The sequence below is a fragment of the Geminocystis sp. CENA526 genome, from assembly GCF_050753365.1.
Lineage (GTDB): Bacteria > Cyanobacteriota > Cyanobacteriia > Cyanobacteriales > Cyanobacteriaceae > Geminocystis.
Genome location: NZ_JBLZFY010000003.1, coordinates 1 through 57172, shown reverse-complemented (window position 1 = coordinate 57172; position 57172 = coordinate 1). Strand labels below are relative to the sequence as shown.

The 57172-nt window shown below is 32.9% G+C and carries 64 protein-coding genes; 37 read left to right on the top strand and 27 right to left on the bottom strand.

The features are described 5' to 3' along the window. Positions 1 to 567: 567 nt before the first annotated feature. The 3 genes from ACN4EE_RS01835 to ACN4EE_RS01825 all read right to left on the bottom strand — a co-directional run bounded on the left by ACN4EE_RS01835 (position 568) and on the right by ACN4EE_RS01825 (position 3294). Positions 568 to 1407, bottom strand: coding sequence for an MOSC domain-containing protein (locus tag ACN4EE_RS01835; protein ID WP_431704692.1), 840 nt, complete (start codon positions 1405 to 1407; stop codon positions 568 to 570). Between the two features lie 3 nt (positions 1408 to 1410). Beyond that, positions 1411 to 2748 carry a MurT ligase domain-containing protein gene (locus tag ACN4EE_RS01830; RefSeq protein WP_431704691.1) on the bottom strand — a complete coding sequence of 446 codons (1338 nt, stop codon included), beginning with the start codon at positions 2746 to 2748 and terminating at the stop codon, positions 1411 to 1413. A 96-nt stretch (positions 2749 to 2844) separates the two neighbouring features. Further along, positions 2845 to 3294 (bottom strand): hypothetical protein, encoded by a 450-nt coding sequence (locus tag ACN4EE_RS01825; RefSeq protein ID WP_431704690.1) that lies wholly within the window; start codon positions 3292 to 3294, stop codon positions 2845 to 2847. A gap of 174 nt (positions 3295 to 3468) precedes the next feature. Between ACN4EE_RS01825 and ACN4EE_RS01820 the strand changes: the two genes are divergently transcribed. The 3 genes from ACN4EE_RS01820 to ACN4EE_RS01810 all read left to right on the top strand — a co-directional run bounded on the left by ACN4EE_RS01820 (position 3469) and on the right by ACN4EE_RS01810 (position 5624). Next, positions 3469 to 3600 (top strand): hypothetical protein, encoded by a 132-nt coding sequence (locus tag ACN4EE_RS01820; protein WP_431704689.1) that lies wholly within the window; start codon positions 3469 to 3471, stop codon positions 3598 to 3600. Positions 3601 to 3760: 160 nt separating this feature from the next. Continuing rightward, positions 3761 to 4759 (top strand): sensor domain-containing diguanylate cyclase, encoded by a 999-nt coding sequence (locus tag ACN4EE_RS01815; RefSeq protein ID WP_431704688.1) that lies wholly within the window; start codon positions 3761 to 3763, stop codon positions 4757 to 4759. Between the two features lie 226 nt (positions 4760 to 4985). Then, positions 4986 to 5624, top strand: coding sequence for an LON peptidase substrate-binding domain-containing protein (locus ACN4EE_RS01810; protein WP_431704687.1), 639 nt, complete (start codon positions 4986 to 4988; stop codon positions 5622 to 5624). A 53-nt stretch (positions 5625 to 5677) separates the two neighbouring features. Here the strand turns inward: ACN4EE_RS01810 and ACN4EE_RS01805 are convergent, their stop codons facing one another. Beyond that, positions 5678 to 6139 (bottom strand): response regulator, encoded by a 462-nt coding sequence (locus ACN4EE_RS01805; protein WP_431704686.1) that lies wholly within the window; start codon positions 6137 to 6139, stop codon positions 5678 to 5680. 418 nt (positions 6140 to 6557) lie between these two features. Here ACN4EE_RS01805 and ACN4EE_RS01800 point away from each other — a divergent pair, with 418 nt between their 5' ends. Next, positions 6558 to 6968, top strand: a complete 411-nt coding sequence (locus tag ACN4EE_RS01800) for a hypothetical protein (RefSeq protein WP_431704685.1) — start codon at positions 6558 to 6560, stop codon at positions 6966 to 6968. A gap of 175 nt (positions 6969 to 7143) precedes the next feature. On the opposite strand, the gene ACN4EE_RS01795 is transcribed toward ACN4EE_RS01800, so the two are convergent. From ACN4EE_RS01795 to ACN4EE_RS01770, 6 genes are all read right to left on the bottom strand, one after another. After that, positions 7144 to 7278 carry a type II toxin-antitoxin system HicA family toxin gene (locus tag ACN4EE_RS01795; RefSeq protein WP_431704684.1) on the bottom strand — a complete coding sequence of 45 codons (135 nt, stop codon included), beginning with the start codon at positions 7276 to 7278 and terminating at the stop codon, positions 7144 to 7146. Positions 7279 to 7492: 214 nt separating this feature from the next. Continuing rightward, a complete protein-coding gene (locus ACN4EE_RS01790) occupies positions 7493 to 8872 on the bottom strand; it encodes a tetratricopeptide repeat protein (RefSeq protein ID WP_431704683.1) in 1380 nt (459 codons plus the stop codon). Between the two features lie 85 nt (positions 8873 to 8957). Beyond that, on the bottom strand, positions 8958 to 9176 hold the full coding sequence (locus ACN4EE_RS01785) for a tyrosine-type recombinase/integrase (RefSeq protein ID WP_431704742.1): 219 nt from the start codon (positions 9174 to 9176) through the stop codon (positions 8958 to 8960). A gap of 21 nt (positions 9177 to 9197) precedes the next feature. Then, positions 9198 to 9443: a hypothetical protein gene (locus ACN4EE_RS01780; protein WP_431704682.1), complete on the bottom strand. Its 246-nt coding sequence runs from the start codon at positions 9441 to 9443 to the stop codon at positions 9198 to 9200. A gap of 82 nt (positions 9444 to 9525) precedes the next feature. Further along, complete coding sequence (locus tag ACN4EE_RS01775; protein ID WP_431704681.1) at positions 9526 to 12939, bottom strand: type I restriction endonuclease subunit R; 3414 nt, start codon at positions 12937 to 12939, stop codon at positions 9526 to 9528. Positions 12940 to 12966: 27 nt separating this feature from the next. After that, a complete protein-coding gene (locus ACN4EE_RS01770) occupies positions 12967 to 13236 on the bottom strand; it encodes a FitA-like ribbon-helix-helix domain-containing protein (RefSeq protein ID WP_431704680.1) in 270 nt (89 codons plus the stop codon). Positions 13237 to 13310: 74 nt separating this feature from the next. Here ACN4EE_RS01770 and ACN4EE_RS01765 point away from each other — a divergent pair, with 74 nt between their 5' ends. Both ACN4EE_RS01765 and ACN4EE_RS01760 read left to right on the top strand, forming a co-directional pair. Further along, complete coding sequence (locus ACN4EE_RS01765) at positions 13311 to 13535, top strand: hypothetical protein (RefSeq protein WP_431704679.1); 225 nt, start codon at positions 13311 to 13313, stop codon at positions 13533 to 13535. Next, positions 13528 to 13941, top strand: coding sequence for a putative toxin-antitoxin system toxin component, PIN family (locus tag ACN4EE_RS01760; protein WP_431704678.1), 414 nt, complete (start codon positions 13528 to 13530; stop codon positions 13939 to 13941). The genes ACN4EE_RS01765 and ACN4EE_RS01760 overlap by 8 nt, the downstream gene beginning before the upstream one ends. A gap of 3 nt (positions 13942 to 13944) precedes the next feature. Here ACN4EE_RS01760 and ACN4EE_RS01755 read toward each other — a convergent pair whose 3' ends face one another. From ACN4EE_RS01755 to ACN4EE_RS01705, 11 genes are read right to left on the bottom strand one after another with little or no spacing between them, the layout of a single operon-like run. Then, positions 13945 to 14169, bottom strand: a complete 225-nt coding sequence (locus ACN4EE_RS01755; RefSeq protein ID WP_431704677.1) for a DUF4926 domain-containing protein — start codon at positions 14167 to 14169, stop codon at positions 13945 to 13947. A gap of 5 nt (positions 14170 to 14174) precedes the next feature. Further along, complete coding sequence (locus ACN4EE_RS01750) at positions 14175 to 14309, bottom strand: hypothetical protein (RefSeq protein WP_431704676.1); 135 nt, start codon at positions 14307 to 14309, stop codon at positions 14175 to 14177. 4 nt (positions 14310 to 14313) lie between these two features. Then, positions 14314 to 14628: a DUF4926 domain-containing protein gene (locus ACN4EE_RS01745; RefSeq protein ID WP_431704675.1), complete on the bottom strand. Its 315-nt coding sequence runs from the start codon at positions 14626 to 14628 to the stop codon at positions 14314 to 14316. An 8-nt stretch (positions 14629 to 14636) separates the two neighbouring features. Beyond that, on the bottom strand, positions 14637 to 14879 hold the full coding sequence (locus ACN4EE_RS01740) for a DUF4926 domain-containing protein (RefSeq protein ID WP_431704674.1): 243 nt from the start codon (positions 14877 to 14879) through the stop codon (positions 14637 to 14639). Positions 14880 to 14909: 30 nt separating this feature from the next. After that, entirely contained in the window at positions 14910 to 16199 is a 1290-nt protein-coding gene (locus tag ACN4EE_RS01735) for a restriction endonuclease subunit S (protein ID WP_431704673.1), read from the bottom strand. A gap of 3 nt (positions 16200 to 16202) precedes the next feature. After that, positions 16203 to 16592 (bottom strand): HepT-like ribonuclease domain-containing protein, encoded by a 390-nt coding sequence (locus tag ACN4EE_RS01730; RefSeq protein ID WP_431704672.1) that lies wholly within the window; start codon positions 16590 to 16592, stop codon positions 16203 to 16205. Next, positions 16547 to 16840 carry a nucleotidyltransferase family protein gene (locus tag ACN4EE_RS01725; protein WP_431704671.1) on the bottom strand — a complete coding sequence of 98 codons (294 nt, stop codon included), beginning with the start codon at positions 16838 to 16840 and terminating at the stop codon, positions 16547 to 16549. The genes ACN4EE_RS01730 and ACN4EE_RS01725 overlap by 46 nt, the downstream gene beginning before the upstream one ends. Positions 16841 to 16883: 43 nt before the next feature. Further along, positions 16884 to 17033 carry a hypothetical protein gene (locus ACN4EE_RS01720; protein WP_431704670.1) on the bottom strand — a complete coding sequence of 50 codons (150 nt, stop codon included), beginning with the start codon at positions 17031 to 17033 and terminating at the stop codon, positions 16884 to 16886. Positions 17034 to 17064: 31 nt separating this feature from the next. Beyond that, entirely contained in the window at positions 17065 to 17853 is a 789-nt protein-coding gene (locus ACN4EE_RS01715; protein ID WP_431704669.1) for a DUF1828 domain-containing protein, read from the bottom strand. After that, positions 17850 to 18308: a DUF6978 family protein gene (locus ACN4EE_RS01710; protein ID WP_431704668.1), complete on the bottom strand. Its 459-nt coding sequence runs from the start codon at positions 18306 to 18308 to the stop codon at positions 17850 to 17852. The genes ACN4EE_RS01715 and ACN4EE_RS01710 overlap by 4 nt, the downstream gene beginning before the upstream one ends. A gap of 58 nt (positions 18309 to 18366) precedes the next feature. Beyond that, entirely contained in the window at positions 18367 to 19962 is a 1596-nt protein-coding gene (locus ACN4EE_RS01705; protein WP_431704667.1) for a class I SAM-dependent DNA methyltransferase, read from the bottom strand. A 225-nt stretch (positions 19963 to 20187) separates the two neighbouring features. Here ACN4EE_RS01705 and ACN4EE_RS01700 point away from each other — a divergent pair, with 225 nt between their 5' ends. The 9 genes from ACN4EE_RS01700 to ACN4EE_RS01660 all read left to right on the top strand — a co-directional run bounded on the left by ACN4EE_RS01700 (position 20188) and on the right by ACN4EE_RS01660 (position 28923). Further along, positions 20188 to 22581, top strand: a complete 2394-nt coding sequence (locus ACN4EE_RS01700) for a dynamin family protein (RefSeq protein WP_431704666.1) — start codon at positions 20188 to 20190, stop codon at positions 22579 to 22581. 110 nt (positions 22582 to 22691) lie between these two features. Beyond that, positions 22692 to 23042 (top strand): hypothetical protein, encoded by a 351-nt coding sequence (locus ACN4EE_RS01695; protein WP_431704665.1) that lies wholly within the window; start codon positions 22692 to 22694, stop codon positions 23040 to 23042. Positions 23043 to 23115: 73 nt separating this feature from the next. Further along, a complete protein-coding gene (locus ACN4EE_RS01690) occupies positions 23116 to 23325 on the top strand; it encodes a hypothetical protein (protein ID WP_431704664.1) in 210 nt (69 codons plus the stop codon). Next, positions 23322 to 23588, top strand: a complete 267-nt coding sequence (locus ACN4EE_RS01685; protein WP_431704663.1) for a type II toxin-antitoxin system RelE family toxin — start codon at positions 23322 to 23324, stop codon at positions 23586 to 23588. The genes ACN4EE_RS01690 and ACN4EE_RS01685 overlap by 4 nt, the downstream gene beginning before the upstream one ends. A gap of 49 nt (positions 23589 to 23637) precedes the next feature. After that, positions 23638 to 24681: a diguanylate cyclase regulator RdcB family protein gene (locus ACN4EE_RS01680; protein ID WP_431704662.1), complete on the top strand. Its 1044-nt coding sequence runs from the start codon at positions 23638 to 23640 to the stop codon at positions 24679 to 24681. Positions 24682 to 24829: 148 nt separating this feature from the next. After that, the gene (locus ACN4EE_RS01675) at positions 24830 to 25852 is read left to right on the top strand and encodes a patatin-like phospholipase family protein (RefSeq protein ID WP_431704661.1); all 1023 of its coding nucleotides are present in this window, start codon (positions 24830 to 24832) and stop codon (positions 25850 to 25852) included. Positions 25853 to 25878: 26 nt separating this feature from the next. Then, on the top strand, positions 25879 to 27120 hold the full coding sequence (locus ACN4EE_RS01670; protein WP_431704741.1) for an FGGY-family carbohydrate kinase: 1242 nt from the start codon (positions 25879 to 25881) through the stop codon (positions 27118 to 27120). 288 nt (positions 27121 to 27408) lie between these two features. Next, positions 27409 to 28653 carry a tRNA nucleotidyltransferase/poly(A) polymerase family protein gene (locus ACN4EE_RS01665; RefSeq protein WP_431704660.1) on the top strand — a complete coding sequence of 415 codons (1245 nt, stop codon included), beginning with the start codon at positions 27409 to 27411 and terminating at the stop codon, positions 28651 to 28653. Between the two features lie 102 nt (positions 28654 to 28755). Further along, positions 28756 to 28923, top strand: coding sequence for a hypothetical protein (locus tag ACN4EE_RS01660; RefSeq protein ID WP_431704659.1), 168 nt, complete (start codon positions 28756 to 28758; stop codon positions 28921 to 28923). Between the two features lie 159 nt (positions 28924 to 29082). On the opposite strand, the gene ACN4EE_RS01655 is transcribed toward ACN4EE_RS01660, so the two are convergent. Next, complete coding sequence (locus ACN4EE_RS01655) at positions 29083 to 29526, bottom strand: ATP-dependent zinc protease family protein (RefSeq protein WP_431704658.1); 444 nt, start codon at positions 29524 to 29526, stop codon at positions 29083 to 29085. A gap of 218 nt (positions 29527 to 29744) precedes the next feature. Between ACN4EE_RS01655 and ACN4EE_RS01650 the strand changes: the two genes are divergently transcribed. Both ACN4EE_RS01650 and ACN4EE_RS01645 read left to right on the top strand, forming a co-directional pair. After that, a complete protein-coding gene (locus ACN4EE_RS01650; RefSeq protein WP_431704657.1) occupies positions 29745 to 30479 on the top strand; it encodes a DUF3153 domain-containing protein in 735 nt (244 codons plus the stop codon). Between the two features lie 170 nt (positions 30480 to 30649). Continuing rightward, complete coding sequence (locus ACN4EE_RS01645; protein WP_431704656.1) at positions 30650 to 31822, top strand: AAA family ATPase; 1173 nt, start codon at positions 30650 to 30652, stop codon at positions 31820 to 31822. On the opposite strand, the gene mtnC is transcribed toward ACN4EE_RS01645, so the two are convergent. After that, complete coding sequence (mtnC, locus tag ACN4EE_RS01640) at positions 31819 to 32514, bottom strand: acireductone synthase (RefSeq protein ID WP_431704655.1); 696 nt, start codon at positions 32512 to 32514, stop codon at positions 31819 to 31821. The genes ACN4EE_RS01645 and mtnC overlap by 4 nt on opposite strands. A 144-nt stretch (positions 32515 to 32658) precedes the next feature. Further along, positions 32659 to 33669, bottom strand: coding sequence for an ABC transporter permease (locus ACN4EE_RS01635; RefSeq protein ID WP_431704654.1), 1011 nt, complete (start codon positions 33667 to 33669; stop codon positions 32659 to 32661). Between the two features lie 302 nt (positions 33670 to 33971). On the opposite strand from ACN4EE_RS01635, the gene ACN4EE_RS01630 reads away from it, so the two are divergent. Beyond that, positions 33972 to 34244: a CopG family antitoxin gene (locus ACN4EE_RS01630; RefSeq protein ID WP_431704653.1), complete on the top strand. Its 273-nt coding sequence runs from the start codon at positions 33972 to 33974 to the stop codon at positions 34242 to 34244. Between the two features lie 74 nt (positions 34245 to 34318). Here ACN4EE_RS01630 and ACN4EE_RS01625 read toward each other — a convergent pair whose 3' ends face one another. Further along, positions 34319 to 34819, bottom strand: a complete 501-nt coding sequence (locus ACN4EE_RS01625) for an REP-associated tyrosine transposase (RefSeq protein WP_431704652.1) — start codon at positions 34817 to 34819, stop codon at positions 34319 to 34321. A gap of 156 nt (positions 34820 to 34975) precedes the next feature. Here ACN4EE_RS01625 and ileS point away from each other — a divergent pair, with 156 nt between their 5' ends. The 7 genes from ileS (at position 34976) to ACN4EE_RS01590 (ending at position 40333) form a co-directional block, all read left to right on the top strand. Beyond that, complete coding sequence (ileS, locus tag ACN4EE_RS01620; protein WP_431704651.1) at positions 34976 to 37873, top strand: isoleucine--tRNA ligase; 2898 nt, start codon at positions 34976 to 34978, stop codon at positions 37871 to 37873. A gap of 68 nt (positions 37874 to 37941) precedes the next feature. Continuing rightward, the gene (locus ACN4EE_RS01615) at positions 37942 to 38070 is read left to right on the top strand and encodes a hypothetical protein (RefSeq protein ID WP_431704650.1); all 129 of its coding nucleotides are present in this window, start codon (positions 37942 to 37944) and stop codon (positions 38068 to 38070) included. A gap of 286 nt (positions 38071 to 38356) precedes the next feature. After that, a complete protein-coding gene (locus ACN4EE_RS01610; protein ID WP_431704649.1) occupies positions 38357 to 38554 on the top strand; it encodes a hypothetical protein in 198 nt (65 codons plus the stop codon). Further along, positions 38539 to 38811 (top strand): ParE family toxin-like protein, encoded by a 273-nt coding sequence (locus ACN4EE_RS01605; protein WP_431704648.1) that lies wholly within the window; start codon positions 38539 to 38541, stop codon positions 38809 to 38811. The genes ACN4EE_RS01610 and ACN4EE_RS01605 overlap by 16 nt, the downstream gene beginning before the upstream one ends. Positions 38812 to 38936: 125 nt before the next feature. Then, on the top strand, positions 38937 to 39137 hold the full coding sequence (locus ACN4EE_RS01600) for a hypothetical protein (protein ID WP_431704647.1): 201 nt from the start codon (positions 38937 to 38939) through the stop codon (positions 39135 to 39137). A gap of 26 nt (positions 39138 to 39163) precedes the next feature. Then, entirely contained in the window at positions 39164 to 39442 is a 279-nt protein-coding gene (locus tag ACN4EE_RS01595) for a tetratricopeptide repeat protein (protein ID WP_431704646.1), read from the top strand. A gap of 246 nt (positions 39443 to 39688) precedes the next feature. Then, complete coding sequence (locus tag ACN4EE_RS01590) at positions 39689 to 40333, top strand: ABC transporter ATP-binding protein (RefSeq protein ID WP_431704645.1); 645 nt, start codon at positions 39689 to 39691, stop codon at positions 40331 to 40333. Between the two features lie 210 nt (positions 40334 to 40543). On the opposite strand, the gene ACN4EE_RS01585 is transcribed toward ACN4EE_RS01590, so the two are convergent. Next, positions 40544 to 41800: a hypothetical protein gene (locus ACN4EE_RS01585; protein ID WP_431704644.1), complete on the bottom strand. Its 1257-nt coding sequence runs from the start codon at positions 41798 to 41800 to the stop codon at positions 40544 to 40546. A gap of 224 nt (positions 41801 to 42024) precedes the next feature. On the opposite strand from ACN4EE_RS01585, the gene ACN4EE_RS01580 reads away from it, so the two are divergent. The 8 genes from ACN4EE_RS01580 (at position 42025) to ACN4EE_RS01545 (ending at position 50647) form a co-directional block, all read left to right on the top strand. Beyond that, positions 42025 to 42450 (top strand): hypothetical protein, encoded by a 426-nt coding sequence (locus ACN4EE_RS01580; protein ID WP_431704643.1) that lies wholly within the window; start codon positions 42025 to 42027, stop codon positions 42448 to 42450. 125 nt (positions 42451 to 42575) lie between these two features. Next, positions 42576 to 45845 (top strand): SNF2-related protein, encoded by a 3270-nt coding sequence (locus ACN4EE_RS01575; protein ID WP_431704642.1) that lies wholly within the window; start codon positions 42576 to 42578, stop codon positions 45843 to 45845. 4 nt (positions 45846 to 45849) lie between these two features. After that, on the top strand, positions 45850 to 47385 hold the full coding sequence (locus ACN4EE_RS01570; RefSeq protein ID WP_431704641.1) for a hypothetical protein: 1536 nt from the start codon (positions 45850 to 45852) through the stop codon (positions 47383 to 47385). A gap of 245 nt (positions 47386 to 47630) precedes the next feature. Continuing rightward, positions 47631 to 47855 carry an antitoxin family protein gene (locus ACN4EE_RS01565; RefSeq protein ID WP_431704640.1) on the top strand — a complete coding sequence of 75 codons (225 nt, stop codon included), beginning with the start codon at positions 47631 to 47633 and terminating at the stop codon, positions 47853 to 47855. Further along, the gene (locus tag ACN4EE_RS01560) at positions 47845 to 48282 is read left to right on the top strand and encodes a PIN domain-containing protein (RefSeq protein WP_431704639.1); all 438 of its coding nucleotides are present in this window, start codon (positions 47845 to 47847) and stop codon (positions 48280 to 48282) included. The genes ACN4EE_RS01565 and ACN4EE_RS01560 overlap by 11 nt, the downstream gene beginning before the upstream one ends. Positions 48283 to 48559: 277 nt before the next feature. Continuing rightward, positions 48560 to 48931 carry a lecithin retinol acyltransferase family protein gene (locus tag ACN4EE_RS01555; RefSeq protein WP_431704638.1) on the top strand — a complete coding sequence of 124 codons (372 nt, stop codon included), beginning with the start codon at positions 48560 to 48562 and terminating at the stop codon, positions 48929 to 48931. Between the two features lie 484 nt (positions 48932 to 49415). Beyond that, complete coding sequence (locus ACN4EE_RS01550) at positions 49416 to 49649, top strand: hypothetical protein (protein ID WP_431704637.1); 234 nt, start codon at positions 49416 to 49418, stop codon at positions 49647 to 49649. A gap of 191 nt (positions 49650 to 49840) precedes the next feature. After that, positions 49841 to 50647, top strand: a complete 807-nt coding sequence (locus ACN4EE_RS01545) for an ABC transporter permease (protein ID WP_431704636.1) — start codon at positions 49841 to 49843, stop codon at positions 50645 to 50647. 408 nt (positions 50648 to 51055) lie between these two features. Here ACN4EE_RS01545 and petJ read toward each other — a convergent pair whose 3' ends face one another. Next, positions 51056 to 51388 (bottom strand): cytochrome c6 PetJ, encoded by a 333-nt coding sequence (petJ, locus tag ACN4EE_RS01540; protein WP_431704635.1) that lies wholly within the window; start codon positions 51386 to 51388, stop codon positions 51056 to 51058. A gap of 293 nt (positions 51389 to 51681) precedes the next feature. Between petJ and ACN4EE_RS01535 the strand changes: the two genes are divergently transcribed. The 4 genes from ACN4EE_RS01535 to ACN4EE_RS01520 are packed head-to-tail and all read left to right on the top strand — an operon-like array spanning position 51682 to position 56898. Next, complete coding sequence (locus ACN4EE_RS01535; protein ID WP_431704634.1) at positions 51682 to 52878, top strand: glycosyltransferase family protein; 1197 nt, start codon at positions 51682 to 51684, stop codon at positions 52876 to 52878. A gap of 39 nt (positions 52879 to 52917) precedes the next feature. Continuing rightward, on the top strand, positions 52918 to 54531 hold the full coding sequence (gene cimA / locus ACN4EE_RS01530) for a citramalate synthase (RefSeq protein ID WP_431704633.1): 1614 nt from the start codon (positions 52918 to 52920) through the stop codon (positions 54529 to 54531). Positions 54532 to 54576: 45 nt separating this feature from the next. Then, the gene (locus tag ACN4EE_RS01525) at positions 54577 to 56217 is read left to right on the top strand and encodes a DUF6930 domain-containing protein (RefSeq protein WP_431704632.1); all 1641 of its coding nucleotides are present in this window, start codon (positions 54577 to 54579) and stop codon (positions 56215 to 56217) included. A gap of 9 nt (positions 56218 to 56226) precedes the next feature. Next, positions 56227 to 56898: an HAS-barrel domain-containing protein gene (locus ACN4EE_RS01520; protein ID WP_431704631.1), complete on the top strand. Its 672-nt coding sequence runs from the start codon at positions 56227 to 56229 to the stop codon at positions 56896 to 56898. The last annotated feature ends 274 nt before the right edge of the window (positions 56899 to 57172 follow it).

Sequence of the window (57172 nt, the reverse complement as noted above, 5' to 3'; positions counted from 1 at the left end):
TCCCTCTTCCCTCTTCCCTCTTCCCTCTTCCCTCTTCCCTCTTCCCTCTTCCCTTTTAAAATAACAAATTCTCATAACTGATAACGGACTGCTATAGTCTATTTATTATAACAATGTTTAATCGCTTAAGATATAGCTAATAATACTTAAAAACTTGAAAATCATAGATTCTAAATAGTTAAACCATTGATTTAAAATAAGTAATAATACTGGTTTTCTTACTTTAAGTAGAGTCTGCTGAATAACCCAGAAAACTATTAAAATTAATAGTTTAGAGAAACTACAGGAGAGATAAAGTACTCAGTTTTAGCAATTTTTTCTAAAAAAATGAGCATTTTTACCTTAATTTTATTTCAAACTTTTTTGTATAATTTTATCGATACAAAATCTTAAAACCTTGATTTTTTATTACGTTACCTATTACTTAAGTACTATAGCAAAATAGATTGTATATTTTAAAATTAATGGAAATAACCCATAATTTTTGTTGTCTCTTGCCTTTCATGAAGTAAACATGCAATTAATTGTGCCTATCTACTTATTACCTCCCTTCATCACAATACTTTTTCAGCAAACCCTACTTATTTTGATGATTCCTTCATGCTGGGGGATCATATTTTGACCAAACATTATACCATCTGAAGTATTACGAAAACTTCTGAGAGTCAATAATGGCTCTTTTTTATCATCAACTTGCCCTGTTTTTTGATCTGTTGTAATTATGTTGCAACGACTACAGGGCTTAACTATGTGAAAAGGAACTCGATCGAGTACAATAGTTTTCCATGTATCTTCAATAAAAGGTGTTTCCGTTTCTATGACTATATTCGGGCGAAAACGCTCCATTTTTATGGTTAAAAAATTATCGGAATATTTTTGCTGTAATTTAGAGTTTAATTCGGCTAAAGAGGCAGTATTTGTTAATAAATAAGGGAAGCCGTCCGCAAAACTCACGGGTTGATTTTCTTGGGTGCTATATTTAGGATTAATAGCCCGAATATTTTTAGGTGATTGTCTGACTAAACGGCATGGATGTTCTAAATTTAAGGCTTGTTTAAACCAATTTGCTACTTGATTTCCTTGATCTATGGCTATAGTGGTATCTCTCCAAATCTTAACTTCTATACCTAAATTTTCTCCTTTAGGTATTAATTTAAAGGGTTCGATCGAACTATTTTGACAACTTAAACATAATTTATTGCCATCAATTTTAACTTTTATCGTTGCCATTTGTGGATATTGCCTTTGAGTTAAAAAATTACCTTTTTCATCTACTAACATAAATTCTCGATCGAAAAAAGCAGGTTGATAAAAGTCTTTTAAACCCTTAAAAGTAACTTCACCTTTAGTAAGGCTAATTCCTTGACAAGATTTAATAGGATAGATAAAAAGATGGTGAATTTTCATAATTTAAAGAATATCTCTCCCAATGAGTATTTTTCTTACTTCTAACATGGCTGAATAGGTGGGAATGATATATAATGTTTCGTTTTTTGGAGTTAATTCTAAGGCTTTATTTACTGCATTATTGAGGTTTTCTTCTACTACTAAATTCATGGAAGATTCTAGGGTATCAATACTATATTTTAGACGCAATGCCATATCATAAACTCGATCGCCACTGACAACAATATTTCCCCCCATTTCTACTAATTTTTCTGTATCCACATCCCAGATCCAAGAAACGTCTGTACCATCGGGAATTCGATCGTTTAAAACCATTAAAATAGGGCTAGATAAATTAACTTGGCGAATGTCATTTACCGCTCTAATTGTTTCATTCATGCCCACGGGATTTTTAGATAGTAAAATGCGTACTTTTTTATCGTTAATTGTCAATTCTTCCGCTCTACCAAAGGCGGCTTTAAAGTTGTTAATAGTATCGTCAATAATGTTTCTTTCAATGCCGATCGATTCTGCAACTAATCCTGCCGCTAAGGTATTATATTTATTATAAACGCCGATCAAAATTTGTGACCATTGCGCACTATTTACGGCTAATTGACTCTTAGTAAACTCACAACTAGGGCAGTCATAATCTCCTAAATGGGAAATATAAACCCCTTTATATTCAAGGGATGCACCGCATTTAGGGCAATAAATTGAGTCCACAGCATGGGGGATTTCTTCTAAGTATAATTCTGGTTCATTTAAGCCAAAATATAAAACTTTTTGCGGTAAATTTTGACCTAAATAACAAAGGGTGGGATCATCTCCATTTAAGATAATATAAGTATCTTGATTTAAGGGTTCGATCGAACCTTGCCAACGATAACTAATGGTGTCAACTTCGCCATATCGATCGAGTTGATCTCTAAACAAATTTAGTCCTAAAATATGGGTAGGCTTACACTGTTTTAAGGCTAGAGGTAAGACATTTTCATCTACTTCTAAAATGGCATAATCTGCTGTTAATTTTCCCCATAAATTACTATTCATAATTAAACAAGTAACTAAACCATTAATTAAGTTTGCACCAGTAGAATTATGGATGACTTTATAACCTTTATTAACTAATATATCTTTTAATAATAAAGAAGTGGTAGTTTTGCCATTTGTACCCACGACTAAGATTAAACCTTTATTTAATTGTGACGACAAAAGATTTAATAATCGAGGATGAAAACGACTAGCTATTTCTCCGGGTAAAACACTAGCTGAACCAAGTTTAAATAGTTTAACAATTCCAGTGATTATTTTGGCAGTAGCAACGGCTAAACCTAAACGAAAATTATCAATAATATTCATTATAATTATGTTGATTTTTTTTTTAATCTTAAAAGGTATTTTGATGATAATATCATTCTTTGAGATTGCTTCGTGCCTCCCAATGACAAGAAAATATTAATCTTTTATTTCTAAATCCTCATTATTAATTAATTTCGAGGTGACGAATAATGTATCAAATTTCCCCCATTTTTGTAAATCAAAATCGACAATTAATCTATGAATATCCTTGAAATAGGTTAGCTTTCGATCGATCAACTGCTGTACAATTTCCGTTAACTCCTGTTTTATGATGGCATCATCTCCAATGACTTCCTGAGAAAACAATAAATCCGTTATATCTTGTCTTTCTTCCTCTGCATAGAAAGAGGCATTCCATGCAATTACACCAATAGTGAATAATTTGGTTTTACTATCCAAATCTTTGGCTAAGTGTAGATAGGGAGACATAAATTCTTCTAACACATGAGACATTTTACTAGAATCGAAAGGCTTATGAGATAATGATTGCGGTTGTTTTTCTTCTAATCTTTTTAATTCCTGTAAAAATTTAGATTTTTTACCCATTGATTACTGACTTTTTTTAGTATTTTGTTGTTTATAGTTTAAATTTCCCCAATAATAACAAGAGAATACGAAGGAATCTACGAATCCGTTTTGATACAAATGGGTAAGTTTAGTTAAAATTACAAGGTAAGGATAGCGCAAACTATCCTATACCAACTTACCTAATAAAATAATATGTCAGAACAAAGATTAAAACAAGTCGAGATACTTTTAGAAACTTGTGCTAAAGTAGCAGTTAACAATCAAGGTGATATTCGATCGTTAATTGAACAAAAGGATTACAAACAGAGAATAAAAGAATATTAGATCATTTGTTCGGGGAGGATCAAAATTAAACGTGAATTGATGATTTCGCTACCGTAAAACAAGCATCTTGCCTGTATGTAATAAGATGCTTAACTTTTGAAAGAATTTGATTTATAATGCAGAATCTGAGGTAAGCCATTTTTAAGCCCATTAATTTTTTATGAATATTCTCGATTCGTTTTTTTTATCTGTTAATTATGAAGTATTTTTCCCACAAATTTTAACCTATATTAAAAACTATTTAAAATGTGAACAAGTTTTTATTTCTCAACTCAATTCTCAAGGAGAACAAGAAAATATTATTGATTTTCAAGGTAATATTTTTGGTTCTTTATCTCAGTACGATCGAGATAATTACGAGATTTATAAACCCGTAGTTGATTATTTGAATGAATTAAAAAATGGTTATTATACTCATCAAGATAAACTAACATTTAATGATGATACAACACCTTTAAAAAGAGCAGAATTAGCATTTCCTTTAATTATCAAAACACCAGAAATTAAAAATATCACAAATATTAAAATATGGGGAATTTTATTTATTTATGATTATAATTATATGAGGGCATGGACAGAAGAAGAAATCAAAGATATAGAAGATTTTGTCAATCAATTAATGATTGGCATCGAAAGAAATATTCTGTATAAAAAATTAGTATCTTTACAAGAAGAATTAAATAGTTGTGAAATTTTAGATGAAGTTACTGGATTAGCTAAATACCAAACTTTCATTGATTGTTTAGATTATGAATTGAGAAGATTGGCAAGAGAAAAACAACCCTTATCCCTAATTTTAATTGAGATAAATAATTCAGATAATTTATCAAATGAGATTAATAAAAAAATTTCTCTTATTATTCAAGAACAATTAAAACGTCCTACAGATTTAGGTGCTACTTATCATGATAATCAATTAATTATTTTATTACCCAATACGGATAATAATGGTGCATTATGGATTCAAAAAATGATTGTTAAACGTATTAATCAAGATTTGAAAAAAAATTGCGATTTCGATTGCTATTACAGTATAATAACAAAAATACCTCTACCAGATGATAAATATTCAGATTTACTTTTATTACTAGAATTACCGTTACATAAAAAGAAAAATAGTAAAACTATTTATAATCAAAATCTGATAGAGAAAATTTAGTGTTGATAGCTTTATGTCTAAATACAGAAAACTATTCTAAGAATTTTGTCACTATATAATAACATCTAATTTTTAACAAATAATTGAGGATTGCTACAGTAAAGACAATAGTTAAACTATATATATAATATTATATAAATCTTATGCTGTAAACTCAGAAAGTTTCGACATTGAGCTAAATGTGATATGATACCCGAAAAAAGTGCATAATTTAGAGCGAAAAATCATGGCATCTTCTTCCATCGCAGTTAGAGAATTACCCCTGTTTCCCCTCCCTGAAGTAGTTTTGTTTCCTGGGCGTCCTTTACCTTTGCATATCTTTGAATTTCGTTATCGCATGATGATGAATACTATACTAGAGTACGATCGACGTTTTGGAGTACTAATGATCGATCCTACCAATGGAGAAATAGCGAAAGTGGGTTGTTGTGCGGAAATCATCCATTTTGAAAGATTACCCGACGATCGAATGAAAGTGCTAACATTAGGACAACAGAGATTCAGGCTATTAGAATATGTGAGAGAAAAACCCTATCGAGTGGGGTTAGTAGAATGGTTTGAAGACAACACTCCCCAATACAATTTACGAGAAAAAGCGAAGGAAGTAACCACTTTACTCCATGATGTGGTTAAATTATCTGCTAAATTGACAGAACAAAAAATTGAATTACCCCAAAACGTGCCTACTTTACCAAGAGAATTGTCTTTTTGGGTAGCTAGTAACCTTTATGGAGTTGCGATCGAACAACAATCCTTATTAGAAATGCAAGACACTGGTGAAAGACTGCAAAGAGAAGCTGATATTTTAGCTACCACAAGAGGTAACTTAGCGGCTCGTACAGCTTTAAAAGATGTATTTAATTAGAGTCTGCTATTTTTTATTAATTTGGCATAACTACTGTAAAAGAGCCAAATAAATTAATTTTTAATAGCCCTCAAATGTTTAATTTCTTCTAATAATTGCATAATATATTTAGCTTGATTTTTTATGATTAATTGTGATGCTATTCTCATCAATAATTCTGGTTTTTTAAAAGGTTTTGTAACGTAATCAGCCGCTCCTAATTTATAGGCTTCTACTAAATGATGTTCTTCTTGACTGGCAGTTAAAAAAATGATAGGAATGTCTTTATATTCAGAATTTGACTTAATTTTTTCACAGACTTCTAAACCATTCATATCAGGCATCATTAAATCTAATAAAATTAAATCTGGGGTAAGTACATTTAATCTTTCTAAAGCATCTTTTCCACTTAAAGCAAAGCTAGTTTGATAATTTTCAGCCTCTAAAATAAATGTTAATAATTTTAAATTTTGTTTTAAGTCATCTACCAATAAGATTATTGATTCTTCTGGATTTATTAATTCGGATGAATACATGAGATATATAAAATATATTGCAGTAATTATCAATCTATAGATATGTCCTAATCAGAAGTTTGTATAATAAAATACATTTTTTGTTTTCCTTGAGATTTAAGACTAGATTAATTTTTATTCAATTTTACCCTGATTTCGATCGATTCTTTCAACATCGAGAATCTGAGTAAAAAAATGTCATAATATCTCACGAGTAATAAAATTGATTGGTATATACTTACTGTATTGTATTAATGTTTGGCTTGAATCCTTCCTTCGGGAAGAATGTCAAATTTTGTCACTGATTTAGCATTTTTATCGGTAGCAAGTATTTTTTATAATATACAAAGAGATTAATTCCTCTTTATCATTATCAATTTTTAATTTTCTCAACGCATTACTATAAACTATCATTAAAACAAAAAAGGATAAATTGATTATGGGATATACAAATGTTTTTTCTAAATTAGATCAAGATTTATCAAATCAGATCAAGACTTTACAGGTAAAACAACAAGAATTACTCGAACGCAAAAAAAATTTATTGGCAAAAAAACAAAAGATTCAAGGCTTTCTTTCTGATGCCCAAGAAGTTAGGAAAATTTTAGATTCTGAGCCTGAATTAATCGATTCTTTACAAATAGAATTAGCCAAGATTTTTACAGCAGATAGTCAACCAAAATTACCGATTAAAAAAGAAAGTAATGTCACTGCAAATTTAGAACAATCTTCCGAAAAAAATCAAGAAAGTAAAGTTTCTTCTTCGCCAAAAAAAATTACTCCTCCCGATGAAGAATCTATTAAAATTTTTCAATTTGTCGATGCTCAAGGCAAAAATACCTCCTTCTAAAATTGTAGGCTCTTCTACTTTGAATATGATAAATTAATCGAAAAGGGTGTCAGACATCAGGAGGCAGGTGTTAGGTTAAATTAAAACTGTAAATTTATAACATCTGCATTTTTAAAATTTTAAACTTATTATATATCAACACTTTTAATGATTATTTACTACTAAAATATCATAACTACTGTAGAAGAGCCATATTTTTCAGAGTTTTAATCTTCAGAATTTCTGTACCGTGATAAGGAATGGTAACTCTTTTACCTTCTGGATTTTTATAAATTTTGTGACTTCCACTTTGTCTTACTAAAACCCACATTCCGCACGTCATCTAGTATTATAAGAAAAATATAAACAAATCTCCTAACTTATCAAGTAAAAATACTGAGTTTTGTTTTGTTCTGTTTAATAAATACAGAACTTTGTCCTGATTAAAGTTTTATTGTCAATAACTTCATCTTAATTGAGAATGAATAGGCAGATTAAATCTATCCATTTTGTCTTCTTTTTTTAGTATTGGGTTTTGATTTGTTTTAACTTTTAATCGGTTCAGAAATACTATTAGCAATGGTTCGGGCTTGTGCTAGGACTTGATTGGCTTGACCATGATCTCCTTTCTCCACATAGACACGGGCAATATGTGCCAATGTGGAGGATTGGTTATCAGGATCAGAAATATCATTAGCAATGGTTCGGGCTTGTGCTAGGACTTGATTGGCTTGACCATGATCTCCTTTCTCCACATAGACACGGGCAATATGTGCCAATGTGGAGGATTGGTTATCAGGATCAGAAATATCATTAGCAATGGTTCGGGCTTGTGCTAGGACTTGATTGGCTTGATCATGATCTCCTTTCTCCACATAGACACGGGCAATATGTGCCAATGTGGAGGATTGGTTATCAGGATCAGAAATACGATTAGCAATGGTTCGGGCTTGTACTAGGACTTGACTGGCTTGATCATGATCTCCTTTCTCTACATAGACACGGGCAATATGTGTCAATGTGGAGGATTGGAAATAAGATTGGTTATCAGGATCAGAAATACGATTAGCAATGGTTCGGGCTTGTACTAGGACTTGATTGGCTTGATCATAATCTCCTTTCTCTACATAGACACGGGCAATAGATGCCAATACTAAGGATTGCCAAAAAAGATCAGAAATACTATTAGTAATGGTTTGGGCTAAGTCATAGTTTTTTGTATGTGCATAGACGGGGGCTATATATGGTAATACAAAAAATTGCAAAAAAGGGTCAGGATCACTATTAGTAATGGTTTGGGCTAAGTCATAGTTTTTTATCTGTGCATCGACATGGGTGATAATATTCAGTAATTCGCCAGATCCTGTAGAAAAATCATTAGCAATTGTTTGGGCTTGTGCTAGGACTTGATTAGCTTGATCATAATCTCCTTTCTCTACATAGATACGGGCAATATATTCCAATACGAAGGATTGGTGATCGGTATCAGAAATATCATTAGTAATTGTTCTGGCTTGTGCTAGGACTTGATTAGCTTGATCATAATCTCCTTTCTCTATATAGACACGGGCAATATATGCCAATGCTGAAGATTGCTCCCTAGGATCAGAAATATCATTAGTAATTGTTCGGGCTTGTGCTAACACTTGATTAGCTTGATATCGTTCTCCAGCTTCTACATACATAGGGGCAATATATATTAGGACGTTGCATTGATCATCTGGGTTTGACATAAACTGAACTAATTCGTGAGCTTTCTCAAGATGTGCTAGTGCCTTTTGTTTTGCTTGATTGCTTGAAACCTGACTAAGCAATAATTCATTTTGTGCCCTAACTATTGTTGGAGTGAAAATAGTAATGGGATTTAAAACCCCAAGTAAATAAATCCAAATACCTATTTTGAATAACTTTATATACCTTGACATAATTTTTATCCTCGAACTAATTGCTCACATCAGGAGCAATACGGAATACACCTACAATATTAGCCTCTAGTCTCCAGAAACAGAATTAATCCATATTGAGAAATTTGCTGGTACATTGATTAGCATCAATATGGAGATAACGAGAAGTCAAATCCAAAGAAGAATGACCCAAAGACTTCATTAACAGCTCGATCGAAGCTCCATGTTTAAGACTATGACTTGCATGGGCATGACGTAACCAGTGAGCCGAAATTTGGGGATTAACCCCAGCCCGATGGACAACCCCCTTGATAACACGATGGATAGTATGTCGGTCATATTAATGTCACTTACTGGTAATAAAAACAAAATCAGCCCCCTCCATACGAGGTAAAGACTGAAGCTGTTCCCAGAGAGAAAGATTAAGAAACAAAATGCGACGCTTCATCCCCTTACCAATCACCTCTACAGAATAACCCCCCTCCACAGGCTGAAAATGAGACCACTTCAAATCCAACATTTCCGAAACCCTTAAACCCAAAAAATAGAGTAACTTAATCACCATTTGTTCCAAAGGAGTACGAGCCGCCATAATTATTAGGCGGAAACATAGGGTTCGTGTAACGAGGTACAATAAAACTAAAAGTAAAGTATAAGTAATCGATCGACCCCTATCATCCCTTGACTTGCGCTTCTGTAAAGACTTGGGCTTGTTCTAGGACTAATTCTGTGGCTAGTTTTTCCATGTCGGGAGGGTAGCCATATTGTCTCAATAATCTTTTCACCATTACTTTCATCCTCGCCCTGACGCTTTCTTTTAAGTTCCAGTCAATGGACGCATTTTTCTTGATTTTATCCGTGAGCGCGATCGCCAGGGCTTTAAGTTCATTTACTCCCATTACCTCCACTGCACTTTGATTTTGGGCTAGGGCATCATAAAAGGCTAACTCATAGGGTTCTAAGCCTAATTCCTCTCCCCTTTTATCGGCTTGGGTGACATCTTGGGAGATATTGAGTAATTCTTCTATGACATCCCTAACGGTAATGACGTGGTTATGATAACGGCGGAGGGCATCCTCTAACATTTCCGTTAGTTTCCGACTTTGGACTAGGTTAACTCGGCGACGGTTACGGATTTCGTCTTTGAGGAGTTTTTCTAGTAATTCTACCGCAAGGTTTTTGTGTTCCATACCCCGCACTTCGGCGATAAATTCATCGGAGAGGATGGAAATATCAGGATCTTTTATCCCTGCTTGGTCTAGTATGTTAATGACGGTATCTGATACCAACGCCTGATCCACTACCTGACGAATGGCGGTTTCAATTTCATGATTAGTTAAGCGGTTGTCTTGGGGTTCTAGTTTATATATACTGGCTTGGATGGCTTGGAAGAAGGAGATTAATTCGGCTTTTGCTAATGCTTCGGGATGGGGTACTGCTAAGGAATAGGCTTTGGATAGTGCCGTTACTTCCCTCATGAATCTTTCCTTAATATCAGGGCTACAAACATAATTGGTGGCTCTGGTGAGGATATTCAGTTTTTCCCTAGTATCCGCCGTAAAATAGCATTCATAGTCAAAGTCGTGGAGTATTTGTTGCACTATTTCTAATTTTGACAGGAGTAAGCCTAAAGCCACCTCCTGATCTAAAGTAGGTTGTCCTTTACCGCCACTTTCAGCGTAAAAACTGAGGGCTTTTTTCAGTTCACTGGCTAATCCTAAGTAGTCCACTACTAACCCCCCCTGTTTCTCAAAATAAACACGGTTGATACGGGCGATCCCCTGCATGAGATTATGGGCTTTGAGGGGTTTATCAATGTACATGGTATGGAGACAGGGGGCATCAAATCCCGTTAACCACATATCGCAGACAATGACCATTTCTAGGTCATCTTCGGCATCTTTGAGCCGTTGGGCGAGGATTTGACGGTCTTTTTTGGTGGTGTGATGTTTGACTAAATTTTCCTCATCGGAGGCGTTAGCCGTCATTACTACTTTAATCTTACCTTTCGTTAGTTCTTCGTTATGCCAATCAGGAAGTAGTTTGATTATTTCCTCGTAAAGATTAACGGCAATACGGCGACTCATGGTGACTATCATGGCTTTACCTCGGTTCGCCTTTTGTCTTTGTTGAAAGTGGTTAACGATGTCTTGGGCGATCGATCTTAATCTTTTTGTCGCTCCCACCAAGGCTTCTAATTGAGTACCTTTGGCTTTGGCTTGTTGGGTACTGCTTAAGTCTTCAAAGCGTAAATCATCCTCTAATTCTTCTAGCAGTTGTCTGCCTAATTCATCCAATTCTAAACTGACTAGCCTACTTTCGTAGTAAATGGGGACGGTAGCACCATCTTTGACGGCTTGGGCTATGTCATAAATATCAATATAGTTGCCGAAAACTTCCTTAGTATTCTTGTCTGTTTGTTCAATGGGTGTACCTGTAAAGCCCACAAAGGTGGCATTGGGTAAGGCATCTCGGATATAACGGGCGAAGCCATATTTGGTTTGTTTACCGATTACTTTGCCTTTTTTATCTTTGATGTCCACTTGTTTAGCTTTGAAGCCGTATTGGCTACGGTGGGCTTCATCAGCTAAGACGATGATATTATTGCGGTCTGACAGTTGAGGATAAAGGCTTTCACCGTCGGTAGGGGCGAATTTTTGAATGGTGGAAAAGATAATTCCTCCAGAGGCTACTTGTAATAGTTCCTGCACTTTGGGGCGATTTTCTGCTTGTTGGGGGCTTTGTCGTAGGAGTTGACGGCAACTGGCGAAGGTGTCAAATAGTTGGTCGTCTAAATCATTACGGTCTGTAAGAATGAGTACGGTAGGATTGTTGAGGGTGTCACTGAGGACTAATTTACCTGCTAGAAATACCATTGACAGGGATTTTCCGCTTCCTTGAGTATGCCAAATTACTCCCCCCCTGCGATCTCCCTGTTGTTGATTTTTGAGAGGTGTAATCTGATAACTAGATTTAGTTTCTGCTACTTTGGCAAGGGATTTTGAGGAATGGGTTTTCTTGTGATAAGAAAGGGGTTGCTTTTGACTAGGAAAGCTAATAATTTTATTTTGCTCATGATTAGTAACGCCTGATGCTCTAACAATACTTTTAAGAGCTTTATTAACGGCGTAATATTGATGGTAGGCGGCGATTTTCTTAGTTTTTTTGATGGTGACTATATCGGTTTTGGGATCTTGGGTTTGGGTGGCTTCAAAGACGGTAAAGTGACGGATTATGTCTAAAAGAGTATCTTTATTAAGCATTCCCTCGGTTAAGACTTCCAGTTGATTAATTATGGGCTTTTCTGCTCGTAAATTAGCGATTTCTTCTTGTTTAAGTTGATCTTCTGGGCTAGAGAGATGAGAAGAAGGTAAATTGTCTCTTGATGAAGAGTTGGAGGTAGTTATATTAGTTTCTTCTAATAGGTGAGGGGTGTTAGTTTTCCATGCCATGAAGCGGTTATAGTCGGCGGAGAGTGAACCTGCTTTGGCTGTAATACCATCAGAGATGATTAGCAGGGCGTTATAGGTAAATAGGCTTGGTATTTCTCGTTTATAGGTTTGGAGTTGATTATAGGCTTTATATGTATCGGCTTTGGCATCGGCGGGGTTTTTTAGTTCAATCACTACTAAGGGTAAGCCATTAATAAACAGGATAATGTCTGGACGGCGGTTGTGGTTATCTTCAATGACGGTAAATTGGTTAATGGCTAGAAATTCGTTATTGTCTGGGTTTTGCCAATCAATGAGCCACAGTTGTTCCCCTCTGGTTTCTCCTTCTTTTTGATATTCAACGGTAATACCTTCGGTGAGGTATTGATGGAATTTCTCGTTGTTACTGATTAAGTCTGGACTAGCTATATTTAATACTTCTTTAATAGCTTGTTGTCGGCAGTATGGGGGAATGTCTGGGTTAATGCGACTGAGGGCGTTTTCTAATCGGTTTAGTAGCACTACGTCACTGAAGTTTTCTCGCTCTTGGTTAACTCCTTCTGGTTGAATGTCATAACCGCAAAAATAGTTATAGCCTAGGCTTTGTAGAAGTTCTAGGTTGAATAGTTCGATGTCGTCTTCAGTGGTGTATTTCATAGCATATTTTTGTTTCCTATAATTAAGTTATACCAACAATTCTTTACTTTTAGTATTATTAAAAAACATAGGGGCTTCTCTAGGTGTTTCAGGAATATCAAATTCTCCAAGAGGTGCAAAACGTTGGGCGATCGATCGAGCTAAGTCTTGGCTGGAATTGGTGTCGGATTCAGGAAGCAAAACGGCAGATAAAATAGCGGTAATTTCAGCTTCAATGGTACGTCCATTTTGAGTGGCTCGTTGTTGTAAACGTTGTTTTAATTGGGGTTCAAGTTTTTCTAAGATGATGTCAGTCATAGAGTTTTCCGATATTTTCTATATTAGAATATGATAGAATATTTCGTTAATATCTCTTGATTAAAGTTGAAGTTATGACGACAATTACTATTCCTGTGGCAGAAGAAGTTAAAACGGCTTTTGAGTCGGCTAAACCTGAAACTCAGCAACAATTAACTTCTCTGATTAGCTTATTTTTTCAATACAATTTGGCAGATAAAAGTCTAACTGATGTCATGGCAGAAATTTCTAAAAATGCTCAAGCAAGGGGATTAACTCCTGAAATTTTAGCGGAGATTTTGGCGGAAGATAATGATTAGAATTGTTATCGATACTAATATCTTTGTTAGTGCTTTATTGTTTGAAAATTCTGTACCTTTTCAAGTGGTAAGGTTAGCAGAAAGTAGGGGTATTGTTTTATTTTCTGAGGCTACTTTAGGGGAATTAAAACAAGTTTTGAGTCGGAAAAAGTTTGATAAATATATCACGATTGAGGAAAGGGAGGCGTTTTTATTAAAGTTAATGATGACGGGTGAAAAGGTGGTTATTCATCGTCAAATAAGGGCTTGTCGTGATGAAAAGGATAATAAGTTTTTAGAGTTAGCTATTAATGGAAACGCTGATTTTATTGTTAGTGGAGATAATGATTTATTGGTTTTAAATCCTTTTGAAAATATCCCGATTATTACTCCTAATCTCTTTCTGAATAATTTTAATAGTATATAATTATTAAGCAGAAATCGGTATTTTTACTTGACTTAAAGGTGCATGATATAAAATCATTAATTGTTTTTCTGTTAACATTTCTAGGGCGTAGGTTTTTCCTGTACAATCGCTAAATTCTACTTCAAATACATTGGGTTCGTATTGTTCAATAATTGTGCCAACTTGCCCTCGGTAAAGGTTGATTTCTGGTAAGTCTTCTAATAAGGCTACTACGTCAAATAGTTTCATTATTGTTAATTTTCCTGTGGATTGTTTTCAAAGGCTTTGATTTTGTCATAAAGACTATCTACGGTTTCATTTTTGAATAGTTGCTTTTTCAGTTGAGAATAATCACTTTTTCTTCCGTTAGATATTTTCTTTTTCTTCATCTTTTTATACTCCTAGATAAAGAAATCTAGCAAAGTTTAATACTTCCTTTTTCCTATCTTCTGAGAGGTTGTTAATAACGGCATTAATTTTATCGGAAATACTAACCCATTGTTTAGTTTTTGACTGCCAAATAACGATAAATTTATCAGGCGATAAGGCACATTGGGCTATGGTTTCCCCTTCTTCATTGGTAAATTCAATTTCATATTTACTATCATCAAAGCATTCTACTATTGTTCCTTGACTACCGATAAATTGATTGACTGTGGGTAGGTTAACGATTAATTCGACAATATCAAATAGTTCTGGTTTATTCATTAAATATATTAAACTTCAATTAAAGAGCGTACGGAGAGAATTTGGTTTTCTTGTAAGGGATTAACGGCACTTTTCGGCACTATCACTTCATCAATTGACTCCCCAAGGGCGTTAAATACTTCTAAAACATAGCCTTCTTCTCCGCCTTCGGGATGAGGCACGGTATCAATAAAGGTGGCTATATCGCCTTTTTTCAAGTTATATTCGGGGAAGTTTTGATTAAGGGAAACTCTTTGATATAGTTCAATCATAGTTGTTTTTTCTCCTTGTTAGGTTTGACATTATCTAGTAATTTCATCTTTTACTCTTAACTGTCCACTCATTAGTTTAGGTAGTAATTCATCACGGGTTTTTGTTAATGTTTTGATTTGTTTAAAATTGACATCCATTTTTTCTAAAATAGAAAACCAAAGTTTTGTTATCTTCTCTAAAATTTCAATCTCAGGAATAATAATTTCTACCTTTTTTAACTCTACTTGTCTAATACCTTGAACTGTTGATCCTGTTGCTCTTCTATTTAGTAAAAACTGCCCTTGTTCTGACTTAAGCCATTGATATAGATATGGAGAACTAAAATTGTTTTTTACTCTCAAAGCAAATAATCTTTGGGATAAAACGTATTTATTGTTATTTGCCAAGTAATAAATCTCACCTAGTGGTGCTTCTGAAGTTAATAAAATATCATGTTTTTTAAGCTCATCTTTCATCCACTTATTATATAAGTCTTGATCTACATAATACATAGATTCTTCCCTAATAATTTTTCCATCTTTTATATTTTTGGCTGAAAGTGCAGGTATTCCTGTTAAAGACCAATCACTGCTTAATTTTTTTGGGGTTTTCCCTCTATAATCAATAATTAAAGATAAAACATCCCCTAACTTCCCTACTCGCCAATCTTTTGGAATTTCGCCCAGTTCAGTCGATCGAACTTCACCCCCAGAGGATTTATAGGGTTTACCGTCATCATTAGGAAATTCAAAGTCTATAAACCAATGCTTAAATAATGTCTGCGAGATCGACTCTAATGTTTCATTCTGCCTTCTTAAATTCTCTATCTTCTCATCTAAACAGGAAAGGACGGATGCGATCGCCCTTTGTTCTTCTAATGGGGGAAGTCTAAAAGAAAACCTTAAAAGACTTTCAATTTGCATATTTGGCTGTGTTGATGTTCCGTATGCAATTGATTTTATATGTGACTTAAAATGAGAAGTTTGAAATAAATAAAATAAATACTTTGGTAAGATTTTTTCATTTATTGTTTTTAGTCGGATTAATCCATTGTTAAAAACAGCCTTTAAATCTCTATCTATGAATAAATTAACACCAATAGTATTTCCAGTCCTAGCAATTAAAATATCACCATTTTTCAAACAAAAATTTTTATAATTACTTTCTGTTACTTCACAAAATCCCCAATTTTCAAATTTATTATTTTGAGAAACATCTTGTATTCGTAAACATTTAATTCCAGAATCATACTGAACAATTGGAGCTCTTTTTATAGCATCCAATCCAGTATTAGCCTTGAAAATAGATTCTTTTATAGTTGTTTCTTTCCACTCACTCATAGTTCAAACCTCACCGTTTAATAACTGATCACACATTTGAGTTACTGCCTTCTTTAACTCAGGGAGATAATCCTCAATAATTAACCAAACAGTATCTAAATCAACACCTAAATACTCATGAGCCAAAACATTTCTAAAATTACCAATCTTAATCCATTCAATTTGAGGTTGAGTATCCTTCCATTCCTGCGGTAACTTTTTGATTGATTCCCCCATAATTTCCAGATTTCTGAGAATAGCATCCTGTACCATTGAGGTTTCCAAAAAATCTTTTTTATTCTCAGGTAAATAAGAATTAATTTTCTCCAAACATTCCCGTACATGGATTAAATATAAAGCACTATCCTTCATAAATCGATCGCCTCCTGAAGCACACGACTTTTGATATACCAATGCAACCCCTTTTCTGTCACCACATCCACTTTATGCCCCAATAACTCCTCCAAATCAACTATTAATCCCGCAGGAAACCAAGACGAAATACGGTCAAGATCATAATCAATCAAAAAATCAATATCACTATCTGGGGTATCTTCTCCCCTGACAACCGAGCCAAAAACTCGCACATTAAAAGCCCCATGTTGATCAGCTAAATCCAAAATTTCTTGACGTTTTTCTTGTAGTAACTCTTGTAAAGACATAAATATAGACTGCTGATTTTACAATTATCTATACCCAATTATACTACTTATTATCAGTGGTTATTTGACTGTCATTAGCTAAATTATCACCTTCCGTTAATTGAGAGCGACGTTGACGCAGAATTTCTAATAAATTATCCTGTTCTTGTGCCGACAGTTGGTCAAAAAATTTAATCATTTCTGAGATCGTCATTATTTCACCTCCACAGGAAAACCCACGTTATTTAAACCATGTTATCGCTTCTAGTGAGCATTTCTAAAAAACCTTCTGGATCTGACCAATAAGCAATATCAGAAAATTCTTCTAATTGACTAATAATTTCCATATTCCAAATATCCAAAGTGTCATCAAATAGAGAAATAAAGCGTAAAGCCTGAGAACCCACCTTTAAAGAAGATAAATCATGCCAACCTGCCAGAACATTATTTGCTTTTGTATTAGCCGCCGCCTTACTACCAGTACTTAAAATTTGTACTAAAGAACTATGGTCACTATGCCAAGTATGAAAATTAACACGCCAAGAACGCCCAGATCTACCTAATAGTTTTTCGTTAGCCTCAAATTTAATTCTTGATTCCCTCAATAATTCGGCAATCTCATCTTGTAGAGAGGAAATAACCCTCGTTTTTGACAAAAACCATAAATTACTAACCGAGAGTGCCACTTGAGAAAGCCGAGTAATAGCATCTGCTAAAGAATCATCACTTCTCAATCTAATCATGAAAGTTCCCCGATATTGCTCAACATCATGAGTCAGTAAAATATCTTGTATCCCTTGTTGTTGCTTTGGAGACAAAAAATCATTAACCATCTGAGAATAAAGCCAACGGATTGTTTCTCCCAAATCAGTAATAAATGAGTTATTAGAAGTAACCTTATAATAAAGATCGATGACTTCTCCATCAGGGTATAGATAAGGAGTACGAATACGAGTAAACCCATTATCCATAGTAGTACAAGAAAATAAATCCCCTAAAGTATCTGATATGGTTTGACATGGTGTAGTAATCATAAAAACAAATCTCCTTGTAGTGCTGGAGGAGTTAGCATGACTCCTTCATGTCTAATAATCGCTTCTTGACAAAATTGTTGCCAAACTAAAACAGGATTATCTTGAGTAGCAGTAATATCATCAGTTACATAAGCTAACTTATCCCTGTAAATTTCCGTCCAGCGATGTTTATGTTTTTCTCCGACGAGTTTACCATCTGGGTTTTTATGTTCTTTTCCTAAATCCAAACCATAAATTCTGCCATAGGGCGGAAAAATAAGATGATAACTCAAAGCTGAAGTAATTAAATTATACGTCCCTCGAATAGAAAGAGCAAGGTCTAAATCAGAATGAATCTCTGTCTTAAATTTAACCAATAATTCATGCTGAGGATGTTGTAGCCATTTAATATCACCTTCAATATATTTAGAAGAATTTTGGATAATGGATTCAAAATCTTGTTGAGTTAATGTCATATTTGCATTATCTTCTTAAAATGTTACTAAATATTCTGTTTTAATTCAGTTATAGTCATTAGTTGACCTCCAAAGGAAAACCCACTTTTTCTAATTGTAGTTTAATCTCCTCATCCAAAGCCAAACCCTCCCGCATTTGCATTGCCAACTCCTTAGTTAAAAACTCCATCTTTTCCTCAAAAACAATACCATCGTCTTCTTCATCAGGTATGCCCACATAACGCCCTGGTGTCAAAACAAAATTATGCTTTTCAATCTCTGCCAAAGTTGCCGACTTACAGAAACCCTTAACATCCCTATAACTCCCCTCGCCTTCTGGGAGAGGGGTTGGGGGTGAGGGTAACTTCTTCCATTGATGGTAAGTATCAGCTATTTTGGCTATATCCTCATCATTAAAAGCCCGATTACGGCGATTTACCATATAACCCAACTCCGAAGCATCAATAAATAACACCTCACCCTTACGAGAGCGATTCTTAGTGCCATTCTTAGAACGACTCATAAACCACAAACAAGCTGGAATCCCTGTGTTATAAAATAGCTGAGTGGGCAACATGACAATACAATCCACCAAATCAGCTTCCACTAATGCCTTTCTGATGTCACCCTCACCACTGGTATTAGAAGATAATGAACCATTAGAGAGGACGAAACCAGCCGAACCCGTAGGGGCTAAATGGTAGAGAAAGTGTTGCACCCAAGCAAAGTTAGCATTTCCTGCGGGGGGTTTACCATATTGCCACCGTCCATCATTTTGTAATAAATCCCCACTCCAATCACTGTCATTAAAAGGAGGGTTAGCAATGACAAAATCCGCCTTTAAATCCTTATGGGCATCATTGAGGAAAGAGCCTTCAGGATTCCACTTAATGTTAGAGCCATCAATACCCCTAATGGCTAAATTCATCCGACATAGTTTATAAGTAGTCTCGTTGCTTTCCTGTCCATAAATGGAAATGTCGTCTAAGCGCCCCTGATGAGCTTCAATGAATTTTTCACTTTGGACAAACATCCCCCCTGAACCACAGCAAGGGTCAAACACTCTACCAGAATAAGGCTCTAACATCTCTACCAACAATCGCACTATACTTTCAGGAGTGTAAAACTGTCCGCCTTTTTTCCCTTCCGCTAAGGCAAACTCTCCGAGGAAATATTCATATACCCTACCTAAAACGTCCTGAGCTTGTGCCTGAGCGTCTCCTAACGTGGTTGAACCGATTAAATCAATTAAACCCCCCAAAGACGCTTGATCTAACTTCTGTTGCCCATATACCTTGGGTAAGATACCCTTCAACCTTTTACTATTTTCCCTCTCTATTAACTCCATAGCATCATCCACAATCTTACCAATGGTAGGCTGTTTAGCCTGTCCTTGAATATAAGACCATCGGGCTTGAGGTGGCACAAAAAAGACATTCTCAGCTACATATTCGTCTTTATCTTCTGGATCTGCCCCTTCATAAATACCTTCCCCTTTCACTAGCTTCTGGTGTAATTCTTCAAAGGCATCGGAAATGTACTTGAGGAAGATTAAACCCAAGACAATATGCTTATATTCCGCCGCATCAATGTTTTTACGGAGTTTATCGGCGGTTTTCCATAGCTTTTGTTCAAAGGTGTCGGTATTATTAGACTGGGCTTTCTTTTGGGGCATAGATGTAATGATTATACTCAGACTATTTTATCAGTCCTCATAGATTTAAGACACACCCATTTATAAAAATTAAGGTTAATTGAGATTGCTTCGTGCCTCGCAATGACACCATAGAATTTTGCTTAACAATTCTTAATATAATTGCTCGATCGAACTTGCATAAATTCTTAAAGTCACAGTGATAATTAAGTAGAAACAAAATTATTGCAAGATAGAAAATTTATCATGAGTTTTGAACCTGAACCGAATATATACGCTTTACAGCAAGACGTATTAAACCTTCTCACTAACGTTAGTAACCTAATGGGAGAAGTAAAAGAAACCTTAAACAATGATGAATCAAGTAATAAATATAGCCAATATCAACAGGAAATCAACGAAGCGAGAAATAATGTCGAAAAATTAGAATTAAGAATGGCAGTAGTTGCCCCCATGAAAGCGGGTAAATCGACTATTATTAACGCTATTATCGGCGATGATTTATTACCTAGTCGTAACGCCGCCATGACGACAATTCCTACAGAAATTGTGTTGAAAAAGGAGTTAACGCAACCTGTTTTAATTTTAAGTGAACCTATCCGAGAAATTTTTAAGGATTGTTATGAAGGTTTAAAAAATGAAATTCAAAAATTAAAAGCGGAAGATAAACTAGAAGAAAAAACAGGACAATATCCCCATTTACAAGAATTAATTAATGAAATTCATGATTTAACCGAAGATGAATTACCTGATTTTTTAGACAGTGACAACATAGAAGGAAAAGAAAATATCGGCAAAAATCTAACGAGCTTAAATGATATAGTGCGTTTAGCCAGTATTTTAGCACCGCAGTTCGATCCCATTGAAAAGTTAATAGAAGTACCTCGCATTGAAACAGGTTTTTGTGAAGTATTTGATAATGATAGCCAGTCACAACAATTAGGCAATTTAGTAATTGTCGATACTCCCGGACCTAATGAAGCAGGAGAAAATTTAAGATTAAGCAATGTAGTCGAAAAGCAGTTAGAAAAATGCTCAGGTGTATTTATTGTCTTAGATTTTACTCAATTAAATAATAAAGCGGCTGAAGATGTTAAAAGAAAAATTCAACCTATTATTGAGTTGCGAAAACAAGAAAATTTATATGTTTTGGTGAATAAAATTGATCAACGCAGTGAAGGAGATATGACAAAAGAAGATGTGATTAAATTTGTTTCTAGTGACTTAGGTTTGAGCTATACTGAAAATACTAATAGGGTTTTTGAAATATCTTCTCGTAGGGCTTTTTATGGGAAATTATTTTCTCGTGAATTAGCAAAAAATCCTAATATTGACATAGAACAAGTAAAGGAAATTCTAAACAAAAATCCTGATTTAGCAAAAACAATTTTAAATGATTCATGGCAATCTATAATCGATTTTATTCCTCTCGAAAATATCAAAAAAGTCGGAGAAACTACTGTAGCAAACTCTTTTTTTAATAAATTTTTGAAAAATGCTATTTCAGCATTGATGCAAAATGCAGCACCAAAAACCATAAAATCATCCCTTAATATTTCCTATAATTATTTGATTTCAGTGCGCGATGAAGTTACATTAAGAGGAAGTGCGATCGCTCAAGATGAAAAAACATTAAGATTAGAAATTAAAGCCTTAGAAGCGGATTTAAAACGTTTAGATTTATGTCGAACTAAATTACAAGAAGTCGATAAAATTAAAGAAAATTTAGAAAAACAATTAAACCGCATTTTGAATAATTTGAAAAAAGATGCTTTGGTAAAAATTGAGATATTTTATAATAAAGAAGAAGATAATCAAGTGGATGAGCAAGAAAAAGGGGAGAAAAATATTTTTTCGTGGCTTATGAAGCAAATTAAAGAAAAAATTGATTCAGAAAAAAAACAAACAATTTTAGAATTTGAAACCGAAGAAAAAGCACAACAATTTATTGATAATGCGATTACTTTTGGAAAACAAAGAACTGAGTATCATTTACATAAGGTTCGACAAGATATACAAGTAATTATTGAAAAGAAAAGGAATGAATTAGCTAAATCTGTAGAGAAAGAAGCAAAACCAATTATTGAGAAAGCGAAACAAAGATTGAAAAAAACTTTTGATGTGGATTTAGAATTATCACCTCCTACTTTTTCATCTAATAATGATTTGAATATTAATCAAGTGAAAGTAAAAAAAGATGTCCGTAATATTGATCAAGGCTATGAAGAAGTTCGCTATACTAAAAAACATTGGTGGCATTGGCTTTGGATTGTCCCAAAAGAACATACTAAAAAAGTAAAAAAACCTGATAAAAAAGTTGATTATTATACTGTATCTTTAGAAGATATAATTACAGAATTTAATGATTCTTTAGATATTAGTATTAATTCAATTAATCAATCAATATCTCAGTATCTTGATGAAGATTTTAAACAAAAAATTGATTACTATTTTGAAAAATTAGATGCTTATTTAACAAATTATCGTGACGATATTAAACAGGCACAACAAGATCAAAAGTTATCTTTAGAAGAACAAAAAAAGTTAACTGATAGTTTACAATCTATTATTCCAAAAGTTGATGAGCAGGTAGAAGAATTAAAAAAGCTAAAGGAAAGAACAGATAGGGGATTAAATTAAGTTATTGTTTAGGGGAAATAGTTATTGATTAATCCCCTAAATTTTTATTTATAATAGAAGATATTTAATTTCTTTAAAACATAATCAAACTTTATTTAGGAGAAAAATCTATGCAATCAGCATTACATTTAAAAACTCAAGTTTTACCCAGTGGCAAAATAGAAATTGAATCCCCTGATTTAGAGATTGGCGATATTGTTGATGTGTTCATAATTTCACCTCAGAAATCTTCTGTAAAACAAAATTCGATCGAAGATATTATTAAAGATTTACCCGGACAAGAAATTTTTAAAACTGCGCAAGAAGTAGATGAATATTTAAAAGGAGAAAGAGACATTTCTACAAATAAAGAAACTCAACAATCATCGGTGCTTAATTCAATTAATAAGATGCGTAGTCATCGAAATTCTTTTAAAACCTTGAATGAAATAAATCAACAAATAAAAGAGGAAAAAGAATGATGACACTTTCAAATATTCGTAATTTTGCTGTAAAATAAAACTAAATTAAAAAATAATTATATATAAATAAATAATGACTAATCTATTACTAGAAACCAACCAATTAAAAAAAACGTTAAAAGAAGTAATTTTAGAGATTCTGTATGAGAACAAACAAGAATTTTCTGATTTAATAATGGAAATTTTAGAAGATATTGCCTTGTCAAAAGCTATGGAAGAAGGCGAAAAAACAGAGTTAGTCGATCGAGAATCTATTTTTAATATTTTGGAGGAGAAAGAATGAAAGTAGAGTTTAGAAAAAGTTTTCAAAAAGACTTAAAAAAAATTAAAGACTCTGCTTTATTGAAGAAAATCAAATCTACCATAGAGGAAATTGAAATAGCGGAAACTATACAACAAATTAACAATTTAAAATTCTTAAAAACAGAGGCTAATTATTATCGTATCCGAGTTAGTGATTATCGAATAGGGATATATATTGATAAAGATTTAGTGCGATTTATTAGAGTTTTACATCGAAAAGAAATTTATAAATATTTTCCCTAAAAAATATACCGAATTTATCCATTATAATTTTACAAGAGGTAATAGAATCTTGAATAATTTAGCCAACACCACCCCTAAAAATTTTCTGACTATTAGTAATTCTACCCAAGAATTAAAAGACTTAGAAAAGCGAATCCCCATCGTTTCTGATAAAGCAATTATAGATTTAATTAATGGTATTCAAGTTAACAGAGATTTAGTTAATTATCGTAAAAATCGAGGTTTTTTTGGTCAATTAATTGATAACCTAGACGGGAGCGATCGAAATCGTAAATTATTATTAGATGGAAACTTAATTACAGGACAAGAAACCCTAAAAAATTGGGTATTAGAATTAACAGATTCCCTAAAAATTAGTCAAGTTGCCTTACATATTACCCAAGAATCTTTATTAGAAGCAAGACAAGCTATTAGGGGAGTAAAAAATCATTTAAACATTCAACAAGAAACTATTAATAATTTAACTCAAAACTTTCAACTATTAGAACAAAAATTGCAGAATAAATTTCAAGAAATAGAGAATAGATTGAGAAAATTAGAAAGGAAAGTTAGTGCTAATGATGATTTTGATTATATTTTAACGGCATGGATGGCAGAAGAAACTTACTATAAATTACCTTGGACAATTCAAATTCCTTTACTAGCAAAACAGATTTTTAATAGTGCCGTCATTAACTACGAAATTGAAACAGGAGATAAGGAATATTATCGCAAATTATTGGTAAATAAAATTATTGTTCATTGTCGAGAATTACCTAAAAATTATTTTGGTTTAGCGGACTTATTAGACTATACCATTAAAGAAATTTTACCTGAAGATCAACCCTTAATTACTAATCTTTTAGAGGTTTATTCTTTAGATAAAAAAAGGTTAAATAACACACCTTTATTATTTGCATTAGGCACAACTTTAGAGTTAGCAAATTTACCTAAAAATGCCCGTCCATCTCATCCTAGTCAGACTTCGATCGAGCTTTGTCGTCAGCAGATTACAAATATTAATTATTCGATCGATACAAGGGAATTTATCACAACTATTGTAGAAGAAACCGCCAATGATGCGTTAAATATGATGACAAAAATTTATTTATAATTGTATAAAATTTTTTGATGAAGTTGGGCTGAAAATTTTTCAGCCCCTACGATTTTTCACCTTCTACAATTTTTTCTGTAGGGGTTGAACATTGTTCAACCCTTCTTCATCACAAAATATCATTTAATAGAACAAAAAAAATAAAAATATGACTACATTAAACAATAGTAAAATAGGCTTAGTTTTAACAGGAGGAGGGGCAAAAGGTGCTTATCAAATAGGGGTTTTAAAATATTTAGCAGAGATAAATTTTGAACCAGAAATTATTACTGCTACTAGCATTGGTGCTTTACATGGTGCAATTTTATGCTCTTATTCTTCCTTAAAAGAAGGGGTAAATCATTTAGAACAAATTTGGAATCAATTAGAAGATATTGAGTTAATAAAACCTAATCATAATGCAGTTATTAAAACCTTAAGTTATGGGGTAAAAACCATCAGTCCTCATTTTACAGAATGGACAATGAATTTATTAGAAAATTTAGGAATTATTAAGAATCATAATAGCATTTTTGACCCCGAACCTTTAGAAAATTTAGTCAGAGAAAATATCGATTTTGACAAAATTTTTAATAGCAATAAAGAGTTATGGGTTAAAGTATTTCCTGCATGGAAAATACCCGGTATTGACTATGATTTAATCTTAAATTTAATTGACTTATTTAGAGCTAAAACAGGGGTAAAAAGTGAATGGTTAAAACTGCAAGATTGTCAAGATATTGATACGATTTATAACCTTTTATTAGCTAGTGCGGCGATACCTTTGGCTTTCCCTCAAAAATCTGTTAATGGTAAGTTTTATTCCGATGGCTCATTAGATGGTGAAATACCCATTAAACCTTTAATCGATCGAGGTTGTACCCATATTATTATCGTTCATCTTAGCAACGGTGTAAAGTTCGATCGATCGAATTATCCTCAACAAACTATTATAGAGATTAGACCAGAAGAAATAATTAATAGTTTTAATACAGTTATTTTAGGAGATTTAAACAGCTTATTTGACTTTAGTTCTACAAGAATTAAAATGTTAAAAAATCGAGGTTATCAAGATGCTAAAAAATCCTTAGAAAATATTATTAAGGCAATAAATATAAAGTCTGAACAACAAATTTCTGAAAATTATTTGATCAATTCTACTAAGCAATTATTAAATGATTTACCTCTGTAAATATCTTTCTTAAAATCAACAAAAAAATATTTATGTATTTAGGTATCGATTTTGGCACATCGGGTGCAAGGGCGATTATTATTAACGAAAATCGTCAAGTTATCCTTTCGGTTAACACTTCCTTTCCTGCTTATCCTCCCGTGCATCTATGGGAAAAAGCAATACACGAATTACTCTCACAAATTCCTCCTGATATTGCTCAAAAATTAAGATCGATCGTAATTGACGCAACATCTAGTACAGTGGTATTGTGCGATCGAACTGGCAACCCCCTTGACGAAGCTATCTGGTATAATGACGATCGAGGTAAGCAGTATCTATCAGAAATTAGACAATTTGCCCCAGAAAATCACTTAGTAATTAGTGCAACTTCCAGTTTAGCGAAACTCCATTGGTGGTGTCATCAACCCTTTTTTCGTGATGCTTGTTATTTTCTTCATCAAGCCGACTGGTTAGCATTTCTTCTTCACGGAAAACTAGGCATCAGCGATTATCATAATGCCCTCAAGTTGGGTTACGATGTCATCACCCTAGACTATCCCTCATGGTTAAAAGATCGATCGTACTTTGACATTTTACCGCAAATTAAAGCACCTGCCGAGAAAATCGCCCCTATTTCTCCTAAAATCAGCAAATTGTATCAAATTAATCCTGATTGTATCGTCAAAACAGGAACTACGGACAGTATATCCGCATTTTTAGCCAGTGGTGCAACCCAAGCAGGGGAAGCCGTCACTTCTCTCGGTTCAACATTAGTGTTAAAACTGTTAAGTACCACTAAAATTGATGACACTCGTTATGGAATCTATAGCCATAAATTAGGGAATTTGTGGTTAACAGGGGGCGCATCTAACACGGGAGGCGCAGTCTTAAAACACTTCTTCACCCCCTCACAATTGACACAATTGAGTCGCAAAATTAATCCTGACATTCCTACTAACCTTAACTATTATCCCTTATTAACTAAAGGCGATCGATTTCCCCTTAATAACCCCAATCTTGAGCCAAAACTTACTCCTCGTCCTGATAATCCTGTAGAATTTTTACAAGGTTTATTAGAAGGCATAACCAATATTGAAGCTAAAGGCTATCAATTATTACAAGAATTAGGAGCAAGTGCATTGACAAAAGTATATACAGCAGGAGGAGGTGCAAACAACGAAACTTGGCGTTATTTACGACAAAAAGCCTTAAAAGTCGATATTTTAGTCTCACCTCATACTCAATCTGCCTACGGAAGCGCCCTATTAGCGGGGTTTGTCTTATAGTATTTTGATAAAGAGAAGTAATAGGTAATAGGTAATAATTTTAGAGTTATTATACCATAATATAGTATTAATTTTTTATGTTTTTTTTGTGCTTAGTTTTTGACCAAAAATTGTGAAAAATATACACTTTTTTATGAATTTAACGATGCTCCAAGCCTTGATTTTAATAGTTCTCCGTTTTATTCAACAAATCATAACTATTAACAAAGAATCTATGCTAATTTACTTAAACTTAGATTATATTTTCTTAATTTGTCATAACTACTGTAGCAAAAAATATCGTCATCAATGAATATCAATTCAGAATTTAATCTCAACCTTTTATCACAATTTATTATTGATAATCTGCCTTTCCCTTTAAGTTTATTACCTGATAATTGTTATTTGGTAGGGGGGGCTGTTAGAGATGTATTATTAAACAGAAAAAGAGACTATATTGATTTAGATTTTGTTGTACCTCACAATGCTATTAAACTTGCTAAAAAGATTGCTAATTTATATCATGCTGGTTTTGTGGTACTAGATTTCGATCGAAATATTGCGAGGGTAGTCTTTCCTCATGGTACGATCGATCTAGCAAACCAAGAAGGGGATAGCATCTATACTGATTTAGCTAGACGAGACTATACTATCAATTCGATCGCTTATAGTTGTAAGGATAATGAAATTATTGATCCCTTTGAAGGACAAAAAGACATCAAAGAAGGGATAATGAGAATGATAAGTTGTAAAAACTTGGAGGATGATCCCTTAAGATTATTAAGAGCTTATCGTCAGGGTTGTCAATTAAACTTTACCATAGAAGACAAAACCCGTAGCACCATTCAAGAATTAGCCTCACAATTAACGACAGTTGCGCCAGAAAGAGTTAACACCGAGTTGGGTTATATGTTTGCCCATGAAAGGGGTAGTTATTGGTTAATCAGTGCCTTTGAGGATGGTTTGTTGTCTATACGTCACCCCTATCTCACGGCAGATAAAATTAATTATCTTCCTCTCATCGATAATGCTTCTCAATGGTTAAAAGCAAAAGGTTGTCAATTTGAGTCAATTACCCCCAGCTACCTTCAAAACGTGAAACTAGCTTGTTTTACCGACAATAACCCCGAAAATGCGGAAAAAGAGTTAATTAACCTCAAATATTCTCGTCAAGATATTAAAACCGTCACCACGATTCTTAAATACACTCCCCATTTACTTAAACATAATTTTGCTTCGGATTTAACACAACAATATTTTTTCTTTCGTGGCGTGGGAGATATATTTCCTCTCTTAGCTATTTTTGCTTATGCACACTCTATAGATGAAAATTTAATCATTATGTTGCTCGATCGATATGGGGATGATAATGATATAGTGGCTCATAGTGAACCTTTATTGTCTGGAAAAGAGATTATGGAGGCTTTTAATATCCCCCCTAGCCCCTTAATTGGTAAACTGTTAACAGATATACAAATTGCCTATATTCATGGAGAAATTAACGACAAAAATAGTGCTTTACAATGGATATACAAAAATTTAATAAAAACTTAATAATTATACCAATATAATCCTTTTTTTGCTGTGATACGATGAAAGGTATTGATACCAAAACCTCCATCATTATATAACTATATAACATCTTTTTTTTAATATATGACTACTGCTATTCTCGATCGAATTAATTCAATTTCTACCAAAAGAAAATTACTGGAAAATCTTTTAGATAACCCCAACTTAGGCAGTTTACGGTTAGACGTAAATCAAGCCTTAGAGGAGTTAGACGAATTAATTGAAGAATTAAATAAAACTTTCTCCAAATAATTCCGTTATTTACCGTAAAATAGGCATCTTGCCTGTACTTTTTTAAGTAATCAATATAGCAATTTTCGTTATGGTGAGGTACAAAACTTATCGGTATTCGGGAATAGGGAATGGGCAATAGGCAATGGAAAGTTGTATAAAAAACTGTACCTCATAGTTTTAATAAACGCTATAAATAAAAGATTTTCCACAATCCACCAAAAACCGATTTTTAACCGCTTGGCGCCCTAATAACATCCGAAAACCCATAGCATCTCGATTAGTTAAGGTTAGTTCGATATTCCACTGATAATCCCCTAATTTTACCGTACTTTGGATAACGGGTCTAAGTTGAGTATGCCCTCCAGAATTAGTAACGTGACGGTATTCTATCAGAGGGGCAATACATTCGATCGAAATGTGACTATTCCTTTGTATAGGATGTACTTGAAATTTTACCATGTCTCGATCGTTCTCCTTGTGAATTTTAATATGAAAAGCGTGTAAAGCAGAAGTTCGAGCACCCGTGTCAATTTTAGCATTAATTTTATCAATACCCAAAGTGGGTAAGGCTAAAGATTCCCTCCAACCAATCAGAGGTATTATTTTTTGTTTATATGTCATTTTTGATTAAAAGTTCAATGTAGGGAATATTTGATTTTATTGTTCAACTTTTCCCACAAAATCAATTTCATTTTCTCAGGTTTTCAAATAACCCCATGTAATTTTATCATGTAAACTGAGTAATTTCTCAGAATTGAATTAAGATTAATTGTATTTTGAAACGTAGCAATCTCAATTATAATTTTCTTAAACAAAGATTTATTGTAACTTTTTATAAAATGAAAAAAATACTATTGTTACTATGTTTAATGATTACCTTAACAGGTTGTGTTCGCTATGATGTTAATGTTTATTTTCCCCATGTTAATAGTGGCATGATGATTCAACATATCAAATTAGGGGAACAATTAACCAGTTTTAGTAAAGGTGAAGGTGATTTTTTATTAAAAAATATTGAGAATCAAGCGAAAAAATTAGATGGAAAAACCAGACGCATTTCTAAAGAAGAATTAGTAGTAATAATTCCTTTTGATAATGGCAAAGATTTAGTTACTAAATTTAATCAATTTTTTGTAGCTCCCGATACAGACAAAACTCGTAAAAAATTAGGGGAAAGTGATTATAATACCTTATTAAATTTAAACGCTAATATGTCGATCGAGCAGAAAAATTTACTATTATTAGAGAGAAATACTTTAAATTTTAATGCAGATTTAACACCATTAGGAGTGATTGGCAATGACGGCACAATAATTATTTCATCAGGGGATTTAATCGACTTAAAGATACAATTTAGCTTTCCTTTTGGTACAAAATTAATTACTAATGATTATCCTAAATGGGAAAAGTTACCTAATAATAGTTATGAAATCTCTTTAGAAGCAGGACAAATAAATGATATTAAAGCAATTTTTTGGCTTCCTAATTATGTTGGTTTAGGTACAATTTTGATAGTAGCTTTTATTTTATTAGGATATTATTTAAAATATAAAAAATTACCGTTAATACAATAAATTAAGAATTAAGAATTAAGAATTAAGAATTAAGAATTAAAAATAGTTTTAGTCGTTAATTAATAACTCCCCGTGTAATTTATTACACGTCTAATAGTTTATCGTTCAATAAATTGAACTAAATTTTTCAAGGGGTTAATATTATTCATTATTCATTATTCATTATTATTATGTCTTATTATTATTTACCGAATGTTTATGTATTTAGTGTTTGTCAATTAACAAATTCTTGGTTATGGGTAGCTTGGGAAAATCAACAAAAAGCGGATGAATTTTTACAAAAAAAATATAAATCATCCCTAACAGATTGTTTTTACTATAGCTATGTCGCTTCCAGAGAAATTGCTTTACAACAAGCTAAGAAAATTTTGGGTGTTTCTTGTCAAGAAATTGATAGTAAATTCGCCTTAGAAGTAGCAGAAACCATCACACAAGTTCAAAACTCTAATATAACAGAAAATTCCAGTCCAATAAATGAAAGTAAAACATCAAAAGATGTGGAAGTTTCGATCAAAAAAGACTTAGAAAAGCTCAATTCTCTGATTGGTTTAAGTGATGTAAAAAATACCGTTCAAGAATTAGTAAATATGGCTAAAGTTTTTCGCTTAAAAGCCAAAGCGGGTTTAAAAACTCCTCAAATTACAAGGCATTTAGTTTTTACAGGAAATCCCGGTACAGGCAAAACTACTGTAGCCCGAATTTTAGGAGAAATATACAAGAAAATGAATGTACTTTCACAAGGTCATTTTATCGAAGTTGATAGGACAGATTTAGTAGCGGAATATGTAGGACAAACTGCACCAAAAACCACTAAAATAGTTGAATCTGCCTTGGGAGGAATCTTGTTTATTGATGAGGCTTATTCCCTTGTGCCAGAAGATAAAAAAGATGTTTTTGGGCAGGAAGCAATTAGTACTTTATTAAAATTAATGGAAGATAATCGAGATGATTTAGTGGTAATTGTGGCAGGTTATCAAGAAGAAATGAAAAGATTTATTCAATCAAATCCGGGGTTAAAATCAAGGTTTTCTAAATATATTAATTTCCAAGATTATACCCCCGAAGAATTAAGCAAAATTTTTAAATTAATGTGTGAACAACATGGTTATAAAATTGATGATTTAATTAAGATAGAAATTACTGATTTATTATCAGAATTTGATACTAAAATAGGGGAATTAGGCAATGCTAGACTTATTCGTAATATATTCGATCGATGTCTCGCTAATCAATGTAATCGTTTAGCCAAAATGACGAATCCCACAACTAACGATTTAACTACTTTTAAAATTGATGATGTGATTTTAGTATCTGAACAGTTACACGAATCATTGCATTTTTAAACAATGTTTATTAAGCTAAAATTATTAACTATTTGATGAGATGAATTACTATCTTTTTTGTCTTGAAATAAATTTTCATCTCTGATTACCCATACGGTTGACATTCCTGCTGAAAAAGCAGAATTAACTTCGGCTTCTACATCGGATAAAAAGATAATTTCTTCGGGGTTTAAATTAAGAGAATTAGCTATATTTTTATAGGATAAAATCTCTTTTTTATGTCCAATATTAGTATCAAAAAACCCAGAAAAGAGATATAACAAATCTCCATATTCTGAATGACCAAAAAACAGTTTTTGAGCGTAAATTGAACCTGAAGAATAAATATAAATAGGCATATTCTGTTCATGCCAAAGTAGTAATTTTTCGTAAGCATCCTGATAAATATGCGATCGATAATCAGCATTTTTATAGCCTTCTTCCCAAATCATACCTTGTAAATCTTTTAATGGAGTAACTTTTCGATCGAGCTTAATCCAATCCCTTAAAATAGTCGTAATTTGTGCAGGAGTATAATCAGTTAAATTTTCTAACTTAGCGACTTCTAAGACAATATTTTTTACCTCTTGATGATGCCAATTTTGCTCTAAAAAATCGCCTATTTTATCATAAGCATAAGGAAATAAAACATCGTGAACAAAAGTAATAGAACTGGTTGTACCTTCTATATCTGTTAAAATAGCTTTTATCATAATGGAATAATTATTAGTTATTTTGATAATATATAAAATAATAAATTTGAGATTGCTTCGTGCCTCGCAATGACACAATAGAATTTAAAATAAACGCTTCAATTGTTAATTGTTAATTGTTAATTGTTAATTGTTAATTGTTAATTATTGATCAAAATTGTCTAATTGAATGCGAGGATCAACTATTTTTAATAATAAATCAGCTAATAAATTGCCAATAATTAACATAGTCGCACCCATCATTAAACTAGCCATAACTAAATATAAATCTTGAGATTGTACAGCTTGTAAAATTAACCTACCTAAACCGGGCCAATTAAAGAAATATTCTGCAATAAATGAACCACTTAATAAACTAGCAAATTCAAAGCCTAATAAAGTAATTAAAGGGTTAATAGCATTGCGCAAAGCATGAACATATAATACCCTATTTTCGGGTAAACCTTTCGCCCTTGCCGTTTGAATATAATCTTGTCTTAATACGTCTAAAAGTTGCCCTCTTGTTAATCTTTGTAATCCTGCGAAACTGGTTATACTTAAGGCAATAGTCGGTAAAATCATGTGCCAAGCAATATCAATTATTTTACCGCTAAAAGATAGTTCATGGTGGTTAATACTTGTCATGCCTCCTACTGGAAAAATAGGGGCTAAATTTTGGGCTAAAACTAATAATAATAATGCGGTAATAAAACTAGGAAATCCTTGTCCAAAATAACTAATAACTCGTAAAATTCGATCGAGAGGAGTGTTTTGTTTAACTGCGCTAATAATGCCTAAAGGAAGTGCGATCGACCATGTGATAATTAAAGAAGAAAAAGCTAATAATAAAGTAGCAGGAATACGCTCTAAAATTAGGCTAGAAACCGATCGAGAATAAACAAAACTTTCTCCAAAATCGAACTTAGTAACAACTTGTTTAAACCACAATATATATTGTTCTAAAGGAGATTTATCTAACCCAAAACGAACTTTTAATTCTTCAATAGTTTCTTGAGAAATAGTGGGATTTTGTCGTAAATTATCTAAATAATCTCCGGGGGCTAATTGAATGATAGCAAAACTCAATATGGATGCTAATAATAAGGTTAAAAGTCCTTGAGATAAACGTTTAATTACATAAATTACATTTTCATTCAAAAGCCAATAATTTTTCATTTCTAGTTGCTTAGTTTATAGCCTACAAAATATTATTTTAACTCAAGATTCGACCATAAACCCTGTTCACGATACAATCACATAAAGAGAAATTTTATATTAAATTCAAGGATCGATCGAGGTAATCTGTTAGATGACTATATTCATCCTAATCAAGAAAAGTATCCTCATCAACGGTTAATGGTTGTGAAAATACAAAATTATTGTTTTCTCATTCCTTATGTGGAAACAGACACAGAAATTTTTTTGAAAAGAATTATCCCTTCCCGAAAGGCGACAAAACAATATTTAGGTAAAGATTTATGAGTAAATTAGACAAGGATGAAAAAGACTTATTAGACTCTTTTGAAAATAACGAATGGCAGTCAGTAGCAGATGTTTCACGTCTTGCGCAAATAAGAGGTTACGCAAAAGCTACTCTAGCAAAAGATAAAAAAATTACGCTAAGATTATCTTCTCTGGATTTAGAGGCAATTCAAACAAGGGCGATCGAAGAAGGAATACCTTATCAAACATTAATCTCTAGTATTTTACATAAATTTGTCACTGGTAGATTAGTAGAATCGCAAGATTAAAAAAATAAAAAATTGATACTAAATTTCGATCGAATTAACGTAAAACAGGCTTCTAGCCTGTATAGTTGTTTTCCTTAGCCTGTATGAATTTCCTGCCAAAAAAAAGGATATTCTTCGGGAGTATTAGCTAAATTTTCCTTCACGGGATTTTCTCGAATATATTGCCAAGTATTCAAAAATTCTTCTTCGTTTCTCATAATTCGATCGTACCTTTCTTCATGCCATACTATACCCTGATGATTCATCACTTTAGGAATTTGTTTAGCACTATAACTTTTAACGCTATGAAGGATACTACCAACAGACCAATATTCACCATTAGACTTAGGAAAAGGTTGCATTAACCAGTGAACATGATCAGGCATAATCACTATAGCAAAGGTATGGTATCTTCGATCGTTTTGATGACGACTTTCATCAAAAAATAAACAACAATTTAAAACAATTTGCCTAGCAGAAGGATTTAATTCTAAACGTTTATAAGTATTGAAAGTGATGAAATAAATTGAACCATCTAACTCCCAATGAGGCAACTTTCTTCTTGTAATTTTGAGAGGAGAATCACTATAATTCATAAATTATAACCCCCGTAAAACAGCCTTCTAGGCTGTCTCTATCATCTTCTTTCACGGGCAAGATGCCCGTTTTACGATTCGGTGATTGAGAGATTAGCCTAGTTCACAATACAATAGCAGAATGTCAAAATATTATATTAACTTAAAGGATCGATCGTGACTGAACAGAAAAGCTATAAAGATACAGTAAATTTACCAAAAACAGGCTTTGACATGAGAGCCAATGCCGTCAAAAAAGAGCCAGAATTACAGGAATTTTGGGCAAAAGAGCAGGTTTATGAGAAATTAGGTCAAAATAATCCTAAAGACTTGTTTATCCTTCATGATGGACCACCCTACGCCAATGGTAGCTTACACATGGGACACGCATTAAACAAAGTCCTCAAAGATATTATCAATAAATACAAGCTATTACAAGGTCATAAAGTTCGCTATGTACCCGGATGGGATTGTCACGGACTGCCGATCGAGCTTAAAGTATTACAGAGTTTAAAGCAGAAAGAAAGAGAAGCCTTAACCCCCATTACCCTTCGTCACAAAGCTCGTGATTTTGCCTTGAAAGCCCAACAAGAACAAGCTGAAGGGTTTAAACGCTATGGCATCTGGGGAGATTGGGAAAATCCCTATTTAACTTTATTACCTGAATATGAAGCCGCCCAAATCGAAGTATTTGGCAAAATGGCGTTAAACGGCTATATCTATCGTGGCTTAAAACCCGTGCATTGGAGTCCAAGTTCGCAAACCGCTTTAGCTGAAGCTGAGTTAGAATATCCTGAAGGGCATACTTCTCGCAGTATCTACGCTAGTTTTACCTTGACTAAGTTAGGGGAAAAGGCTCAATCTTTAGCGGAATTTATGCCTAATCTTGCAGTAGCTATCTGGACGACAACCCCTTGGACAATCCCCGGTAATCTCGCCGTTGCTGTCAATGGGCATTTAGATTATGCAGTGGTAGAAATGATCTCCTCTAACTCTGAAGGGGTGAGGTATCTAATCGTTGCTAAAGACTTGGTAGAGAGTTTAAGCAATACTTTAGGTTGTCAGTTAACTATCAAAACCGTTGTCAAAGGTGCAGACTTAGAATTATCCACCTATAAGCATCCCTTGTTCGATCGAGAAAGTCCAGTAGTTATCGGCGGTGATTATATCACTACGGAATCTGGTACAGGATTAGTACATACCGCCCCTGGTCATGGTCAAGAAGACTATATCACAGGACAAAAATACCACTTGCCTATTTTATCCCCTGTAAACGATCGAGGTAACTTTACGGAGGAAGCAGGAGAATTTCAAGGATTAAACGTCTTAAAAGACGCAAATCAGGCGATTATTGACGCTTTAACCGCAAAAAGTAGCTTATTGAAAGAAGAAGCCTATGCCCATAAATACCCCTACGATTGGCGTACTAAAAAACCGACAATTTTCCGTGCTACAGAGCAATGGTTCGCTTCTGTGGATGGTTTCCGTGACTTAGCATTAAAAGCGATTAAAGATGTAACTTGGATTCCTGCGCAGGGTGAAAACCGCATTACTCCGATGGTAGGCGATCGCAGTGACTGGTGTATTTCTCGTCAACGCAGTTGGGGTTTACCAATTCCCGTGTTTTACGATGAGGAAACAAACGAACCATTATTGAATGAGGAGACGATTAACCACGTTAAAGATATTATCAGGGAAAAAGGCTCTGATGCTTGGTGGGAGTTGTCGGTAGAAGAATTGTTGCCCGAAAGTTATCGCAATAATGGCAAAACCTACCGTAAAGGTATGGATACTATGGATGTGTGGTTCGATTCTGGTTCATCTTGGGCGGCGGTTGCCAATCAACGGGAGGAGTTGAAATACCCTGTGGACTTGTATTTGGAAGGTTCAGATCAACATCGAGGCTGGTTTCAGTCTAGCCTTTTAACCAGTGTAGCAGTAAATGGCATCGCTCCCTATAAAACCGTCTTAACTCATGGTTTCGTGTTGGATGAAAAGGGCATGAAGATGAGTAAGTCGGTGGGTAATGTAGTTGATCCGAATCTCATTATCAATGGTGGCAAAAACCAAAAACAACAACCCCCCTATGGTGCGGATGTACTGCGTTTGTGGGTTGCTTCTACGGATTATTCTGGGGATGTGCGCATCGGTGATAATATCATCAAACAACTTGCAGACGTTTACCGTAAAATTCGTAATACCGCTCGTTTTTTAATTGGTAATTTGCATGATTTTGATCCTAAAAAAGATGCTGTTAGTTATGATAATTTACCCGAATTAGATAAGTATATTCTCCACGAAACCCATTTAGTTTTTAGCGAAATTACGGAAGCCTTTGAGAGTTATCAATTCTTTAAATTCTTCCAAAAAGTACAAAATTTCTGTGTAGTTGATCTCTCTAATTTTTACTTAGATATTGCTAAGGATAGGCTCTATATTTCTGATCCTAATTCCCCTCGTCGTCGCAGTTGTCAAACTGTTATGGCAATCATTCTCGAAAATTTAGCCCGATCGATCGCACCTGTTTTATGTCACATGGCAGAGGATATTTGGCAGAATCTTCCCTATGAAAAGCCTTATAATTCGGTGTTTGAGGCAGGTTGGGTTAAATTAGAACCCCAATGGGTGGAAAACCCTGATTTACTATCAAAATGGGGGCAATTACGCAACATTCGTACAGGGGTGAATAAGGTTTTAGATACTGCTCGTAATCAGAAGTCGATCGGTTCATCCTTAGAAGCAAAAGTATTAATTTATGATACTGAAGGTAAGCTATCGGAAATGCTAACTAACTTTAATCCTACTAATGCTTTAAATGATGGTAACAGAGTTGATGAATTGCGTTATCTTCTCCTTGTCTCACAGGTAGAATTAGTAACGGATGAATCGGCTTTGAGTATTAGTCAATATATCGGGGATATTCAGCTTGAGGATACTATTTTAAAGGTAGCAGTTTTAAATGCTGATGGTCATAAGTGCGATCGATGCTGGAACTATTCTACCACAGTGGGTACTTTTAGCGATGAACCTTTGATTTGCGATCGATGTAAGGAAGCCTTAACGGGTAATTTCTAATTTATTAGTTAAAATGGAGAAATAAACTAACTTAAAATTTCTCCATTGATCATGATAAAAATAAGTAAATGACAGAATATAAATTTACACAATATTTTGAAAATGATGTTTTATTAAAACGTCCTTATCTCAAAAAAGAATGGTGTATTCTTGTTATCGAAAATCCATTAAAATGTGAACCACAAGAAAATAATTGATTTCTTTTTTGGGGTATAATTCCAGAATTTGATAATAAAATTTTAGGAATAGATAATTTACAAGGAGAAGCCGCACAAGCTGGGGCAGGTTTCGGAATAATCTTTATTTTGATTATTTGGGCAATTGTTTCAATTCCTTTAGCTATTATTGCAGGAAAAAAATAGGTTTTAATTTCTAACGTATTGTTTTTATCTATCCTGATTTTTAAATTTTAAGTTACAATTGCCACTAATTAATAGTATAATTTTTATAATCAGGATATTTTTTGATATAAAGAATAAAAATATGACTATTACAGAAATCAAAAAAGCAGTTGAACATTTATCTATCATCGAACAAAAAGAGTTATTTCATTGGATAGATGAATACAGAGAAAATCAATGGGATAAACAAATAGAGGAAGATTTAGAGAATGGAAGATTAAATAAGTTAATTGCACAAGCTAAACAGGAATTTAAAGAAGGAAAATGCCAGAAAATATAAGTCATTATACCAGTTCTAGCTTTTGGCAATCCTATTATGAATTACCCCTAAAAATTCAGAAAATAGCAGATCAAAAATATAAATTATTGAAAGAAAATTCTCGTCATCCTTCATTAAAGTTGAAAAGAATTAGAACTTTATGGGCTGTTAGAGTTACTGATAATTATAGGGCTTTAGGTGTTGACGAATCTGATGGTATTTTATGGTTTTGGATTGGGGATCACGATCGATATGAACAGATTTTATCAGATTTATAATAGATTAGTCGATCGATGTAAAGAAGCCTTAACTGGTAATTTCTAATTTATTAGTTAAGATGGAGAAATAAACTTAGGATATAAGTAGTTAAAATTTCTCCATTTCATTCACTCATAAAAAATCAGTGACTAAAGAACAAAATAACAATAATTCTTCTATCTGTAAAAGATGTGAATATATGGGGGAATTTTTCTCTCCTAATCTGAACAATCCCCTAAAAGTTTGTGCTTATAAATGTAAAGGTTATAATGCCTTAGCTACTTTTGCATGGGATAAAAATAAACCTTGCCCTCCATCTTTTGATGGTAATTTTCCAGGTCCTTAGATCATATCATTATAGGAGAATAAAAAATGTCAAATTTAGAAAAAGGCTTACTAGCTTTTGAAGAAAAAAACTATCAAGAAACTCTTATTTTATTAAAACCATTGGCAGAAGAAGGAAATCCAGAAGCACAATGTATTTTAGGAAATATTTATCATTTAGGTTTAGGAGTTAATCCTAATACTCAAAAAGCCGTTAAATGGTATAAAAAATCAGCGAAACAGGGTTATTTAATAGCTAAAAATAACTTGAAAACAATTTACTTAATGGAGGAAATAGGCAAAGAAGCCTTAACGGGTAATTTCTAAACACATAGGGTGGAAATTTCTCACCCTTTATTATCAAAAAATTAATGGAAAACTAAATATGAATAAAAAAGACTATGAAGATTTTATCGATAAGATTTTAATGCCCCAGTTGACAAGAGAAATTGCTACAAAATTAATAGTTTATAAAAATTTAATTTTTATTTTGATGTAAGTATTATTTAATAAGAGTTATAGCATTTTATTTTCTCCTAATTTATCATAACTATTGTAGAAGAGTCATATTTTATGAGCATTTTAAATATTATTAATCTGGGGCAACAAATAAATTCCCGTTGGTTATGGCGTAATCTTTCTTTTAATTTGCATTCTGGAGAAAGTTTAGGATTGGTAGGGGCAACGGGTACAGGTAAAAGTGTCCTATTAAGATCGATCGCACATTTAGATACGCCTTTAGAGGGAGAAATTATCTATCGAGACAAAAATATTCTTTCTTGGGATATACCTTTATATCGTTCTCAGGTGATATACTTACATCAACGCTCAGTGATGCTTGAGGGTACGGTGGAAGATAATTTAAAATATATTTATCGTTTAAACATCCACACAAATCGCCGTTATGATACCTCTAAAGTAACTCAATGGTTAGACTTGTTCGATCGAAATCTCTCTTTTTTAGGGCAATCTGCCAGTAATTTATCGGGGGGTGAAAGTCAGATAGTGGCTTTAATTCGTGCTTTACAAATTGATCCCATGATACTATTATTAGATGAGTGTACTGCCTCTTTGGATGCCAAAACTACCGCCCAAGTGGAAAATTCGATCGAATTTTGGTTACAGGAAAATCCGCAAAGGGCTTGTATCTGGACAAGTCACGACAGTAATCAGATCGATCGTGTTACTGATAAACAATTAATGCTGAATCATGACTGATAGAGATGTATCAAAAAAATTTAAGCGATAATCTTATCTAAAAATTGCTATCCTCTACAATACGAAAAAAAATTAATTATCGGTTTGTAGTAACGGCTTTAGCCATTTTTCTCTTCAATTAAAATCGAAATTGATGATATTTAATTAATATTTTGGTGAAGGTGGGCAGAAAAATTTTCTGCCCCTACAATTTTGATATTATGTCACTGTTTATTCTTGTTTATTCATAATCAATTTTGTTTTAAACTCTATATATAAATCTAAGCTCGATCGAGCCTCATTTTCTGTTTTAAAAACTAGACAATTATTCCAATATTTTAAGGCTTCTTCCTGTTGATTTTCCTTATCTAAAATTTCCGCCATGACATAATTACTCAGGGGTAAATTAGGATTAATTATTAAACTTGTTTCGATATATTCCTTAGCTTTTAAGTTATCTTCTGCTAAAAAATAACTATAACCTAAATTAGTTAATAACTTACTTTTAATCTCCTCATTATTTACCTCATTTAAAACATTCAGAATCTTCTCTTTCACCGTCTTAATTTCACCTTGCACAATTAAAATATCAGTAATTTTCACTAGAGCCTGATAATTATTATTTTGCTCAAATCCCTGTTGAAAATAATTTATTGCTGATTCCCATTCTTGCCTTTTCTCATAAACTAAGCCTATATTGTAATAAATATTAGCTAAATTGTTATCGAATTTTAAGGCTGTTAAAAAGTACTTTTGAGCAGTATTTAACTCCCATAATAAATAAGCATCGTAACCTCGGTCGTTAAAATAAATTCCTAATTCTTTATTCAATATATGATTACTAGGTAAATTTTTTTCCTCACTAATTAAGCCTAATTTTTGCCATAAGTTACCTAAAGTTAAATTCTTAAAATCTGGATTTTCGATGATTAATTTACTTTTCAATTTTAAGTGCTTTTCTAAATCAATTTTAATATTATTACCTAAAATAAATTTATTGTTCTGAGTTTCATTCTTCTCTTGTAACAATCCATCTTTAAGCATTTTTCCCACCATAATTAATACTTCCCCTAAACCAATATCAGGAAAAATATCCCCTTGAATTTGCCCTAAATTAATTCCTTGTTGATTTAACAATAAAACATATAATAATTGTATCTGTTGCTCAGATAAGTGAGATAAATCTAAGGTGTCACTTTCAATCTCAGTTGAAATCTCAGTTTTATCGTTCTGGTTTTGACGATATTTTTGATATTCCTCGACTAATCTTTGTTGTAATTTAGCTAATTTTCCCGGTCCAAAACCGAATATCTGGAATTTTTTATAAACCTCCCCTAATCTCTTTTGTAAAGCATCCTTACTAATGCCTAAGTCTTTGGCGATGTCATCGAGGGATTCTCCTTGAATTGCCCTATTTAAAACCTCTGATTCTCCTTCGGTGATGCCAAAATGCTTGGTTATGTTTTGTAAAAATTTTGCAGGTATCATTTTTCTTCTCTTTAGTTAATACTCAACCTACTCATTTATCAGGAAAGCAATGAAAAAGATATTGTGTCATTGCGAGGTACGAAGCAATCTCCGAAACCTGTTTGCCGATGAGTAAATTGAATATTCCCATTATAACCTCATTTAAAAGATTTTTCCTCACCTCTTGACAATCTCACTTATCTGAGATTAAAATAGAAACATCAACATTCAAATAAAAAAAAATTATGAGTAAGTGGCGAGAAAGGGCAAGATCGATCGTAGATACGACATTATCGCAACGGAAAACTCTTGATAATAGCAGTATTGAAACTGACAACATAAAAACCAAAGATACTGAGACAGAAGAGATAAAAGTAGCGAAAAACTGGAGACAAAAATTATTCGCTCAAAGAAAGAGAATTGGTGTCGGTAAACAAACATGGAAAAGAGTTAATTGGGTTGGCATATTTTTTAGAAAAAGTGAATCACCGACAATGGGTGAAATTATTATTTCTGTCTTTGGAATTTTAATTATTTTAACTGTGGTTTCTCTCTATATTTTAGGCTTGTTTTTTGAGGTAGGAGATTGGTTAGGTTCGATCGTAGAAACAGTAACTTTTTTTGTTAACGGTTTTTCACGAGTATTTTTTCATTCAGTGTCTCACGGTTAACCACAAAAAAAATTAATTTCCGTAAATCTTGCATAAATTAGCAAAGTTCGACTGATAAGTAAATAGATAGAAAATTTGCTTGACAATAATATTAGTAAACATGAATTAATTAAAGGTAAATCGTTATGACAGACTCTAATTGGAATCCCGAAATTGAAGGGCAACAAGTCAGAATTAAAAACAATCCTAGTAAAAAAGGATTGACTACAGGGAAGGTGAGAAAATCCGCAGGGCGTATTTTAGTAGAAGTAAAATTTGGCACTAATGAAAAAAGTTACAAGCAGTATGAACAACTGGAATTGTATCAAGACAATGTGAGTATTCGAGATTTATTAGCACAGGGTAAATTCGGTAAACCTGATGATTTGAGAAGGATTCTTACGTTAGAAAAAGTAAAAGGGGAATTAACTAATATTTTTTACAGTATGGAGGCTAGTAATACAGATTTTTACCCCTATCAATTCAAGCCTGTATTAAAATTTTTAGATTCTCCCGTATCTCGATTGTTAATTGCCGATGAAGTAGGTTTAGGTAAAACGATCGAATCTATGTATATTTGGAAAGAATTACAAGCAAGAGAAGATGCCCAACGTTTATTAATTGTTTGCCCTGCAATGTTAAGAGATAAATGGAGAGATGATTTAAAGAATTTATTTAACATTGATGCGGAGATAGTCGGGGCAAAAGAGTTATTACAAAAAGCGAAATTAGTTACCCAAAAAGGAAATAAAATTTCTTTTACTTATATCGCTAGTTTAGAAGGATTAAGAGTTAAAAATTGGAATGAAAAAGATAAAAATAAACAAGAAAAAAAAGGTGCAAGGTATGATTTAGCTCGATTATTAGAACAAAACTCTCGTGATTACGAAGAAGCAAATATTAATAATATTGATATTTTTGATTTTGTGATTATTGATGAAGCTCATTATTTAAGAAATTCAGAGACAGCTAATAATAAATTTGCTCAACTTTTGAGGGATACAAGCAAAAATTTAATTTTATTAACTGCCACACCTATTCAAATTCGTAGTGAAAATTTATATCAATTACTCAAACTAATTAGCCCCGATGATTTTTTCGATCAAAGAACTTTTGAAGAAATGTTGCAAGAAAATAAATCAATTATTAATGCCCTTAGATTAATGTGGAAAACTTCTCCTAATTTAGACGAAATAAGAGATGTGATTAAAGAAGCCTCTAAGTCAGATTATTTTAAGGAAAGTAAGAGATTTAAAATACTTTTTGATGAATTATTCGAGTTAGAAAATATTAGTCATAGTCAACAAGTTAAATTTAGTAATCTTCTGGAAAATTTGTCTTTATTAGGGCAATTTATGACTAGAAATAGAAAGCGGGAAGTTTTACCTAATAGAGTGCAAAGAAAACCTCAAACTCTTACGGTAAAATTTACTAAAATAGAAAAGCAAGTATATGAATATATCACTTATAAAATTCGTATTCAAGCATTAGGAGAATCTAAATTTAATGTTTTTCGATTAATGGCTCGTCAAAGAGAAATGGCGAGTTGTATGGTTGCCGCTTTAGAGTTTTGGTCAAATAAAAAAATTAATGACAATACAGAAGAAACACTTTTACAAAATATTCTCAACGCCGATCATAGTGAATATACTTATTCTGACGATGAACAAGAAGAAAATTATGAAATTTATGGTTCACAATTAGATGAAGAAATAAATAAAAATAATTATACAAAAACACATTCTAAAAATGTTGCTTGGAAAAAGCCAATTAATCCATTTCCTTTTCAAAAAGAAGAATTAACTAAGTTTATTCAAGATTTAAGAATAGTTGATACTAAATATAAAGAATTAGTTAAATTTATCAAGGAGCAATTAGTTGCGAATAATCAAGAAAAATTTGTTCTATTTGCTTTTTATCGTAATACTCTTTCCTATTTACAAGAGAGATTAGAAAAAGATGGTATCAAAACTTTTTTAATTCAAGGTGGTATGAAAAGAGAAGAAAAAAGTGAAATTCTCGATAATTTTAAGAATAAAAAAAATATCTCAATTTTACTGTCTTCAGAAGTGGGTAGTGAAGGGATTGATTTACAATTTTGTCGTTTTATTATTAACTATGATTTGCCTTGGAATCCGATGAAAGTTGAGCAAAGAATCGGAAGACTCGATCGACTTAATCAAAAACATGAAACAATTAGTATTGTCAATTATAGTATTCAAGATACGATCGAACAATATATCTTAGAAAAACTTTATGAAAGGATAAAAATTTTTGAAAATAGTATTGGAGATATAGAGGAAATATTTGGAGAAAAAACTGAAGAATTAATTTTAGAATTATTAAATCCAGAATTAACAGAAGAAGAACTAAAAAAACGAGCTGAAGAAACGACTTTAGCTATTCAATCGGAGATGGAACAACAAAGAACATTGGAAGAAGAAGCGATGAATTTAGTAGCTTTTTCAGAATTTATTTTAAATTCTATTAACAATAGTAAAGAGCAAGGAAGATGGTTAAAATCAAAGGAATTATTATCATTTGTTGCAGATTTTTTCAAATTAGAATACCCCGGAACGGTAATCACTCCCAATAAAAATAATATTGGCGAACTTTATGAAATCAATTTATCTTCTGAAGCAAGAACAGATTTAAAATTATTTACTCATCAATCTCCTTTTTCTACTAGAACAGTACTTTTTGCTCAATCAGTACCATGTTTTTTTGATCCTAAAAACACGAAAGCAATGGGAAAAAATTATGAATTAATTGATTCAACTCATCCTTTAATTCAGTGGATAAAATATAAATATACAAAAGATAATTTAATTAATTCTTTTTATAGTATTTCCGCTTCTACATTATCAATAAAAGAAATTAATAAAAAAGATATTAAGCAAGGTATTTATTTTTATGTAGTTCAGAATTGGAAATTAGAAGGATTAAGAAAAGAAATTCTTTTGGCTTATAAAGTTATGTCTTTAGAAGGAATATTTTTATCCGATGATGATGCGGAATATTTAATCAATAAAACTGCAACTTATGGTCGGGCAAAATATAATATTTCTAATGTAATCAACCTAGAAAAAATTATCGAAATTTATGAACAATGCGAAGAAGAATTACAGATTGATTTTGCGAATCGAGAGGAGGAATTTCAAGCCGAAAATGAAGATCGTTGTAATGTACAACAAAGATCAGCCAAATCTTACGCAGAAAGAAAACAAATCTTTTTTGAAAAAAGAATTGAACAATATTTATCTGAAGGTAAAAAAACAATTATTCCTGCGGAGGAAGGAAAACTTAAAAAAGTTCAACAGAACCTAGATTTCACCTTAAAAAATATTGACTTAAAACGTCAAGTTACAACATCAAATCCAACTTTAGCGACTGGTTTAATTTTTATTGAGGACTAAAAAAATGAGTGATTTATTTCTAAATTTAGGTATTGATTTTGGTACAAGTTTTACAAAAGTTTGTGTAAGAGACATCGATCGTGAGAACTCATGGATTGTCAATTTTGCAGAAGACAAAAAACAAGTTAACGATGCTTTATTACCTACTAAAATTTTGATTAAAAATGATGGTAATTTATTAACAGGATTAACTTTATCAGAGTGGAAAACAGTAAACACGAATGAAGGAATATTAGTTGATTTTGTGAAAATGCGATTAGCTAATATTGATTTATCACAAGAAGAAAAAACCTACTCTTTTGATCAGTTACCCCATTACAAAAAAAATGACTTAAATACTCCTGAACAAATAGAAAATCTTTGCACTTTTTATCTCAGTTGTATCATCATTAAAGCTAAGAATTGGGTATTAAAAAATAATTCTGACTTAGTTAAAAACTTAGATATTAATTGGTCAGTAAATGTGGGAGTCCCAGTTAAATATTTTGATTCTTTAGCCATTAACAGATTTAAAAAAGTCATTCGTTTAGCATTATTATTAACAGAAAATCATCCTAATAATTTTCAAGAATTATGTCAAAGAATGAAAGAAAATCGTCAAAAATTAACTGAATTAAGTATGAATAAAGCTGATAATGAAATTCCCATTGCAGGATTCGCAGTTCCCGAAATAAAAGGGGCTATTTATTCTTATACTATTTCCCGTCAAGCTAAAGATGGTATTTATATCTTTTTCGATATTGGTAGTGGTACAACGGAAGGAGTTTCTTTTCGTTTTTATAGAGAAGATGATATTCCTAAAATAGAGTTCTATTCGGGAGAAGTCGAAGCTATTGGAATAAATGCTTTGGCAAAAAAAATAATTAATAATACTGATTTAGAAGAATCAAAAATTGTGAGTTATTTACAAAGAAAAGATGTTTTATTTCTTCAATATATTGATAAATATTCAAGAAAAATATCTCGTTCACCAAATACTGGTGAAATAGTTGTATATAAAAAATCAAATGTTACTATTACTGCTGAAAATATCAAATCAAAATTAAAACAAATTAGTAATGATAAAGAAAAATTGTGTTTGTATAGTATTCTTACTATGTATTTTATTCGTAAAATGGTTGCAAAAGTCATTGTAAGTTGTAAGAAAAAAAATCCTGAATATTTTGAAGCAAAAGTAGAACACAATCAAAATTTAACCGTTTTTATCGGTGGTGGCGGACAGCCCTCATATTATTATCAAGATACAATCAAATCTACCCATATAGCTTTTAATCAAGAAAGGTTTGATATTCCACCTTATAAACTTAAAAATGTACCATATCCCGGCGGAGGGTTAACTGAAACAGAAGATTTTAGTATGAGTGGTATTTCTCCTAAGTATTTTCATCGTTTTGCTATTGCTTATGGTTTATCTATTCCAGATGGAGAAGGTGCAGAAATCGAAGGTTTTCCATCGTTGTATAAAGAAAAAAAACGAGTCGAATCTCAACCTTATATGCCTGAAATTGGTCGTTATTCAGATGATCATAGTTCTATGTAAAGTTGATCATTATTATTAACAGTTCGATCGAACTCAATTTTAAACTCGATCGAATCTTTAAAATCATCTATAACTTTTTGGTGGAGGTGACATTTTCCCGTAGGGGTTGAATAATATTCAACCCCGCCTCATCAAGAAATCTTATTAATACTTTATATCTATGAAGAGAAAAAACAGAAAAATTTTTCTCAATTATTTAATTTTGCTAAAATATAATATTAAAATTATAGTTAATTGAATTTAATATGTCACAACAACAAAGTTTAAATGCTATTTTTGAAAATGGTGTTTTTCGTCCTTTAACTAATTTTAATTTTCCTGAAGGAGAAAAAGTTAAGATAACCATAGAAGCCGAAAAAATGTCAAAAAAAAGTTTTCCTCAAAATGGAATTATTGCTCAATTAACCATTAATCCTCTAAAAATTCCTAACTTTCAACCGTTAACAAGAGAAGAAATCCATGAGCGTTGATTCTCAATCTTATTTTATCGATTCTAATATTTGGTTATACCGTTTTATTGTTAATCCTAATGATCTTAATTCAATAAAAAAACAACAAATTGCTATTGAGATTACCAGTAAAGATAATCTTTTTATTAGTACACAAGTTATTAACGAAGTTTGTTTTAACCTCATAAAGAAGGCTAAATTTAATGACTTTCAAATAGATAATTTAATAAAAGAATTTAATTTAGGATGTGAAATTTTATCTCTTGATTTTTTGACAGTAGAATACGCCGTAAAATTAAGAAAAAATTATTGTTTATCTTTTTGGGATAGTCTTATTGTTGCTAGTGCTATTTTGGGAAATGTCAATATTATTTATTCAGAAGATATGCAAAACAATTTAATTATAGAAAATAAAGTAACAATCATTAATCCTTTTAATTACTCTTGATGGTTCGATCGAATCTTTAAAATCATCTATAACTTTTTGGTGAAGGTGGCATTTTTCCGTAGGGGTTGAATAATATTCAACCCAACCTCATCAAGAAATCTTATTTAACCATAAAGAATTGAGCAATAGTTAGAAATTTGATCGAATTGGAGAGAGATCGATCGTTCTTTAGTGGTTATTGGACTTAATTTTTATTAATATTTCTTCTTGATTCTGCATAAATCGACAAAGTTCGACTGATAATTATATATAGGGAATAAATAAGGAGGTAACAACAATGGCTAAAGGAGATCATTTATACTATAGTTTTGTGTTTGATGGTTTTCCCATTACCCATCATGGAATTGATTGTGGAGATGGGTGGGTAATTGAGTTTGCAGAAAGACAGGGAAGAAATATTGTTACACAAACTCCCTTAAAAGATTTCTATTCTAAGGGAAAGGTATATGTTAAGTCTTATGAAAAATGCGATCACCCAAATATTGTGGTGGGTAGAGCGGCTGAAATGTTCGGACAAACTAATTACAACCTATTTACAAATAATTGTGAGCATTTAGCAACGTATTGTAAAACAGGAACAAAATTTAGTATACAAATAAGTATTATACCTAACCCTGTAATTAATATTTTGAGATTTTGCTTCTCCTAACACCTCTCCTTCTGTTGCTTCTCCAGTAATTGCGGTTGTCGGATTGGGTGTAGCGATTTATGGAATAGGGAGAATAGGGTATGGAATTTGGGAATCGTTCTATGAGTAATATAGCTTAACGAAGGCACAGCTACGCAGATCACACTTCAGATTTTAGTAACTTGTTGAAAATTTAATTCTTATATAGCTCTCTTAATTAAGGGCTTTTTTTGTAAATTCGATCACGAAGTGGCATAGCTTGATCGAGCTTTATCAGAAAAGAAAAATTATTGTTTTATTTCTTAATTTTATCTCATCAATATTTTTTGGGTGGGGGTGGGCAGAAAAATTTTCTGCCCCTACATTTTTCCCAACCTCATCAAAAAATATTATGTAAAATTAAAAAATCGATCGAACAACGCCACTTCACGATCAAACTTAAAATATGGTATTATTATGAATAATTAGACTAAAATGTATCGGTAAATTTAGAATTTTTTGTTCTATGTCAAAACTGCAAAATTTAAAATTATCTGTTCATCAATCCTTAAATGAGTTATCAGAAACGAATATAAAACTCACTTATAAATTTATCACTGATTTGGCGGAAAAGGAAAAGGAAGAAGCAACAAAAGAGTTATTAGAAATTCGTAATTTATTAGAAGATATTGAGTTAGCAAAACAAGATATTTCCAACGGCGAATTAACAGATTGGCGAGAAATTAGAAGTGATGTATAAGGTTGTTTTAACCAAGAAAGCGAAGGTTTTTTATGCTAATGTCGATTCAATTTTGGCTAAAAAATTAGCAAAATGTTTTGAGATTTTAGAAAATAATCCCTTTCAACATCCTAATATTAAAGCCCTCAGAGGAATTAGCCCAAACTTTAAGAAAAAAATCATAAAACTTAGATTTTGCTGTTAGCTTAACCATGTCTGATAATTATATATTTCTTGATTATTTTCAATTAGGTGGGGCAATATTACTAATCCTCATCAACATTATTTTATCCCTTTGGTTAAGACTAGGGTTAGAAAAATCTCTCCTCATCGCTTCCCTAAGAATGGTAATTCAATTACTTCTTATCGGTTATATTTTGGAATGGTTATTTAACCTTTCTAATGCTTGGTTAGTAATTTCGATCGCACTCCTTATGGCAACCATCGCAGGAATATCCGCCGTTAACCGCACTTCCCGAAGATTTCCGAGTATTTATTGGCGTAGTTTAATCTCCGTCTTAATATCCTCATTTTTGATTACTAATTTATCGGTAGCAGGAATTATCAAAGTTGAGCCTTGGTATAATCCTCAATATCTGATTCCCTTATTAGGTATGATTTTAGGAAATACTCTCACGGGCATATCCCTCGGCTTAGATAAATTTATGGATAACCTCGTGAAAAATCGTCATCAAGTGGAAACCCTTTTATCTTTGGGCGCAACCCGTTGGGAAGCAACTCATCAAGAAGTCACATCCGCCATCACTACGGGCATGATTCCTATTATTAACTCCATGATGGTAATGGGTTTAGTTAGCTTACCCGGTATGATGACAGGGCAAATTTTGGCGGGGGCAAATCCTTTGAATGCTGTTCGCTATCAAGTGGTAATTACTTTTTCGATCGCTTCCGCCTGTGCTTTAGGTACACTGATGATAGTATTATTAGCTTGGATTGCTTTGACTACTCCTAACCATCAATTAAAAATCTCGATTTTGTACAATACTAAAAAAAATTAAGCATATTAAGTATCTTTGGCTTGTAGTAAAGGGCTTCAGCCCTTAAAATATCGATGATTAAAGAAATAAAAAATAACGAAAGAACACTATTAATTACACAAAAGTATGAATCGAAATCTCAGCAAAATTCGTAAAAATTTACGTTTGTTAATTATTGTCCTTATTCCTAGTACGATAATTTTGTATTTATTAAGGGGATTTGGCATCCTGAGTTTTGTTTCAGGAGGATTTTTTTTATTTTTAATAATTGCTTCTTTTTTCTCTTTACTTACTTTTTTGGTATTGAAAACCTATTAGACATCTTGACAAATACAGGCAAGATGCCTGTTATACCGTGATAAAATTATATTTTTTTGAGAAATCTATTAGACTTCCTCACTTTTCTTATTACCCATTACTGATTATTAATTACCAACCTTTTTCGGCTTGAGAAAGAACATAAGTAGCTACATCTTCAATTTGTTCGGGGGTTAATTTCTGTCCGAATGCAGGCATTGCCGCTTTACCCATAGTAATTTGATTCTTGATTTTGTCTAAATCATACATCTCATATTTTTCTAAGTCTGCTTTTTGTAAAGTTTTGGTAGGGTTAACAACATTTCTTCCCCCCATGTGACAAGAAGCACAGTTAGCGGTAAATAAAGACGCACCTTTAGAAGCATCTCCTGCTAAGGCTGGACTCGCAAAAGTAAAACTGACAAGGGTAAATAATAAAACTACTACACTAAGGATTTTTTTCATGGAATTTCGATCGAGATTCTCTATATATTTTGGTCAATCTTGATCTTCTGTAATTTCCTGTTGATTGTCAAAAGACGAGATGTCAAAGTTTGTTACATTTCTCAATAATTTACGATCGATCCCTTTTACGAAATCTGTTATAAATATACTCATCAAGGTTATAATCCGATGTGACAAAATGTATAGTTGCCTCTTGCCTCTTGCCTTTTGCCTACCCTCTCCAAACTCAAGTTATGCCCTCGCCAAGTATAACTTAAGATGTTGGGGCGATGCACTCCCCTAGATTATTTATTATGACAAAATTTACGATCGTCCTTATCAAATCTAATCCTCACTATCAATGTTTAATAGAAACTCAATATATGATTCATTATAGTTTACAAGACATGGGTTTTGATAGCATTATCAGCGATGATTGGCAAATGCTCGATCGACAATATATTATGTTAGGCGTTAATAATCTAGTCTATCCGAATCAAATTGAATTACCCCCCAACGCCATTATCTATAATCTTGAACAAATTTATCCCGAATCACCCTGGATACAATCGGGCTATCTCGATTATTTGTATCAGTATCCTATCTGGGATTATAGTCTATCTAATATTGCTCAATTACAAAAATGGGGCATTAACAACGTTAAATATTTACCTATAGGCTATCATTCTTGTTTGAGTTCGATCGAACATCATCATAATCAAGATATTGATGTATTGTTTTATGGTTCAATTAATCAGCGTCGTCAAAAAATCATTGATGAATTAGAAAAAGAAGGAGTAAAAGTAAAAACACTTTTTGGAGTTTATGGAGAGGAAAGAAACCGCTATATTGCTCGAAGTAAAATTGTTTTAAATATGCATTTTTACGAAGCTCAAGTGTTTGAAATTGTTAGAGTTTCTCACCTATTAGCAAATCGATTTTTTGTTATTTCTGAAAAGAGTAATAATTCTCAGGAAGAAAGTTATTTTCAAGAGGGATTAGTTTTTTCTAATTATGAAAATTTAGTTTCCACTTGTATTGAGTACCTAAAAAATGATAAACAGAGAGAAAAAATTGCCAAAAATGGTTATCATTTAATCAAAAGTCGTCCTTTTAATCAATACTTAAAACCAATAATTAATAAACTTTCTTCTCATCAACATTATCAATTTATTAAAGACTTCTATCGCAAAAATCAAGCTAAAATTGCTTTTGAGCAAGGAAATTATTTAAGTTCGATCGAACTATATCAAAAAAGTTTACAAGTTGACTCAGATTGTTTAGAAAGTCATGTTTATTTGGCATTAGCTTTGTTATATAATAATGATAATTTAGCATCACAATTAAGTTTATATTCTCTAATTTCCGAAATGGAAGAAAAAGGGCAAGATATAATCTTATTAACTGAAAATATAATAAAAATATTAAGCAATGAAATTGAACGACAAGTATTATTAAATAATCAGGAACTAGCAGATAAGATTAAAGCATATATTGAAGATTGTTTTTAACAACCTAAGAGGCATTCAACTGGCATTAATATTAAATTCATGAGTAATAACAAAGTTTGGCTATACGACACAACCCTAAGAGATGGAGCGCAAAGGGAAGGTATCTCTCTCTCTTTGACAGATAAATTAAAAATAGCCCGTCAATTAGATGACATGGGTATTCCTTTTATTGAAGGAGGGTGGCCTGGGGCGAACCCAAAAGATGTACAATTCTTTTTACAGTTACAAGAGCAACCCCTAAAACAAGCTCAAATTGTGGCTTTTTGTTCTACCCGTCGCCCAAATGAATTACCTGAAAACGATCGACTGTTAAAGGCAATTTTACAGGCAAATACCCAATGGGTGACAATTTTCGGCAAATCTTGGGATTTACACGTTACAGAGGGCTTAAAAACCTCTCTGGAAGAGAATTTAGCCATGATTCAAGATACGATCGAATACCTCAAATCTCAAGGCAAACAAGTAATCTACGATGCTGAACATTGGTTCGATGGTTACAAAAACAACCCCGAATACGCCCTATTAACCCTAAAATCTGCTATCAAAGGGGGTGCGCAGTGGCTCGTTTTTTGTGATACCAACGGCGGTACATTACCCCATGAAATTAGTCAAATTGTGGCAGAAGTAGTCACTAAACTTAATCTTAATATCGATGATACTCATAGTCCTCAATTAGGTATTCATACTCATAATGATAGCGGTACAGCCGTAGCTAACGCCCTCTCCGCCGTCTTAGAGGGTGCAAGAATGGTACAGGGTACAATGAATGGTTACGGGGAAAGATGCGGTAACGCTAATTTATGTACTCTGATCCCGAATTTACAGTTAAAATTAGGCTTTAAATGCCTAGAACCTGAAGAATTGACCAAATTAGCACCTAATAGCCGTTTAATCAGCGAAATCGTCAATTTAGCCCCTGATGATCACGCTCCCTTTGTAGGACGATCGGCTTTTGCCCATAAAGGAGGTATTCACGTTTCCGCAGTAGCTAGAAATCCTTTAACTTACGAACATATCGAACCCGAAGCGGTAGGCAATGAAAGAAGAATTGTCATCTCTGAACAGGCAGGATTGAGTAATATTTTAGCAAAGGCGAAAACCTTTGGCATCGAATTAGACAAAAATGATCCTATCTGTCGAGAAATTCTACAAAAACTGAAAACCCTTGAAAGCGAAGGCTATCAATTTGAGGCGGCGGAGGCGAGTTTTGAGTTATTATTACGATCGAGCCTTAACCAAAGAAAACCCCTATTTGCCATCAAAGGCTTTCAAGTACATTCTGATATTTCGATCGAAAATGAAATCCCTTATACCCATGCCTTAGCAACCATTAAAATTGTAGTGGACGGTGAAGAATTATTAGAAGTCGCCGAAGGAAATGGACCAGTTTCCGCCCTCGATCGAGCCTTGCGCAAAGCCTTGAGCAAATTTTACCCTGAAATCGGTAATTTCTATTTAACGGATTATAAAGTGCGTATTCTCGATGGTGCTTCTGGAACTTCTGCTAAAACCAGAGTTTTGATTGAATCTAGCAATGGTAAACAACGGTGGACAACCTTAGGAGTTTCTACTAATATTATTGATGCTTCCTATCAAGCAGTAGTCGAAGGCATTGAATATGGTATCTTAATGAATGTAGAATGTACAATGTAAAAATATTCTTTTTTCTGTTTCGACATCGAACAATTATACAAACCCATGACCTCTTTACCCGAAAGCACTAAACATAGATTACAACGTATTCCTCAAATTCCCCATGTATGGGAGGGCGATCGTCTTCCGATTTTGGGAATGATGGATAATCTTGATCCCGAATTAGCCAATGAAGGAGAATGTATTATCTGGGTGGATGGTTCAGAAGGTTTTGTTCGATCGATGGAAGTAACTAGAAGCACCACAGGACCAGAAGCCATTGTTAGAGCCTTATTAAAAGCCATTGAAAGTCCCCATAACCCCGCCACACCTGCACGTCCTCAGAAAATTGTTGTGAAGGATCGAGAGTTACAATTTTTCTTGCGGGGAGTATTAAGAGATTTAGATATTGTGGTAGATTATCAACCAGAATTACCTCTGTTAGATGAACTGTGGCAGAATTTTCAAAATATTCGCCCTGATTTAGAAACCAAAATCGCCCCCGAATTATCCTCAGCCTTAGTAGAAGAAGCCTTAAACTCTATCTGGGAAGAACAACCTTGGTATATTCTCTCAGAAGAAGAAATTATCACCATTGAAATTAATAAATGGGGTGTAGAAAATCTCTATGCTTGTGTTATGGGAATGATGGGACAAGAATTTGGCGTTGTCTTATATCGATCGATCGAATCCCTTAAATCCTTCCGTCAAAGAGTCATCGACTTAGGAGACTCCCCCGACGATGAAGACTTAGAAGCAACCTTCTTACAGCAAGATTGTTGGTTTATCAACTTTTCTCAGGAAGAAAACGAAAAACAAACCAGCGATTGGGATGAATTTTTAGAAAGTGATGTAACCCCGATTTTTGGAAGTATTCACCCCTACGAAGGTATTAGACCTTTAAAAGAAGAAGAAGAAGTCTATCCTATTTATATTGCCATGAAAGCCTTAGGAAGATTTATCGATGAATGTGAGGAAGAATTAGGAGAAGATGACGTAGAAGAATTAATTGTTCGTGAATACGCCTTAGAAACTCCCCTCGAAGATTCATGGTTAACCGTGACAGTCAAGACTATGCCCGAAGTCACCGCCGAATTTCGTGATATGTTTGAAGATGATGACGATGATGACGATGATGAAGATGACGATGATGAAGCTATTAGAGATGATTTAGTGCCATCAGGTACATTAGTATCATTGGCGAGGATTGATCAAAATATCTTTTTAGATTATTTAAGTGATAAATCATTAGGGCATATTCCCCCTGACATTTTTACTAAAATCAAAAATAAATCAAAAAAAGATTTGTTACCTGTTATTCTCTTACAAACTACTCGCCCAAAAGCACAGGTAATCATTGAAAGATTAAAGGATGAAAATGGGGTTACTCAAATAACTTTCAACGAAGGATATGATCCTTATGAGGATGAAGAATATACTTTAGGTATTCTCAAAACCCAAGAAGAAAATCTATATGTTTTCTCACAATTTCTAGTGCAGAAAGGAGACTCTTTTCCTAAGAGACTGCAACAATGGCAAAAAGATGTCGGTAAATTTGATGGTTATTGCGGTATCTTAATTGCTATGGGTGCGACTGGTGCATCCCGTGGAGAACCACAACGGAAAGACCTTTTATATTTATTCTATGGTGAATTAGTCAAAAGTGACACCCTAGGTTTAGAACGTTTAATCCTGCAAATCCAATAGTTCAAAATTATGCGTTTACCATTACCAAAATTAAACAATAATGAGCAAAAATCAGATCATATTGGAGAAGTAATTGAAACCTCGACGATCGAATTTTTAGCCCAATGTTTAGAGCCTGAAGAGCTAAATTTCCCCGCTATGCCCCCCTTTGGTAGTTGGGTAAAATCCTTTGATGAAGAATCAGGCAACAAAATCTATTCCCTCGTTACCAACGTTACCACAGCACCTATTGATTCAGTTCACAGGGCAAGGGCATTAGGGTTAACTTTAGCAGAATTAAAGGAACAACAACCGCAAATTTTTGCTATGTTAAAAACTGAATTTCGGGCAGTAATTATTGGCTTTGAAATACCAAATACTAGCGAAAATAATCCTTATAGTCCTGCTAACGGTAATATCTTTCAATACTTACCTCCTCGCCCTCCTCAAATTCATCAAGCGGTGTTTCATTGTACAGAGGATGAAATCGTTAAATTTACCAATAATCCCGATTTTTTAAGGGTTTTATTACAAGTGCAAAACACTCCCGTAGAATCTCTCATTGCGGCAACCTTACGAGAAACTTATCGATTACGAGGGCTCGATCGAACTTGGTTAGTCAATGCAGGACGTACTTTGAGCGTTTTATTGAAAAACGACTATGACTGTCTAAAGTATATTTTAAGTCAAGTACACTGGTAAATCTGAGTGAACTATAAAATGATGAAGATAAGAGGGGTGGGAAAGTTAGTTAGGGTTTGCTGAATAAATCAAAAGGTTATTAAAGATAACGCTTCAAAATCTTGATTTTTCATTCTTTAACCTGACACCTGATACCTACCCTCATCAAAATACTTTTTGTGCATCCTGTGACATCTCCCACACTGACCTAACGGTACAGATGTGGGCTTCTTAACTTCGCAATTAAGAGTTTCTGCTTCACAGGACGGCACTAGCCTTACAGACAAGTCCACAA

Bases quoted from the DNA above. Each gene is read 5' to 3' on its own strand.
- ACN4EE_RS01635 (WP_431704654.1), bottom strand. From the start codon at position 33,669: ATGAAAAATTATTGGCTTTTGAATGAAAATGTAATTTATGTAATTAAA.
- ACN4EE_RS01545 (WP_431704636.1), top strand. From the start codon at position 49,841: ATGTCTGATAATTATATATTTCTTGATTATTTTCAATTAGGTGGGGCA.
- ACN4EE_RS01560 (WP_431704639.1), top strand. From the start codon at position 47,845: ATGAGCGTTGATTCTCAATCTTATTTTATCGATTCTAATATTTGGTTA.
- ACN4EE_RS01815 (WP_431704688.1), top strand. From the start codon at position 3,761: ATGAATATTCTCGATTCGTTTTTTTTATCTGTTAATTATGAAGTATTT.
- ACN4EE_RS01630 (WP_431704653.1), top strand. From the start codon at position 33,972: ATGAGTAAATTAGACAAGGATGAAAAAGACTTATTAGACTCTTTTGAA.
- ACN4EE_RS01780 (WP_431704682.1), bottom strand. From the start codon at position 9,443: ATGGCGGCTCGTACTCCTTTGGAACAAATGGTGATTAAGTTACTCTAT.
- ACN4EE_RS01645 (WP_431704656.1), top strand. From the start codon at position 30,650: ATGTCTTATTATTATTTACCGAATGTTTATGTATTTAGTGTTTGTCAA.
- ACN4EE_RS01590 (WP_431704645.1), top strand. From the start codon at position 39,689: ATGAGCATTTTAAATATTATTAATCTGGGGCAACAAATAAATTCCCGT.
- ACN4EE_RS01570 (WP_431704641.1), top strand. From the start codon at position 45,850: ATGAGTGATTTATTTCTAAATTTAGGTATTGATTTTGGTACAAGTTTT.
- ACN4EE_RS01650 (WP_431704657.1), top strand. From the start codon at position 29,745: ATGAAAAAAATACTATTGTTACTATGTTTAATGATTACCTTAACAGGT.
- ACN4EE_RS01525 (WP_431704632.1), top strand. From the start codon at position 54,577: ATGACCTCTTTACCCGAAAGCACTAAACATAGATTACAACGTATTCCT.
- ACN4EE_RS01555 (WP_431704638.1), top strand. From the start codon at position 48,560: ATGGCTAAAGGAGATCATTTATACTATAGTTTTGTGTTTGATGGTTTT.
- ACN4EE_RS01715 (WP_431704669.1), bottom strand. From the start codon at position 17,853: ATGATTACTACACCATGTCAAACCATATCAGATACTTTAGGGGATTTA.
- ACN4EE_RS01725 (WP_431704671.1), bottom strand. From the start codon at position 16,840: ATGTCTTTACAAGAGTTACTACAAGAAAAACGTCAAGAAATTTTGGAT.
- cimA (WP_431704633.1), top strand. From the start codon at position 52,918: ATGAGTAATAACAAAGTTTGGCTATACGACACAACCCTAAGAGATGGA.
- ACN4EE_RS01720 (WP_431704670.1), bottom strand. From the start codon at position 17,033: ATGACGATCTCAGAAATGATTAAATTTTTTGACCAACTGTCGGCACAA.
- ACN4EE_RS01745 (WP_431704675.1), bottom strand. From the start codon at position 14,628: ATGAATAAACCAGAACTATTTGATATTGTCGAATTAATCGTTAACCTA.
- ACN4EE_RS01735 (WP_431704673.1), bottom strand. From the start codon at position 16,199: ATGAGTGAGTGGAAAGAAACAACTATAAAAGAATCTATTTTCAAGGCT.
- ACN4EE_RS01585 (WP_431704644.1), bottom strand. From the start codon at position 41,800: ATGATACCTGCAAAATTTTTACAAAACATAACCAAGCATTTTGGCATC.
- ACN4EE_RS01805 (WP_431704686.1), bottom strand. From the start codon at position 6,139: ATGTATTCATCCGAATTAATAAATCCAGAAGAATCAATAATCTTATTG.
- ACN4EE_RS01685 (WP_431704663.1), top strand. From the start codon at position 23,322: ATGAAAGTAGAGTTTAGAAAAAGTTTTCAAAAAGACTTAAAAAAAATT.
- ACN4EE_RS01665 (WP_431704660.1), top strand. From the start codon at position 27,409: ATGAATATCAATTCAGAATTTAATCTCAACCTTTTATCACAATTTATT.
- ACN4EE_RS01810 (WP_431704687.1), top strand. From the start codon at position 4,986: ATGGCATCTTCTTCCATCGCAGTTAGAGAATTACCCCTGTTTCCCCTC.
- ACN4EE_RS01765 (WP_431704679.1), top strand. From the start codon at position 13,311: ATGACGACAATTACTATTCCTGTGGCAGAAGAAGTTAAAACGGCTTTT.
- ACN4EE_RS01575 (WP_431704642.1), top strand. From the start codon at position 42,576: ATGACAGACTCTAATTGGAATCCCGAAATTGAAGGGCAACAAGTCAGA.
- ACN4EE_RS01770 (WP_431704680.1), bottom strand. From the start codon at position 13,236: ATGACTGACATCATCTTAGAAAAACTTGAACCCCAATTAAAACAACGT.
- ACN4EE_RS01610 (WP_431704649.1), top strand. From the start codon at position 38,357: ATGACTATTACAGAAATCAAAAAAGCAGTTGAACATTTATCTATCATC.
- ACN4EE_RS01795 (WP_431704684.1), bottom strand. From the start codon at position 7,278: ATGTGGGTTTTAGTAAGACAAAGTGGAAGTCACAAAATTTATAAAAAT.
- ACN4EE_RS01615 (WP_431704650.1), top strand. From the start codon at position 37,942: ATGACAGAATATAAATTTACACAATATTTTGAAAATGATGTTTTATTA.
- ACN4EE_RS01825 (WP_431704690.1), bottom strand. From the start codon at position 3,294: ATGGGTAAAAAATCTAAATTTTTACAGGAATTAAAAAGATTAGAAGAA.
- ACN4EE_RS01605 (WP_431704648.1), top strand. From the start codon at position 38,539: ATGCCAGAAAATATAAGTCATTATACCAGTTCTAGCTTTTGGCAATCC.
- ACN4EE_RS01520 (WP_431704631.1), top strand. From the start codon at position 56,227: ATGCGTTTACCATTACCAAAATTAAACAATAATGAGCAAAAATCAGAT.
- ACN4EE_RS01835 (WP_431704692.1), bottom strand. From the start codon at position 1,407: ATGAAAATTCACCATCTTTTTATCTATCCTATTAAATCTTGTCAAGGA.
- petJ (WP_431704635.1), bottom strand. From the start codon at position 51,388: ATGAAAAAAATCCTTAGTGTAGTAGTTTTATTATTTACCCTTGTCAGT.
- ACN4EE_RS01690 (WP_431704664.1), top strand. From the start codon at position 23,116: ATGACTAATCTATTACTAGAAACCAACCAATTAAAAAAAACGTTAAAA.
- ACN4EE_RS01820 (WP_431704689.1), top strand. From the start codon at position 3,469: ATGTCAGAACAAAGATTAAAACAAGTCGAGATACTTTTAGAAACTTGT.
- ACN4EE_RS01550 (WP_431704637.1), top strand. From the start codon at position 49,416: ATGTCAAAACTGCAAAATTTAAAATTATCTGTTCATCAATCCTTAAAT.
- ACN4EE_RS01580 (WP_431704643.1), top strand. From the start codon at position 42,025: ATGAGTAAGTGGCGAGAAAGGGCAAGATCGATCGTAGATACGACATTA.
- ACN4EE_RS01830 (WP_431704691.1), bottom strand. From the start codon at position 2,748: ATGAATATTATTGATAATTTTCGTTTAGGTTTAGCCGTTGCTACTGCC.
- ACN4EE_RS01790 (WP_431704683.1), bottom strand. From the start codon at position 8,872: ATGTCAAGGTATATAAAGTTATTCAAAATAGGTATTTGGATTTATTTA.
- ACN4EE_RS01700 (WP_431704666.1), top strand. From the start codon at position 20,188: ATGAGTTTTGAACCTGAACCGAATATATACGCTTTACAGCAAGACGTA.
- ACN4EE_RS01675 (WP_431704661.1), top strand. From the start codon at position 24,830: ATGACTACATTAAACAATAGTAAAATAGGCTTAGTTTTAACAGGAGGA.
- mtnC (WP_431704655.1), bottom strand. From the start codon at position 32,514: ATGATAAAAGCTATTTTAACAGATATAGAAGGTACAACCAGTTCTATT.
- ACN4EE_RS01625 (WP_431704652.1), bottom strand. From the start codon at position 34,819: ATGAATTATAGTGATTCTCCTCTCAAAATTACAAGAAGAAAGTTGCCT.
- ACN4EE_RS01655 (WP_431704658.1), bottom strand. From the start codon at position 29,526: ATGACATATAAACAAAAAATAATACCTCTGATTGGTTGGAGGGAATCT.
- ACN4EE_RS01755 (WP_431704677.1), bottom strand. From the start codon at position 14,169: ATGAAACTATTTGACGTAGTAGCCTTATTAGAAGACTTACCAGAAATC.
- ACN4EE_RS01695 (WP_431704665.1), top strand. From the start codon at position 22,692: ATGCAATCAGCATTACATTTAAAAACTCAAGTTTTACCCAGTGGCAAA.
- ACN4EE_RS01800 (WP_431704685.1), top strand. From the start codon at position 6,558: ATGGGATATACAAATGTTTTTTCTAAATTAGATCAAGATTTATCAAAT.
- ACN4EE_RS01775 (WP_431704681.1), bottom strand. From the start codon at position 12,939: ATGAAATACACCACTGAAGACGACATCGAACTATTCAACCTAGAACTT.
- ACN4EE_RS01595 (WP_431704646.1), top strand. From the start codon at position 39,164: ATGTCAAATTTAGAAAAAGGCTTACTAGCTTTTGAAGAAAAAAACTAT.
- ACN4EE_RS01660 (WP_431704659.1), top strand. From the start codon at position 28,756: ATGACTACTGCTATTCTCGATCGAATTAATTCAATTTCTACCAAAAGA.
- ACN4EE_RS01705 (WP_431704667.1), bottom strand. From the start codon at position 19,962: ATGCCCCAAAAGAAAGCCCAGTCTAATAATACCGACACCTTTGAACAA.
- ACN4EE_RS01565 (WP_431704640.1), top strand. From the start codon at position 47,631: ATGTCACAACAACAAAGTTTAAATGCTATTTTTGAAAATGGTGTTTTT.
- ACN4EE_RS01740 (WP_431704674.1), bottom strand. From the start codon at position 14,879: ATGATTGAACTATATCAAAGAGTTTCCCTTAATCAAAACTTCCCCGAA.
- ACN4EE_RS01750 (WP_431704676.1), bottom strand. From the start codon at position 14,309: ATGAAGAAAAAGAAAATATCTAACGGAAGAAAAAGTGATTATTCTCAA.
- ACN4EE_RS01535 (WP_431704634.1), top strand. From the start codon at position 51,682: ATGACAAAATTTACGATCGTCCTTATCAAATCTAATCCTCACTATCAA.
- ACN4EE_RS01710 (WP_431704668.1), bottom strand. From the start codon at position 18,308: ATGACATTAACTCAACAAGATTTTGAATCCATTATCCAAAATTCTTCT.
- ACN4EE_RS01760 (WP_431704678.1), top strand. From the start codon at position 13,528: ATGATTAGAATTGTTATCGATACTAATATCTTTGTTAGTGCTTTATTG.